This window comes from Vreelandella zhanjiangensis DSM 21076, from assembly GCF_000377665.1.
Lineage (GTDB): Bacteria > Pseudomonadota > Gammaproteobacteria > Pseudomonadales > Halomonadaceae > Vreelandella > Vreelandella zhanjiangensis.
Genome location: NZ_KB898647.1, coordinates 61,230 through 118,900 on the forward strand (window position 1 = coordinate 61,230; position 57,671 = coordinate 118,900).

49 protein-coding genes (2 of these 49 cut by a window edge) are annotated in these 57,671 nt (G+C 54.7%); 34 read left to right on the forward strand and 15 right to left on the reverse strand.

Translation table 11 applies throughout. The features are described 5' to 3' along the window. The 8 genes from D467_RS0104545 to D467_RS0104580 form a co-directional block, all read left to right on the forward strand. On the forward strand, positions 1-405 hold the end of the coding sequence (locus D467_RS0104545) for a TRAP transporter substrate-binding protein (RefSeq protein WP_018916323.1). It extends 573 nt beyond the left edge of the window; 405 of the gene's 978 nt are visible here — the last part of the coding sequence; the start codon falls outside the window, past its left edge; the stop codon is at positions 403-405. 68 nt (positions 406-473) lie between these two features. Continuing rightward, positions 474-1,034, forward strand: coding sequence for a TRAP transporter small permease (locus tag D467_RS0104550; protein ID WP_018916324.1), 561 nt, complete (start codon positions 474-476; stop codon positions 1,032-1,034). Positions 1,035-1,043: 9 nt separating this feature from the next. Next, on the forward strand, positions 1,044-2,327 hold the full coding sequence (locus tag D467_RS0104555) for a TRAP transporter large permease (RefSeq protein ID WP_018916325.1): 1,284 nt from the start codon (positions 1,044-1,046) through the stop codon (positions 2,325-2,327). Between the two features lie 11 nt (positions 2,328-2,338). Continuing rightward, on the forward strand, positions 2,339-3,145 hold the full coding sequence (locus D467_RS0104560; protein WP_018916326.1) for an enoyl-CoA hydratase/isomerase family protein: 807 nt from the start codon (positions 2,339-2,341) through the stop codon (positions 3,143-3,145). A gap of 19 nt (positions 3,146-3,164) precedes the next feature. After that, positions 3,165-4,352, forward strand: coding sequence for a CaiB/BaiF CoA transferase family protein (locus D467_RS0104565; protein ID WP_018916327.1), 1,188 nt, complete (start codon positions 3,165-3,167; stop codon positions 4,350-4,352). 77 nt (positions 4,353-4,429) lie between these two features. Next, positions 4,430-5,647 carry a pyridoxal-phosphate-dependent aminotransferase family protein gene (locus tag D467_RS0104570; protein ID WP_018916328.1) on the forward strand — a complete coding sequence of 406 codons (1,218 nt, stop codon included), beginning with the start codon at positions 4,430-4,432 and terminating at the stop codon, positions 5,645-5,647. 16 nt (positions 5,648-5,663) lie between these two features. Beyond that, positions 5,664-8,666 carry an FAD-binding and (Fe-S)-binding domain-containing protein gene (locus tag D467_RS0104575; RefSeq protein WP_018916329.1) on the forward strand — a complete coding sequence of 1,001 codons (3,003 nt, stop codon included), beginning with the start codon at positions 5,664-5,666 and terminating at the stop codon, positions 8,664-8,666. A 38-nt stretch (positions 8,667-8,704) separates the two neighbouring features. Then, a complete protein-coding gene (locus D467_RS0104580; protein ID WP_018916330.1) occupies positions 8,705-9,229 on the forward strand; it encodes a gamma carbonic anhydrase family protein in 525 nt (174 codons plus the stop codon). Between the two features lie 76 nt (positions 9,230-9,305). Here D467_RS0104580 and D467_RS0104585 read toward each other — a convergent pair whose 3' ends face one another. Then, positions 9,306-10,997: an L-lactate permease gene (locus D467_RS0104585; protein WP_018916331.1), complete on the reverse strand. Its 1,692-nt coding sequence runs from the start codon at positions 10,995-10,997 to the stop codon at positions 9,306-9,308. A gap of 355 nt (positions 10,998-11,352) precedes the next feature. Between D467_RS0104585 and D467_RS0104590 the strand changes: the two genes are divergently transcribed. Continuing rightward, on the forward strand, positions 11,353-12,048 hold the full coding sequence (locus tag D467_RS0104590) for a glutathione S-transferase N-terminal domain-containing protein (protein WP_018916332.1): 696 nt from the start codon (positions 11,353-11,355) through the stop codon (positions 12,046-12,048). A 196-nt stretch (positions 12,049-12,244) separates the two neighbouring features. Next, positions 12,245-12,643 (forward strand): phasin family protein, encoded by a 399-nt coding sequence (locus D467_RS19045; RefSeq protein ID WP_018916334.1) that lies wholly within the window; start codon positions 12,245-12,247, stop codon positions 12,641-12,643. A gap of 90 nt (positions 12,644-12,733) precedes the next feature. Here the strand turns inward: D467_RS19045 and uraD are convergent, their stop codons facing one another. Then, positions 12,734-13,273, reverse strand: a complete 540-nt coding sequence (gene uraD, locus D467_RS0104605) for a 2-oxo-4-hydroxy-4-carboxy-5-ureidoimidazoline decarboxylase (protein ID WP_018916335.1) — start codon at positions 13,271-13,273, stop codon at positions 12,734-12,736. Positions 13,274-13,391: 118 nt separating this feature from the next. Between uraD and uraH the strand changes: the two genes are divergently transcribed. Further along, positions 13,392-13,745, forward strand: coding sequence for a hydroxyisourate hydrolase (uraH, locus tag D467_RS0104610; protein WP_018916336.1), 354 nt, complete (start codon positions 13,392-13,394; stop codon positions 13,743-13,745). 98 nt (positions 13,746-13,843) lie between these two features. Beyond that, the gene (locus D467_RS0104615; RefSeq protein WP_018916337.1) at positions 13,844-14,560 is read left to right on the forward strand and encodes a GntR family transcriptional regulator; all 717 of its coding nucleotides are present in this window, start codon (positions 13,844-13,846) and stop codon (positions 14,558-14,560) included. A gap of 34 nt (positions 14,561-14,594) precedes the next feature. On the opposite strand, the gene ilvY is transcribed toward D467_RS0104615, so the two are convergent. Then, a complete protein-coding gene (gene ilvY / locus D467_RS0104620) occupies positions 14,595-15,473 on the reverse strand; it encodes an HTH-type transcriptional activator IlvY (protein WP_026285608.1) in 879 nt (292 codons plus the stop codon). 193 nt (positions 15,474-15,666) lie between these two features. Here ilvY and ilvC point away from each other — a divergent pair, with 193 nt between their 5' ends. Continuing rightward, the gene (gene ilvC / locus D467_RS0104625; RefSeq protein ID WP_018916339.1) at positions 15,667-17,139 is read left to right on the forward strand and encodes a ketol-acid reductoisomerase; all 1,473 of its coding nucleotides are present in this window, start codon (positions 15,667-15,669) and stop codon (positions 17,137-17,139) included. A 102-nt stretch (positions 17,140-17,241) separates the two neighbouring features. Next, positions 17,242-18,729 carry a molybdate ABC transporter ATP-binding protein ModF gene (modF, locus tag D467_RS0104630; protein ID WP_018916340.1) on the forward strand — a complete coding sequence of 496 codons (1,488 nt, stop codon included), beginning with the start codon at positions 17,242-17,244 and terminating at the stop codon, positions 18,727-18,729. Between the two features lie 102 nt (positions 18,730-18,831). On the opposite strand, the gene D467_RS0104635 is transcribed toward modF, so the two are convergent. From D467_RS0104635 to D467_RS0104645, 3 genes are all read right to left on the reverse strand, one after another. After that, positions 18,832-20,310, reverse strand: a complete 1,479-nt coding sequence (locus D467_RS0104635; RefSeq protein ID WP_018916341.1) for an NCS1 family nucleobase:cation symporter-1 — start codon at positions 20,308-20,310, stop codon at positions 18,832-18,834. Between the two features lie 64 nt (positions 20,311-20,374). Beyond that, complete coding sequence (locus D467_RS0104640; RefSeq protein ID WP_018916342.1) at positions 20,375-21,745, reverse strand: NCS1 family transporter; 1,371 nt, start codon at positions 21,743-21,745, stop codon at positions 20,375-20,377. A 155-nt stretch (positions 21,746-21,900) separates the two neighbouring features. Next, entirely contained in the window at positions 21,901-22,653 is a 753-nt protein-coding gene (locus D467_RS0104645; RefSeq protein WP_026285609.1) for an aspartate/glutamate racemase family protein, read from the reverse strand. Between the two features lie 266 nt (positions 22,654-22,919). Here D467_RS0104645 and puuE point away from each other — a divergent pair, with 266 nt between their 5' ends. After that, the gene (puuE, locus tag D467_RS0104650) at positions 22,920-23,855 is read left to right on the forward strand and encodes an allantoinase PuuE (RefSeq protein ID WP_018916344.1); all 936 of its coding nucleotides are present in this window, start codon (positions 22,920-22,922) and stop codon (positions 23,853-23,855) included. A gap of 54 nt (positions 23,856-23,909) precedes the next feature. On the opposite strand, the gene D467_RS0104655 is transcribed toward puuE, so the two are convergent. After that, positions 23,910-25,358, reverse strand: coding sequence for a YfcC family protein (locus D467_RS0104655; RefSeq protein WP_018916345.1), 1,449 nt, complete (start codon positions 25,356-25,358; stop codon positions 23,910-23,912). A 360-nt stretch (positions 25,359-25,718) separates the two neighbouring features. Here D467_RS0104655 and D467_RS0104660 point away from each other — a divergent pair, with 360 nt between their 5' ends. The 5 genes from D467_RS0104660 (at position 25,719) to D467_RS0104680 (ending at position 30,423) form a co-directional block, all read left to right on the forward strand. Further along, entirely contained in the window at positions 25,719-26,591 is an 873-nt protein-coding gene (locus D467_RS0104660) for a MurR/RpiR family transcriptional regulator (RefSeq protein ID WP_018916346.1), read from the forward strand. Between the two features lie 346 nt (positions 26,592-26,937). After that, entirely contained in the window at positions 26,938-27,771 is an 834-nt protein-coding gene (locus D467_RS0104665; protein WP_018916347.1) for a bifunctional allantoicase/(S)-ureidoglycine aminohydrolase, read from the forward strand. A gap of 54 nt (positions 27,772-27,825) precedes the next feature. Continuing rightward, positions 27,826-28,317, forward strand: coding sequence for an ureidoglycolate lyase (locus tag D467_RS0104670; protein WP_018916348.1), 492 nt, complete (start codon positions 27,826-27,828; stop codon positions 28,315-28,317). Positions 28,318-28,402: 85 nt separating this feature from the next. Next, the gene (gene pyk / locus D467_RS0104675; protein WP_018916349.1) at positions 28,403-29,863 is read left to right on the forward strand and encodes a pyruvate kinase; all 1,461 of its coding nucleotides are present in this window, start codon (positions 28,403-28,405) and stop codon (positions 29,861-29,863) included. A gap of 26 nt (positions 29,864-29,889) precedes the next feature. Next, positions 29,890-30,423: a DUF192 domain-containing protein gene (locus tag D467_RS0104680; RefSeq protein WP_018916350.1), complete on the forward strand. Its 534-nt coding sequence runs from the start codon at positions 29,890-29,892 to the stop codon at positions 30,421-30,423. Between the two features lie 9 nt (positions 30,424-30,432). Here D467_RS0104680 and D467_RS0104685 read toward each other — a convergent pair whose 3' ends face one another. Beyond that, positions 30,433-31,293 carry a DMT family transporter gene (locus tag D467_RS0104685; protein ID WP_018916351.1) on the reverse strand — a complete coding sequence of 287 codons (861 nt, stop codon included), beginning with the start codon at positions 31,291-31,293 and terminating at the stop codon, positions 30,433-30,435. Between the two features lie 147 nt (positions 31,294-31,440). Between D467_RS0104685 and D467_RS0104690 the strand changes: the two genes are divergently transcribed. From D467_RS0104690 to exaC, 9 genes are all read left to right on the forward strand, one after another. Then, positions 31,441-32,451 (forward strand): DctP family TRAP transporter solute-binding subunit, encoded by a 1,011-nt coding sequence (locus tag D467_RS0104690; protein WP_018916352.1) that lies wholly within the window; start codon positions 31,441-31,443, stop codon positions 32,449-32,451. A gap of 67 nt (positions 32,452-32,518) precedes the next feature. Continuing rightward, positions 32,519-32,998: a TRAP transporter small permease gene (locus D467_RS0104695; RefSeq protein WP_018916353.1), complete on the forward strand. Its 480-nt coding sequence runs from the start codon at positions 32,519-32,521 to the stop codon at positions 32,996-32,998. Then, positions 32,988-34,292: a TRAP transporter large permease gene (locus D467_RS0104700; protein ID WP_018916354.1), complete on the forward strand. Its 1,305-nt coding sequence runs from the start codon at positions 32,988-32,990 to the stop codon at positions 34,290-34,292. Before D467_RS0104695 ends, D467_RS0104700 begins: the two co-directional genes overlap by 11 nt. A gap of 338 nt (positions 34,293-34,630) precedes the next feature. Then, positions 34,631-35,611, forward strand: a complete 981-nt coding sequence (locus D467_RS0104705) for a TAXI family TRAP transporter solute-binding subunit (RefSeq protein ID WP_018916355.1) — start codon at positions 34,631-34,633, stop codon at positions 35,609-35,611. 133 nt (positions 35,612-35,744) lie between these two features. After that, positions 35,745-38,345 (forward strand): TRAP transporter permease, encoded by a 2,601-nt coding sequence (locus D467_RS0104710; protein ID WP_018916356.1) that lies wholly within the window; start codon positions 35,745-35,747, stop codon positions 38,343-38,345. 11 nt (positions 38,346-38,356) lie between these two features. After that, positions 38,357-38,785 carry a universal stress protein gene (locus D467_RS0104715; protein WP_018916357.1) on the forward strand — a complete coding sequence of 143 codons (429 nt, stop codon included), beginning with the start codon at positions 38,357-38,359 and terminating at the stop codon, positions 38,783-38,785. A 253-nt stretch (positions 38,786-39,038) separates the two neighbouring features. Beyond that, the gene (locus tag D467_RS0104720) at positions 39,039-39,554 is read left to right on the forward strand and encodes a putative pterin-binding protein (protein WP_018916358.1); all 516 of its coding nucleotides are present in this window, start codon (positions 39,039-39,041) and stop codon (positions 39,552-39,554) included. Then, positions 39,541-41,775, forward strand: a complete 2,235-nt coding sequence (locus D467_RS0104725) for an ATP-binding protein (RefSeq protein ID WP_018916359.1) — start codon at positions 39,541-39,543, stop codon at positions 41,773-41,775. The genes D467_RS0104720 and D467_RS0104725 overlap by 14 nt, the downstream gene beginning before the upstream one ends. A 169-nt stretch (positions 41,776-41,944) precedes the next feature. Beyond that, complete coding sequence (gene exaC / locus D467_RS0104730; protein WP_018916360.1) at positions 41,945-43,465, forward strand: acetaldehyde dehydrogenase ExaC; 1,521 nt, start codon at positions 41,945-41,947, stop codon at positions 43,463-43,465. 110 nt (positions 43,466-43,575) lie between these two features. Here exaC and D467_RS0104735 read toward each other — a convergent pair whose 3' ends face one another. Beyond that, positions 43,576-43,983, reverse strand: a complete 408-nt coding sequence (locus tag D467_RS0104735) for a hypothetical protein (protein WP_018916361.1) — start codon at positions 43,981-43,983, stop codon at positions 43,576-43,578. 138 nt (positions 43,984-44,121) lie between these two features. Between D467_RS0104735 and D467_RS0104740 the strand changes: the two genes are divergently transcribed. From D467_RS0104740 to D467_RS0104760, 5 genes are all read left to right on the forward strand, one after another. After that, positions 44,122-45,069 carry an alpha/beta hydrolase gene (locus D467_RS0104740; RefSeq protein ID WP_018916362.1) on the forward strand — a complete coding sequence of 316 codons (948 nt, stop codon included), beginning with the start codon at positions 44,122-44,124 and terminating at the stop codon, positions 45,067-45,069. A 117-nt stretch (positions 45,070-45,186) separates the two neighbouring features. Continuing rightward, positions 45,187-46,203 carry a Bug family tripartite tricarboxylate transporter substrate binding protein gene (locus D467_RS0104745; protein ID WP_018916363.1) on the forward strand — a complete coding sequence of 339 codons (1,017 nt, stop codon included), beginning with the start codon at positions 45,187-45,189 and terminating at the stop codon, positions 46,201-46,203. A 51-nt stretch (positions 46,204-46,254) separates the two neighbouring features. After that, a complete protein-coding gene (locus D467_RS0104750; protein ID WP_018916364.1) occupies positions 46,255-46,707 on the forward strand; it encodes a tripartite tricarboxylate transporter TctB family protein in 453 nt (150 codons plus the stop codon). A 9-nt stretch (positions 46,708-46,716) separates the two neighbouring features. Next, positions 46,717-48,225, forward strand: a complete 1,509-nt coding sequence (locus D467_RS0104755; RefSeq protein WP_018916365.1) for a tripartite tricarboxylate transporter permease — start codon at positions 46,717-46,719, stop codon at positions 48,223-48,225. A gap of 4 nt (positions 48,226-48,229) precedes the next feature. After that, on the forward strand, positions 48,230-49,240 hold the full coding sequence (locus D467_RS0104760; RefSeq protein WP_018916366.1) for an AbrB family transcriptional regulator: 1,011 nt from the start codon (positions 48,230-48,232) through the stop codon (positions 49,238-49,240). Here the strand turns inward: D467_RS0104760 and D467_RS0104765 are convergent. The 6 genes in view from D467_RS0104765 to D467_RS0104790 are tightly spaced (at most 18 nt apart) and all read right to left on the reverse strand, a layout consistent with a single transcriptional unit that may run on beyond the window. Beyond that, positions 49,221-50,612, reverse strand: a complete 1,392-nt coding sequence (locus D467_RS0104765; RefSeq protein WP_018916367.1) for a sensor histidine kinase — start codon at positions 50,610-50,612, stop codon at positions 49,221-49,223. The genes D467_RS0104760 and D467_RS0104765 overlap by 20 nt on opposite strands. 1 nt (position 50,613) lies before the next feature. Next, the gene (locus tag D467_RS0104770; RefSeq protein WP_018916368.1) at positions 50,614-51,303 is read right to left on the reverse strand and encodes a response regulator transcription factor; all 690 of its coding nucleotides are present in this window, start codon (positions 51,301-51,303) and stop codon (positions 50,614-50,616) included. A 14-nt stretch (positions 51,304-51,317) separates the two neighbouring features. Then, complete coding sequence (locus D467_RS0104775; RefSeq protein WP_018916369.1) at positions 51,318-52,022, reverse strand: response regulator; 705 nt, start codon at positions 52,020-52,022, stop codon at positions 51,318-51,320. 18 nt (positions 52,023-52,040) lie between these two features. Then, positions 52,041-53,441, reverse strand: a complete 1,401-nt coding sequence (locus D467_RS0104780; protein WP_018916370.1) for an ATP-binding protein — start codon at positions 53,439-53,441, stop codon at positions 52,041-52,043. Next, entirely contained in the window at positions 53,441-56,536 is a 3,096-nt protein-coding gene (locus D467_RS0104785) for an efflux RND transporter permease subunit (RefSeq protein WP_018916371.1), read from the reverse strand. Before D467_RS0104785 ends, D467_RS0104780 begins: the two co-directional genes overlap by 1 nt. Further along, on the reverse strand, positions 56,536-57,671 hold the 3' portion of the coding sequence (locus D467_RS0104790) for an efflux RND transporter periplasmic adaptor subunit (protein WP_018916372.1). Its footprint extends 121 nt past the window's final position; the window shows 1,136 of its 1,257 coding nt (coding positions 122-1,257); its start codon lies off the right edge, out of view — the gene reads right to left on this strand; the stop codon is at positions 56,536-56,538. Before D467_RS0104790 ends, D467_RS0104785 begins: the two co-directional genes overlap by 1 nt.

Sequence of the window (57,671 nt, forward strand, 5' to 3'; positions counted from 1 at the left end):
TCTGAGGTATTCGTGGCGCTGCAAACCGGTGCAATGGATGGTCAGGAAAATCCGCTGATTCAGACCTACTCATCGCGGTTTCAGGAAGTTCAGGACTACCTGTCGCTCTCCAATCACGTCTATACCCCGGCGTATCTGACCGCAGGAGCCAGCTGGAACCGCCTGCCCGAGGAAGTACGCACGGTGCTCGAGGAAGTTGCCTTGGAAATGGAAGACTTCGCCCTTGAAGAGGGGCAGCGCCTGGATGAAGAAACCTTGGTAAAAATGCGTGACGAAGGCATGGAAGTGAATGAAGTCGACTTCGATGCTTTTGTTGAAGCCTCCCAGACCATTTATGACAAGTTTGCCGAAGACGTCGATGGCGGTCAGGAATTAATCGATACGGTAGCCAGCCTACGCGAATAAGCCCGGCAACGGTCTCTTCGAGGCGCATTGCCTGACGCAGGGTGCGCCTTATTGCTCTGGAGGTTTCAATGAGTGCTTATACCAAGTTCAAGAACGCCTATTTCTCGTTTCTTGAGGGGATTGTGGTGGTCTTGGTTATTGCCTTGGCAGGCGTTGTCACTATCGGGTTCGTTACGCGCTATCTCGGCTTCCCATTGAGCTGGTATGACGAGCTGGCGGCCGTGCTGCTGGCATGGGTGACGTACTACGGAACGGCACTGGCAGCTGCAAGAGGGGCGCATATTACCTGTCCCAGCATATTGAATATGTGCCCGCCGTCGATTCGGGTGCCGATCGCATTGCTGGCAGAAGCCATCACCATCGGCTTTTTTGTATTTCTCGGCCTGGCCAGCTACCAGGTGATGCTGATTCTTGAAGGCGTCAATATGGTCAGCCTGCCGGCAATTTCCATGCAGCTTACCCAGTCGGCCATTCCCGTGGCTTCCGTGCTGTTCATTATCGCCGAATTGCTGCGCCTACCCGATGTGCTGAAAAGCGCACGTGGCAAAGGGTTTATCGATCATGAACTGGAAGAAGCCGGTATCGATGCCGAAGAAGTCGAAGCCGTCAGCACTCATCAGCGAGGGTAGGTAACCAGCATGACCATACTGTATATATTTCTCGCCTTGATCGTGTTGATTATGATCAATGTGCCGGTGGCGGTTGCCCTGGCGCTAGTCGGCACCATCGCCACCTTTATGACCTACGGCGGCATGGCAATGCCGACGGTGGGCATGACCATGTTCGAGGGGGCTACGAACTTCCCCCTGATCGCCATCCCGCTGTTTATCCTGGCCGGCGCGATCATGAATGCCTCCAGTATCTCGCGGCGCTTGATCGATCTGGCCATGGCCATGGTCGGGTTTATCAAGGGCGGGCTTTCCATGGTGACTATTGGGGCTTCGGTATTTTTCGCTGAAATCTCGGGGTCATCGGTGGCGGGCGTGTCGGCGATCGGCAGTATCCTGATTCCGGCCATGCGTAAAAAGGGCTACTCGAAAGAGTTTGCCGCTTCCATCTCTTCATCCGCGGCGAGCCTTGCGATCATTTTGCCGCCTTCGATTCCCATGATCCTGTACGCGGTGATGTCCGGTGAGTCCGTGGTCCAGATGTTTGTGGCGGGTATTTTTCCGGGTCTTTTAGGCGCCATGGGGCTAGCCGCCATGTGTTACTACCTTGCCCGAAAATACAACTTTCCTTCTGAAGGGCGTTTTCAGGCATCTGTATTGTGGAAAGCCCTGAAGGAAGCGGTTTGGGCGCTGCTGATTCCCGTCATTATTCTGGGCGGTATCTTTGGTGGCTTTGTGACGGCAACCGAAGGCGCGGCCCTTGCTGTGTGCGTGGCGATCTTTATCAGTGCGGTGGTGTATCGCGAGTTTACGATCAGGAATTTTATCGACTCGTGCAAAAGTGCTGGTGTACAAACGGCGGTAGTAATGCTGCTGGTGGCGGCTTCAGCGGTGGTGGGTAGTTATCTCACCGAGACCCGTGTGCCCCAGGAAATCGCCATGCAGATCAGCGATCTGACGGATAACAAATACGTCATTCTGGCCCTTTTGAACATTATCTTCCTGATTCTGGGGATATTCCTGCACTCGGCAGCGGCGATTATTCTGGTTGTGCCTATCGTGCTGCCGCTTGTCCTGGAAGTGGGTATCGATCCGCTGCACTTTGGCTTGATTGTTACGCTGAACCTGGCGATTGGTCAGCAGACGCCACCCGTGGCCAGCGTATTGATTGCCGCGTGTTCGATTGCCAAATCGGATATCTGGGCGACGTCCAAAACCAACCTGTGGTTTATCGCGGTGCTGTTCACGATTTTGATGATCAACACTTACATCCCCGCGTTTGCACTGGCGCTGGTTAACTTTATCTACGGCTAAGGGAGTCATTTATGAAAGATTCACATGATTCACCGCTAACCGAGAGCGTTCAGTTTGAAATTCGCGACGGTGTTGCCTGGATCGGTTTTAACCGCCCCCAAAGCCGCAATGCGATGACCTGGGAGATGTATAACGCCCTGGAGCACTACTGCGATTCCCTGGCCAGTAATGAGGAGGTTCACGCATTGGTGCTTCACGGGGTAGGCGGCGAGGCGTTTGTGGCGGGCACGGATATCACCCAGTTTGCCAACTTTTCAAAGCCTGACGATGCCATCGGCTATGAGCGCCGGATCGATCAGGTGGTAGGCAAGCTTGAGCGCTTTCCCAAACCGACTCTAGCACTGATTGAAGGGGCCTGTGTGGGCGGCGGTGCCGCGCTTGCCCTGGTATGCGACTTTCGCTACGCCACTCCGACCATGAAATTTGGGGTGCCCATCGCCAAGACCTTGGGCAATACGCTATCGATCAATAACGTATCGCGCCTGATCGACATGATCGGCGTGGCTCGCACCAAGGAAGTGCTGATGATGGCGCGGCTATTTGGCGCTGAAGAAGCGCACGCAGCTGGGCTTGTGAACCACGTCTTTGCTGCCGACACCATTTACGATGATGTCGCCATGCTCGCGGTAGACTTTGCCAAGCGGGCGCCGCTTACCCTGCAGGCCAGCAAAGAGTTGATCAACCGGGCGCTTGAACAGCGAAGGCTTGAAGCGGATGCCAGCGATGACTGGGTGACTACCTGCTATATGAGCCGCGACTTCGCCGCTGCCGTGGATAAGTTCGTCAATAAAACGTCGTTTGAGTGGACCGGCCGCTAAACAAGAAGGAGGAGGGCGCATGCTTCCCTTACAGAATATAAAAGTGCTGGACGTCTCCCAAATCATGGCGGGGCCCTACTGCACCATGGTGCTGGCCGATATGGGTGCTGAAGTCATCAAGGTTGAAAAGCTCAACGGCGGCGACGATAGCCGCCAGATGGGGCCTTACGTTAACGGCGAGTCCACCTGCTTTTCGCAGATCAACCGCAATAAAAAGAGCATTTCACTCAATCTTAAGGACGAACGGGCAAGGCAGATATTCTACCGCCTGGCGAGTGATGCCGATGTGATTGTCGAAAACTACCGACCAGGCGTGACTCAATCGCTGGCAATCGATTACGACACCATCAAGGCCATCAATCCCGGTATCGTTTACTGCTCGATTTCAGGCTATGGCCAGACCGGCCCCTACAGCCATAAAGGTGGTTTTGATCTGGTGGCTCAAGGCATGACCGGGCTGATGTCGATGACCGGCGAAGAGGGCAGGCGTCCGCTTAAAACCGGGATTGCGGTTTACGATATCGGCGCGGGCATCACCGCGGTCTATTCAATACTCGCGGCGCATATTCACAAGATGACCACTGGCGAAGGCCAGCATATCGATATTGCGATTACCGAGTGCGGCTTGCCCTGGTTTACCTGGGAAGCAGCGGCGTACTTTGCTGAAGGCACGGTGCCAGGCCCGACCGGGTGGCGCCACCGGGTGTCGGCGCCGTATCAGGCGGTAAAAGCACGCGACGGGTATTTGATGCTGGGCTGCGCCAACCAGCGTACCTGGGAGCGGTTTTGCCGCGACGTATTGAAGCGTGAATCCTTGATGGAAGACCCGCGCTTTCTCACCAACCACGACCGTGGCCAGCATGTTGATGAGCTTGAAGCGCTGCTGGAAGAGCTGATGGCCGAGGCAAGCGTGGATGAGTGGTTAACGCTCTGCGATAGCGCGGGCGTACCTGCCGGGCCTATCAATAATTTCGCCGATGCCATGGCCGATGAGCACTACCTGGCCCGGGGCATGGTGGAAGAGATGGAGCACCCGGTAATGGGAAAAATGAAAACCATCGGCTTTCCCAGCAAGTTCTCCTTAACGCCTTCGACAATACGCAGCGCGGCGCCGCTATTTGCGCAGCATACCGATGAGGTGCTTGAGGGAATGGGCTTTGCTGATGACGAACTAAGCCACCTGCGGGCTGAGGGCTGTATCAAGTAGGTTTTTTAAAACCCATAAATGCATTCATTATCCAATTTTCAGGCTTTAACCGGCAACAATAACAAGAGGCACACACCATGCTGAAACTCGACTTTCACCCATCCGGCCGTCATTTCCTGCAGATCCCAGGCCCCTCACCGGTGCCAGACCGCATATTGCGCGCAATGAGCCTGCCCACCATTGACCACCGTGGGCCTGAATTTGGCGCCTTGGGGCTGGAGCTACTGGCCAAAGTTAAAAAAGTCTTCAAAACAGAGCACCCGGTGATTATCTATCCGGCCTCGGGTACCGGCGCTTGGGAAGCAGCACTGGCTAACACCATGTCGCCGGGCGATCAGGTGTTGATGTTCGAGACCGGCCACTTTGCCACGCTATGGCAGAAAATGGCGCTGCGCCTGAGTCTTGTGCCTGAGTTTATCGGCCTTCCGGGTTATGAGGGCTGGCGTCAAGGCGTTCAGGCCGACATGATCCAGGAACGCCTCAACAATGACCCCGAGCACGCCATTAAAGCGGTGTGTGTAGTGCATAACGAAACCTCAACTGGGGTAACTAGCGATATCGCAGCCGTGCGTCGTGCAATCGATGCCACCGGGCACCCGGCGCTTCTTATCGTGGATACCATTTCCGGACTTGCCAGCGCCGACTATTGCCATGATGAGTGGGGCGTGGATGTCACCGTATCCGGCTCACAAAAAGGGCTGATGCTGCCGCCGGGGATTAGCTTTAACGCGCTTTCACCCAAGGCGATTGAAGTTAGCCGGGAGGCCAAGCTTCCCAGAAGTTTCTGGGCTTGGGATGAAATTCTGGAAGCCAACCAGAAGGGCTACTGGCCGTATACGCCCAGTACTAACCTGCTGTATGGCCTCAATGAAGCGCTGGATATGCTGCTGGATGAAGGCATTGACCACGTGCTGGCGCGCCATCAGCGCTGGGCCGCTGGCGTGCGTACGGCGGTCGAGGCCTGGGGGCTGGAAATTCAGTGTCAGGACCCGGCGCTTTATTCCCCTGTGCTCACGGGTGTCGTGATGCCTGAAGGAGTCGATGCCGATGAGATTCGCAAGATTATCTACGAGCGCTTTGATTTGTCGCTAGGCATGGGGCTGGGCAAGGCCAAAGGCAAGATGTTCCGCATTGGCCACTTGGGCGATTGTAACGACCTTACCCTGATTGCCACGCTGGGCGGCTGTGAGGCTGGGATGAAGCTTGCGGGTGTTAACTTGCAGGGCAGTGGCGTCACCGCCGCTCTGGACTACTTTGCCAACAACCCGCTTAGCACAGGCACTTCAGAGCGTTAATGATGGGGAGAGTCACATGACATCACTGACGAAACAGCCCCCATTGCGCGACGCCAGAATTAAACCCCTGGGGGAGCTGGCGGCGCGCTTAAGCCGTGAAATGGCAGGCGACGTGTTGTTTGATCAGGCAACTCGGGGGCGCTATGCCACCGATGCCTCGATCTATCAGGTTACCCCGGTGGGCGTGGTGATCCCCCGCCACCAGGAGGATCTCAAGATCGCTCTGGATATCGCCCGTGATGCCCGTGTGCCGGTGCTGGCGCGCGGTGCGGGCACCAGCCAGTGTGGCCAGACGGTCGGCGAGGCGCTGGTTATCGACACCACGCGCTGGCTCAATCAGATCATCGAGTTCGACGCTGAAGCGCGGACGGTGGTGGTTGAGCCGGGCATGGTGCTTGATCACCTCAACGCCTGGCTAAAGCCTTACGGGCTCTGGTATCCGGTGGATGTTTCGACCAGCGCCCAGTGCACCATCGGCGGCATGGCCGGCAATAACTCCTGCGGGTCGCGTTCGATCTATTACGGCAATATGGTGCATAACGTAATGGGCATCGACGCGATACTCGCCGATGGCTTTGAAGCACGATTCAGCTTTGTAGATAGCCTGGCCGAGGGCTCTCGGGAGCAGCAGCTCGCCCAAAAGGTCAAGGCGATTGCCGAACGCGTCAGCCCCGAGATTCGCGAGCATTTTCCTAAAGTGCTGCGCCGTGTCGGGGGGTATAACCTGGATCTGTTCGACTGCCAGAACCCTATACCTTATGACCCTGAAGGTCGGGTGAATTTAGCCCACCTGCTGATTGGCTCGGAAGGCACGCTTGGGGTAAGTAGCCGCATCAAGCTACGGCTTTCTCCGTTACCCAGCCAAAAGGTGCTGGGCGTGGTGAATTTTCCCACCTTCTATCAGGCGATGGATTTAACCCAGCATATCGTCAAGCTCGGCCCCATGGCGGTCGAGCTGGTCGATAGAACCATGATTGAGCTGGCCCTTGAAAACCCCGCGTTTCGTCCGGTGATAGAGAAAGCTCTGATCGGCAAACCCGAAGCCATTTTGCTAGTGGAGTTTGCAGGCCACGATCACGCCGAGCAACTGGCGGCGCTGAGCGCGCTTAACGAGTTGATGGGTGATTTGGGGCTGCCGGGCAGCGTGGTGAATATGCCCGAAGCAAAAGAGCAGAAAGCGCTTTGGGATGTGCGCAAGGCGGGGCTCAATATCATGATGAGCATGAAGGGCGACGGCAAGCCGGTCTCGTTTATTGAAGATTGCGCCGTACCCCTTGAGCATCTGGCCGAGTACACCGACAAGCTTACCGAGGTGTTCAACCGCTACGGTACCGAAGGGACCTGGTATGCCCATGCTGGCGTGGGTACGCTGCACGTGCGGCCCATTCTGGATATGCGTCGCGACGGCGCTGAAAAAATGCGCGAGATTGCCGAACTGGCTTCCTCGCTGGTGCGTGAATACAAAGGCGCTTACTCCGGTGAACACGGCGACGGCATCTGTCGTGGTGAATGGGTCGCCTGGCAGTTTGGCGATACGCTTAACAATGCCTTTCGCGAGATCAAGGCGCTGTTTGACCCGCAGAACCTGTTCAACCCCGGCAAGATCGTCGATACCCCTAAAATGGATGACGAGCGCTATTTCCGGTTCCCCAAAACGTATCAGACGATTCCCATGACCCCGGTGTTTGACTGGTCAGCCTGGAACGTAAAGCGCGACCCGCTAACCGGCGAGCAGACGCCACCCGGCACCGCAGGCGATCCTACCCATGGGCTCGCCATGGCGGTCGAAATGTGCAACAACAACGGCCACTGTCGCAAGTTTGATGCAGGCACCATGTGCCCAAGCTTTCGAGCGACCAAAGACGAGCAGCATTTAACCCGGGGGCGAGCCAATACGCTGCGCTTGGTGCTTTCGGGCCAGCTCGGCGAGGAGGGGCTTGCCAGCGACGCTGTTAAAGAAGCGCTCGACCTGTGCGTCTCCTGCAAGGGCTGTAAACGCGAATGCCCGACCGGCGTGGACATGGCCAAGTTCAAGATTGAAGCGCGTACCGCGCGCGCCAAAGCGAAAGGCCTGTCGCTGCGTGATCGCATGGTAGGTGAGATGCCGCGCTATGCACCGTGGGCGAGCCGCTTTTCAGGGTTGATGGACTATGTGGAGCGCACACCGTTTCTGGCCAACCGAATCAAAAAGACGCTCAATTTTGCCCCGGAGCGGGCGTTGCCTGCCTTCAAAGGTAATTTCCTGGCAGGCAACCACAAAGCGGCAAGTCACGAAGTCGCTGAGCGCGAGGTGCTGCTGTTTGTCGATACCTTCAATAATTATATGGAAGGCGACAACGCCAAAGCCGCTAAGCGCGTACTGGAAGCCGCCGGGTATCGGGTGCACCTCAACGTCACCAAGGGCCAGCGGCCGCTGTGCTGTGGGCGTACCTACCTATCCTCCGGCCAGTTCGAGAAAGCCAAGGCAGAAGCCAGGCGAACGCTTGATCACTTGATGCCGTTTGTCGATCGCGGCGTGGCGGTCGTGGGGCTTGAACCATCGTGTCTTTTAAGCATGCGCGATGAGTTCCTGCAGTATGGGTTTGGTGAACAAGCCCGAGCGCTCGCCGAGTCAGCGTTTCTATTTGAAGAGTTCCTGGTCACTGCCCATGAGGCCGGACAGCTGCCGTTGGCACTCAAACATTCAGGTTATAAGCAGGCCCTGCTGCATGGCCATTGTCATCAAAAGGCCTTTGATGCGCTGCGCCCGGTCGAACAGGTGCTACGCTGGGTGCCGGGGCTTGAGGTCAAAACCATCGAGTCTTCCTGCTGCGGTATGGCGGGGAGCTTTGGCTATGAAGCCGAGCATTACCAAGCCTCGCTTAAAATGGCTGAACTTTCTCTACTGCCGGCCATTCGTGAAGCTGAAGACGGCGCTGTTCTGGTCGCCGACGGTACCAGCTGCCGTCACCAGATTAAGGATGGCAGTGGCCGAGAGGCCATTCATGTTGCCCGGCTGCTGGAACAGGCGTTAGCCTAACCGAGAAGGCGATTAATAATAATGATCAGGAGGTTAATGTGGCTATTTACCAATATGGAGAGCACCGCCCTGCGATACACGACGATGTATATGTCGCGGACACGGCGGATGTGATCGGGCAGGTGACCTTAAGCGCGCGTTCAAGCGTGTGGTATCAGGCCGTTTTACGCGGTGATAGCGATCACCTGGAAATAGGTGAAGAAAGCAATATTCAGGATGGCGCTGTCCTACATGCTGACCCCGGCTACCCGCTTAAAGTAGGTAAGGGCGTAACGGTAGGCCACCAGGCCATGTTGCACGGCTGTACGGTGGGCGATGGCTGCCTGATCGGTATTCAGGCGGTGGTGCTCAATGGCGCGGTAATTGGTGAAAATAGCCTGGTAGGTGCAGGCGCGTTTATTAAAGAAGGCGCCACTTTTCCCCCCAACTCCCTGATTGTTGGCTCGCCCGCTCGGGTAGTGCGTGAGCTCTCAGCGGATGCCGTAGAAGGTTTAAAGCTAAACGCACAAAGCTACGTTATCAAAGGCCAGCAGCATGCCAAGGAGTTAAAGCGAATTGATTAGCCGTGTGTGATGAACAGGCGCCCAATAAAAACCCCAGACAGTGTCTGGGGTTTTTTATGTCAATAGCTTGTTAGGGCTACATCAGCGTATCGGTAATCCCAATCACATAAAAAGCGATTAACGCGATAATACCGGTAAACACCAGGTAGTAGATGGTCGGGATAATCGTTTTACGGATCGTCGCGCCTTCGCGGCCAAGCAAGCCTACAGTTGCCGAGGCCGCGACCACGTTATGAATCGCGATCATATTACCTGCTGCCGCACCGACCGCCTGAAGCGCGACCATCATGGCAGTAGAAAGGCCCAGGGTTTGAGCGACGCTAAACTGGAACTCTGCCAGCATAAGGTTGGAGACGGTATTGGAACCCGCAATAAAGGCGCCCATCGCGCCCACAGCAGGCGCAAAGAAGGGGTAGATATCGCCCACACCGTTTGCAACGGCTTGCGCCATCATCACTGGCATGGAGACAAGGTCTGCACCGTTAACGCCGGAGTTAATCAGAATACGTACCATGGGTACCGTGAACACCAACACGAAACCCGCCCCAAAAATCGTTTTGGTGGACTCGGATACCGCCGCGCTGATCTTCTGGGGATTCATACGGTGCAGGAAATAAGTGATCAATACTACCGCGATAATGATACCACCCGGCAGATACAGGGGCTGAACGCCACCACTGACACCGGCTTCGCCAAGAATATTATTCCAGCTCAAGTTGATAGAGGTCAGCGCAACGCGCAGCGGTTCAATAGTCCGCGAGGCGACCAGGAACAGGGCGAGCAGTACATAAGGAATCCAACCCTTGAAGGTAGACATGGGGGCCTTTCCAGCCACATCTTCCAGCTTGATTTGCAGGTTGCCGATCCACTCATCCGGCCATGAGGTTGACTCAGGAAAATCCCAGGTATCTTTGGGCAGCAAAAAGCCTTTACGCGCCGCAGGAACGACAATTGCCAGGCCGACCATGGCACCGATCATGGAGGGAAACTCTGGGCCGAGCAGCACGCCTACCAGCATGTAGGGCACAACGAAACATACGCCGGTAAAGATGGCGAACGGTGTAATCGAAAGGCCCTCTTTCCAGGAGCGGTTCGCCCCGAAAAAGCGCACCATCATGATCACCAGTATCAAGGGCATCAGGATACCCACGATGCCGTGAGTAATAGCGACTTCGCTGGTGATCAATCGGAAAAATGCCTCCCACGTCGAGCCGTTTGCTTCAAGCTGAGCAGTAATACCGGCGCGGTCCAGGCCGCTGCCCACCCCCACCACGATCGGCGTACCCACAGCACCAAACGAAACGGGCGTTGATTGAATCATCATACCCACGACAACTGCTGCCAGTGCTGGAAAGCCCAGCGCAACCATCAAGGGAGCAGCTACCGCGGCAGGGGTACCAAAACCAGAAGCCCCTTCAATAAAGCAGCCGAACAGCCACGCAACAATCAGCGCCTGAACCCGGCGGTCGGGGCTAATGCCCGAAAAACCGTTGCGGATAGCCGTAATGCCGCCCGAATGCTTAAGCGTATTAAGCAGCAGGATAGCCCCGAAAATAATCCATAAAAGCCCTGCTGTTTGGATAAGCCCTTGAATAGTCGAAGCAACTACACGGGTAAACGACATATCCCAAACGGTCAGACCAATGATCGCTGCGGTAAAAAAGACGATAGGCATGGCTATTTTGGCAGGTACTTTAAACCCAACGAGCAAAATACCTGCTAGCAGTAGTGGCAGGAAAGCCAAGAGAGCAAGTGTTGTTTCATTCATAGGAGAAAATCGACCCTGTTATTTATTAGGTATATGTACCGTCGTCATTTAACGTTTTAAGCGTTAAAAGCGATAAGGTGAAAGATACGACCCGGTTCAGGAAATAACACTATTGGAAAATTGGTCTGACCAGCTTAGCGGCTATTTAAGTACCCTTTAAAGATACGATGTTTTTAATCAAGTTTTTGTTTTATATTGCTTTTATAAAGTTTTATGGATGGCCGTCAAGCCGGTGTTCATTAGACTAAAAGACAGGCATGGAAAGCGCCTCTTGTATAGCTAGTGCATTAAGCTCAAGGTCTATTAGCAGGCTTGGCTGTAGCTCTATCTAACCCTTAACGGTAAGGATAAAAAAATGACACTAAAGCTTTATGACCTGTGTGGGCGTGATGAACGATTACGGTTTTCCCCTTACTGCTGGCGCGTGCGGATGGCGCTGGCTCATAAGGGGCTTGCATTCGAGACCATTGCCTGGCGGTTTGAGGACAAGGAAGCACTGGCATTCGCTGACTACGATAAAGTCCCGGTGCTATGTGACAACGATCAGGTGATTACCGATAGCTTTGAGATCATGCGCTACCTGGATAAAACCTATCCGGAGTCGCCTGTACTTGGCGAGGGTGCCAGCTATCAGCGCGCACTATTTTTTAAATATTTTGTCGAGCGTAGCGTAACGCCAGGGCTTTTCCGTATTGTTGCGCTGGATCTATTAGCCGCCATTCATCCGGATGACCGTGACTATTTCCGTAAAACCCGTGAAGCCCGGTTTGGCATGCCTCTGGAAGAGGTGCATAACCCCGAGCAGGGCAGACAGCAGTTAACCCAGGTATTGGCACCCGTGCGTGACCAGCTGCGCAGCAGTCCTTTTATCGACGGTGACGCACCTAGCGGTGCTGACTATTTATTGTTTGGCAGCATGATGTGGGCATATACCGTATCACTGGAGGCACTTGTCGAGCCGAATGACCCGGTGGAGGAGTGGTTTAAGCGTATGCTGACGGTTCACGGCGGCGTAGCAGGCAACGCCTTAACCATTCGTGATTTAAGTTAAAGTGAAAATAACGTACTGATTTTTAAACTAGCTTGCTGATAATGCCCGACGTTAAGCGAGGTGTTTAATAAAATCATGTTGCGCTGCACAAAAAGCACTGCTAGCTTGGGGGGAGCGGCGGCAAATGCCAATGCATCAGCATCGCCTCCACCACGAACGGGCGGCGACCTGCTAGCCAACTCGAGGAGATGTCGTAATGATGAAAACTGCAGAGAACACCAATCAACAGTTTGAGTCTGCTTTTGTATCGCCCATGCGTTCTTACACGCTGGCAGCGCTCGATTATTACGAAAAGTTGATGGGTGCCCAGATTGACGCTGCCCGCGCCTACTCGGACATGACCATTTCTCAAGCTCGTACCTGGCTTGATGTTAAAGATGCCGACAGCTTCAAAAAAGCCCTGGAAAGTCAGCAGCGTGTTGCCGGTGATTTCATGGAGCGTGTAAAAGGGGATTCTGAAAAAGTATCTTCTATCGGTCAGGATTTTATGCAGGAAAGCCAAAAAATGGCTGAAGAAAATACCCAGAAGGCGGTCGATAATACTCAAAAGGCGGCTGACAATGCTCAGAAAGCCGCGGGTACCAATAAGCAGTAAGCCTTTTTAAGCTGCTAACCCCCTGGCAGCGAAAAACGCTGCGCCTTTTCGGCGCGGCGTTTTTTTATGGGCGCAAGCCACGTGGGCTAATTATTCGCCTAAGGCCCGGGCGGTTAAGCGAAAGCAGGCAATGCGGATGATTTGCTCAATGGCCGTTGCTCGCTCGGTTGCCACATCATTATGCAAGCGCTCTTCAAACGCCGCCAAAATGGCATGTCGGTCAAGACCTTTTACTGCGATAACAAACGGAAAGCCGAACTTGTTTTTGTACGCTTCATTTAGCGCTTCAAAGCGGGAAAACTCCTCTTTAGAACACTGATCTAGCCCGGCGCCTGCCTGTTCACGAGCGGAGTCCTGGGTTAACGCCCCCGCAAGCGCTGCTTTCCCGGCAAGATCCGGGTGGGCCTGAATAACGGCCACCTGCTGTTCAGCGGGGGCCTCTTGCAACATTTTGCCCATCAGTACCGCAAGTGCCCCTGGAGAATCATACTCTTCTCGCAGCCCTTGCTGCCAAGCCGCTTCGGCAACCCAGGGCGAGTGCTCATATATATCGCCGTAATGATCAACAAAGGCGCTTAGCGATAGCTCGCTAGGGCGGGGATGCAGCATTAAGCTGGTTTCAGAAAACATGACGATTCCTTAAGCGTGCTCTGATGCTAATCATGTATACAATATAAACACCACGAAGGTAATCTAGATTGATGACTTTATTCGAGTCGCGATCACTCACCAGTAACAAGGAGTTGTTATGGGCCGTTTAACTACCCACGTATTGGATACAGCAAAAGGTCAGCCGGGTAACGGGATTACCATTCAGATATTTCGCCTGGCCGCTGGTCATCGCGAGCATGTGGGCGAAGCGGTAACTAACATGGATGGCCGCTGTGACGCGCCGCTGCTGGAAGGCGATGCATTTACGCCCGGTGAGTATGAGCTGGTATTTCACGCCGGTGACTATCTGCGCGTACAGGGCGTTGAAGCTGAAGAACCGCGCTTTTTAGACGTTATCCCCTTGCGTTTTGGCGTAGCTGACTCAAGCCAGCATTACCATGTACCGCTTCTTTTATCTCCCTATGGCTATTCCACCTACCGTGGCAGTTGATAGCCATCCCACCATTTGCCGACATCTCATAAAACAACGCTAAGCACGGTATGATGGTGTCCTAAAAGACGCCAGAAGGTAGGGGACAGGAGAGCCACATGAGTGATGCGCAGGCGACCGTGAAGCGAGTTGCTCCGGAAAAAGAGGGCGATGAGCGCCACGAGGCTATTTATCGCGCGGTAAGCGATGCAATTGTTGAGCAGCGCTTAAAGCCCGGCGCCCGGCTGCGTGAAGATGCGCTTGCCGAGGTATTCAGCATTAGTCGCACCGGCATTCGCAAAATTCTGCAGCGCCTTGCGCTAGAGCAGTTGGTAACCCTGACGCCGCGTCGTGGAGCGAGCGTGACACGGCCCACCGCCGAAGAGGCCAAGGATGTTTTCGACGCCCGCCAGCTTATCGAATGCGGGCTAATGCCCGATGTGGCGAAGCGAATTGGTGAAAAAGAAGCCGCGGAACTGCGCGACATGGCTCGCCAAGAGCGCCAGGCGCTGCGCAGTGGTCAACAGAGCATCGCTATTCGTCTGTCAGCAGACTTTCATGTGCGCCTAGCCCAGCTATCCGGCAACGCAACGCTTGCCGAGTTTGTCGAAAGGCTCTGCTCGCGTTCTTCCCTTATTCTCGCGGTATACGGTCATCGTGGCCATCTAGGCTGCGAATCCCACGACCACGATGACCTGATTGGTTATCTGGAAGCCGGCAACGGTGAGCGCGCCAAGGCCTTTATGAGCCGCCACTTAAAGGCTATCGAGGCGTCCCTTTCCATGGTTGAAGGGGAGGAAAGCGCGCCGGATCTACAGCAGATATTTGGGGGATGATGGTTGACCCCGTCGCTAAAACGGCGTGTAGAGCTTACATCAAGCGCCAGAACGCCTCGACCAGCGGGTTTTTCAGGTTCTTCTTCAGGGTGAACAGTCCGATATCGTAGGGCGCAAGCTTGGGCGCCACGTCGAGCACGCGAATACGGTCCATCAACGGGCTGTTGTCGAGGACGATCTTGGGCACCACGCCAATACCAAACCCCAGGCTTACCATACTGACGATCGCCTCATTACCGGTCACCTGGGCATAGATACGCGGCGAGATGTCCTGCTTGCGAAACCATTCATCCACGCGCGCTCTGGAAACGCCGCTTTCCGACAGAATCATGGGAATACTCGCCCACTCGGCCGATGTGGTCGGCGTGCCGGTCGGCGCATTCGGCACCTGCTGCTCCAAGGGGGCGATAAACAGCAAGGGGGAGGTGGCGATGGGCTTAAAGGCCAGGCCCCGGGGTAGATGGGCGGGCTTTGCCGCAATGCTAAGGTCTTCCTTGCCATCCAGCACATGGGCGATGGCATGCTCCGGGTCGCCGGTGCGCAGCTTTATCTCGATGGCCGGGTAGGCGATACGAAAACGGCGCAGCAGCTCGTGCAAAAAGCTGTAGCTTGCCGTCACCGAGCCATACAGGCTTATTTCACCGCTCAATTGACCCGGGTTTTCGATAAGCTCGTGACGAATCAGATTCCACTGATTGCTGGCTTCGCGAGCGTACTCGAGAAATTTCTGCCCTTGCTGGGTCAGCACCACCGTCCGGTTGTCGCGGTTGAACAGCGTCACGCCCAGCTCGTCTTCCAGGTGACGGATGTTGCGCGAAAGCGCAGAAATGCTGACGTAGCACTCTTCGCTGGCACGGCCGAAATGCAGCGTTTCTGCCAGTGCGAGGAATTGTTTCAAGAGTTTGAAGTTCATGAGCGCCATCATAATGATGTTTTGTGAAAAAAGGGACATGCTGTTGCAAATATATCAATTTAAGAAAGAGTCGTTTTTAGGTAGATTGGTTTTATCTACACGGCGCTGACTTTTACAACGAGCGGGCGTGTCATACATTTTGGGTCGGTGTTGCGACATCGACCGTGCAGAATCAACCATCAGGATGTTAACCATGGCTAACTATTTCAATACCTTGGCACTGCGCGAACAGCTGGAACAGCTGGCCAAATGTCGCTTCATGTACAGCTCGGAATTCGACGATGGCGTCGAGGCGTTGAAAGGCAAGAAAATGGTCGTGATCGGCTGTGGTGCCCAGGGCCTCAACCAAGGTTTGAACCTGCGCGACAGCGGCCTGGACGTTTCCTACGCACTGCGCCCGGACGCCATCGCGCAAAAGCGTCAGTCCTGGAAGAACGCCACCGAAAACGGCTTCACGGTGGGTACCTATGAAGAGCTGATCCCGACGGCGGACGTGGTCCTGAACCTGACCCCGGACAAGCAGCACACCGCGGTGGTGAACGCTGTCATGCCGCTGATGAAAGAAGGCGCGTGCCTGTCTTACTCTCACGGTTTCAACATCGTGGAAGAGGGCATGAAAGTTCGTGATGACCTGACCGTCATCATGGTAGCACCCAAGTGCCCAGGCTCCGAGGTGCGTGCCGAATACGTGCGTGGTTTCGGGGTGCCCACCCTGATCGCCGTTCACGAAGCCAACGATCCCAAAGGCGAAGGGCTTGCCCTGGCGAAAGCTTATGCTGTGGGCACCGGCGGCCACAAGGCTGGCGTATTGATGTCCTCGTTCATCGCGGAAGTTAAATCCGACCTGATGGGCGAGCAGACGATTCTTTGTGGCATGCTGCAAACGGGGTCTATTCTCTGCTTCGACAAGATGATCGAAGAGGGTATCGAGCCGGGTTACGCCTCCAAGCTGATCCAGTACGGTTGGGAAAACATTACCGAAGCGCTCAAGTACGGTGGCGTGACCAACATGCTGGACCGTCTTTCCAACCCGGCCAAGATCAAGGCCTTCGATCTGGCCGAAGAGCTGAAAGACATCATGCGTCCGCTGTACAACAAGCATCAGGACGACATCATGAGTGGCCACTTCTCGCGCACCATGATGGACGACTGGGCGAATGACGATGCCAACCTGCTCAAATGGCGTGCAGAAACCGCGGAAACCAACTTCGAGAAGACGCCTGCCGGCGAGGTTGAAATTTCCGAGCAGGAGTACTTCGACAACGGCATCCTGATGGTGGCCATGGTGAAAGCGGGTGTGGAGCTTGCGTTCGAAACCATGACCGCGGCGGGCATCATCGCCGAGTCCGCCTACTACGAGTCGCTGCACGAAACGCCGCTGATCGCCAACACCATCGCGCGTAAGAAACTCTACGAGATGAACGCGACGATCTCCGATACTGCGGAATACGGCTGCTATCTGTACAACCACGCCTGCGTGCCGCTCTTGGCGGACTTCATGAAGGACATCAAGTCCGATGTCATCGGTAAGGGACTGAATGTAGATGACAACGGCGTGGACAACGCGCGGCTGATCGAAGTCAACGATGCGCTTCGCGCACACCCGGTGGAAGCCGTCGGCGCCGTGCTGCGTGGGCACATGGCCGATATGAAGAAGATCGTTTAATTCACGAATTGAGCGTTAGCTAGTCGCAGGAAAGCCGAGCTATCCCATACGATACGCTCGGCTTTTTCGTCTCTCCTTTTTCAACTTACAAGGAGCACGTTCATGGTGCCCTCGACCCGTCTAGCGAGTATTCAGTTAAACAATGCGACGATCAGTTTCGAGGATCGCTTCACCCTGAGCGAGCTTGACTGGACCATCGAACCCGACCAGCACTGGGTGATCACCGGCGCTAACGGTTCCGGCAAGTCGGCGCTGGCGGCGGCGCTGGCAGGTATAGGTAAGCTTGAAGCGGGCACCGTCGAAGGGCTACCCGAGCGCGTCGGGCTGGTTTCTTTCGAAGCGCAGGCTGAGCTTATCGCCACCGAGCTTAAAAAGGACGATGCCGATATCATGGATGTGGTATCGCTTGGCACACCGGTCAGGGAAATGATTTTTGAGTACTGTCGGGACGGCGAGCTTGCCAATGATCTGGTCGAAAAGTTCGGGATCACTAAACTACTTGATCGTGCTTTTCGCAAGCTTTCCACGGGCGAAACCCGCAAGGTCATGCTGATTCGCGCACTGGCCAACCAGCCGGATCTGCTGATTCTGGACGAGCCGTTCGATGGCCTGGACGTCGACACGCTCGCCATGCTTCAGGCGCACCTCGCCGCTATCGTCGACCACGTCCCCATGGTGCTGGTGCTCAACCGCTTCGACGAAATGCCGGATTTCATCACTCACGTGGCCTACCTGGATAAGGATCGTCCTGACCCGGTCAAGGGCAGTAAAAAGCCCAGAGAAGGAGGCCGCCTAGCGTTCACGGTGGACCGACAGGACGAGGCCGCCTTCAACGAGCTTTACCAGCTGCTGCATTTGAAGACCACTGACCTGCGCGTGCCCGAAGCCGACCCTGCAAGCCGGCTGCCCGCGCTCGACCCGAGCCAGCCGCTGGTGAAGCTTACCCAGGCGACGATCCGCTACGGCGATACCCTGATTGTCGATAGGCTCGACTGGACGATCGAGCGCGGCCAGCACTGGCAGCTGAGCGGCCCGAACGGCAGTGGCAAGACCTGCGTGCTGTCCCTGATCACGGGAGATCATCCGCAGTGCTACACCAACGATATATTCGTGTTTGGCTTTCAGCGCGGTAATGGCGAAAGTATCTGGCAGATCAAGCAGTTCATCGGCTACGTCTCCACAGCCCTGCAGTGGGAGTATCGCGTCAGCACCAGTTGCAGAAACGTGATCATTTCGGGCTTCTTTGACAGTATCGGCGTATACACCAAGTCCACCGACCATCAGAAGAAGATTGCCGATCAGTGGCTCGCGTTACTGGGCATGCAGGCGCGCGCCGATCAGCCGTTCAACAAGCTCTCCTACGGCGACCAGCGGCTTTTGCTGATAGCCCGCGCCATGGTCAAACACCCGCCGCTTCTAATACTCGACGAGCCCTGCCTGGGCCTTGACGATATGAACCGCCAGCTCGTGCTCGCGCTGATCGAGAAAATCTGTGAAGGCAACGAAACCACGGTGCTCTACGTCAATCACCACACGGAAGACCGGATCAAGGAGATTGACAACCATTTGACGCTTGATAAAAACCACTAGGCTACGGCTTTTTCGTAGCCGCTTGTGCACTAAAAAAGCGCCATCGGCACTAAGCCGATGGCGCTTTCAAATCTTCTAAACGGTCAGTTAAGCTCCCCCATCTCAACTTGCCTTCTGCTCGGTAAAGGTGGGCGCTGCCTTAAACTGTCGCATCAAGCCAAAGTAAAACGCGCCTCCTAATCCTGCGCCAATTAGCCAGCCGTAGCCATCCAGGCTTGAGAGGGCGGGTACTAACACCGTAGAAAGCGAGAACAGTGCAGCGGCGCCAAAGGCGATCAGAGCGCGGGTATTCCAGCCGTTCACATAGTAATACGCGCTGCTGGGGGCTGAGGAAAAGAGCTCCTGCATATTTAAGTGCTGACGCTTAATCAGATAGTAATCCACCACAATAATGCCGTAGAACGGTGCAACGATAGCGCCCAAGGCGTTCACAAAGCCGGGTACGCCAATCTGACTAATCACCGAGACCCATAGCGCACCCACAAAGAAGGCGATGACGGCGGTAATTAGGCCGCCTGTCTTAAAGCTAATTTTGCTGGGAAATAGGTTCGCCAGATCATAAGCGGGCGGAATAAAGTTAGCGACTAGATTAATCCCCACGGTAGCGGCAAAGAAGGTAAGAGCGGCGATAATGGTCAGCGGTAGCGAATCCACGCGCTCAACAATATCGGCGGGGTTAGTTAGCGCCTCGCCAAACAGTACCAGCGTACCTGCGGTGATAATTAGAGCGATAAATGAGAAAAACGCCACGTTAAGCGGCAGTCCAAGCAGGTTACCCAGCTTCATTTGGCGTTCGGTTTTTACAAAGCGTGTGAAGTCGCCAAAGTTGATAACCACGGCCGCAAAGTAGGCCACCATGGTGCCTACAATGGCAAGAAATGCCCCCACGGTGCTAACGTTTTGCTCACCGCTGCCGCTAAAGATAGTACCAATCGCGGGTAACAGTTCATCTCCCGCCTGGTACCAAACAATACCCATCAACACTACCATTACCACGTAAACCAACGGACCGGCTAAGTTCAAAAAATGCTTAATACGGTCAATTCCTTGCAGAAAAATCGCAATTTGAAAAAGCCATACAATTACAAAGGATATCCACGCAACACCTGAAAGACCCAGAAAGGTCGCGCCGCTGCCCGCGCCGATAAAAGCAGTAATTAGCAGGGCAACGGCTGTCGATGCGAAATAGGTCTGCACGCCGTACCAAAAAATACCCACAATCGCGCGTAGCATGGCGGGCAGGTTGGCGCCGCGTACGCCCATGCTGGCGCGCACCATGACCGGGAAGGGGATGCCGTACTTTACGCTTGGTTTGCCCGTTAGGTTCACCAAAAACATTACGATTACGCCGGCAAGAATAATCGCTGTCATCACTGCCCAGCCGTTCAAGCCATAGGTGAGGAACAACGATGCCGCCAGAGTGTAGCCAAACAGGCTCTGAATATCGTTGGACCACACATTGAAGATTTCAAACGCGCCCCAGTTACGCTGCTGTGGTTTTAAAGGGGCCAGGTCTTCGTTGTAAAGCGTCGGGTCGATCTGCTTTATATCGAGGTCGCTGTTAGACGGTTGCTCATGCATGACAGGCTCTCTTTGCATTAGTCGTTAGCACGGCTACACGTGTGTAGCCGTTGCTTGGAAGAAGTTACTGTGTAAAACGCTGGCAAGGAGCCCAGTGCTTCATCAACAGGTAATAGGTCACTCCAGCTGGAATTAAGCTTGCATACCAAGAGACCGTTGAGAACGAGAGCGCTGCGACGATACCTACCGCCGTGGCGATAAGCGCCGCTTTATTAACCCCTTGGTAAGGACCGGTAGGATCGTAGAGTTTGCTAATATCCAGAGTGCGGCGGCGAATGAAGTAATAATCCACTACCAGGATGGCAAAGATGGGGCCAAGAAATGCCGAGTAGGTTTGTACAAATATCTGTAAACCAGCCGCCGAGCCTGGCTGAACCAGTTTCCAGGGAAAGGTCGTGAAGGCGAGTAAACCCACGATCACGGTGGCCACCGGGAATTTAATCTTGAACACGTCCATGAGTACGTAAGTGGGCGGCACCACGTTGTTAAGCACGTTGGTGGTCACCTGAGCGAAGGCGATAAACAGTAGCGTCATCATCAAAAGCGGAGTGTTATCGACCGCGTTGGCAAACACCTGAATAGGGTCGGCCGTGCCTGTCGCCTCTGACACCATATAGCCAATCAGGCCCATGAACAGCGTGCAGGGTAAAATAGACATGGCATAAATAGTGGTAAGCAGGCCTTTTCCTGTGCCTTTCTTGTGCTCGCGGGAGTAGTCGCTAACGTTGAGCATCATGGTGCTATAGATGCCCAGAAATAGCATGGTGGCGCTCCAGAACGGCATACCCCACGAGCCTTCCATGGTGAATAGACTAGTGGATAGCTCATCGCCATAGCGCTGCACCGTGGCGTAGAACATGTACATCAGCGAGCACAGGATAAACGCGCTGCCGACATTCTCCAGCCACTTGATACCCTGAAAGCCCATGACCGAAAGGCCGATCTGCAGGAACTGAAAGGTAATGAAGTAGAACACCAGATTATCAAAGCCGAACAGGGTGGCCGACACCATGTTCAGTGCCCCCGCGCCAATCCAGCTTTGAAAGCCGTACCACACCACGGCAGGTACCGCGCGAACCAAACCAGGAATGCGGGTACCGGTGAACCCAAAGGCGCTGCGCGCCTGCACCATAAACGGGATGCCGTACTTGTAGCCCGCCGCGCCGTTGATCGCGAGCGCGATACCAATTACAAAACAGCCAATCGCAATGGCTAGCGTCGCCTGCAACAGGTTTAACGTACCCACCACGCTTGAGCCCATGGCGAAGGTACCAATGGATACGCAGCCGCCAAACCAGGCCAGAAAATAGGAACCTCGCCCCATAATCCGGGTGTGTTGCGGAGCCAGACTTTCAGCCCCCAAGCTTTTTGTACCCACCCCTGCGTTCACAGTGGATGGGTCTTCTGACGGTTGAGCAGGTGCTGAAATGCTCATGATATCGTCCTCGCAAGATTATGAGTATTGTTGGTATCCCAGGTTTTTTACCTGAAAAACGCTTGCGGCATGGCGTGCTACTGGACGTGCTTGGTTCTGTTGCTTTTGTAATTAAGTCGTTATGACGGACGCTGCTATGTGTTGTGAATAAGATGCTATTTAGGCGGTAAGTGAAGATCTGAAAGCGCTGCAAACTGACCGGTAAACGCTTTGGGGCGTGGATAGGCAAGGTCGCCGTGTTTACTGGTATGAAGCCCCAGGCTGACTAAGGATTCGGCAAGCTTTAACGCCGCACTTACCCCTTCAACCACAGGAATACCCACTTCACGACTAATTTCCTGGGTAAGGTTTGCCATCCCTCCGCAGCCTAAAACAATCGCCCCGATATCGTCTTCATCCCGGGCGCGGCAGCACTCTTCCACAATACGTTTAAAGGCAGCGTCGGGATGATGTTCAAGGTCGAGTACCGGAATTTCGGCGGCACGAATACGCCGACAGTGGTGGCGAAAGCCGTACTGCTCCAGCAGGTGTTCGGCAATAATCCCTGTACGGCTTAGCGTTGTCACAATCGAAAAACGCGTGCTGATTAGCGTCGCCAGGTGAAAGGCGGCCTCTGCAATGCCTATCACCGGCGCGCGGGTTAGTTCACGAGCGGCAAGTAGGCCCGGGTCGCCAAAGCAGGCCACGATGTAGGCATCGATGCCTCCTTCGCGCTCGCCTTTTAATACTTCTTGAGTCACGCCTACCGCGCTGACAACTTCATCAAAGTGGCTTTCGATGGAGACGGGGCCAGACTCGGGTTGGGAGGCGCTTATGCGAACTCCTGTTGAAGCTTGATGCTCAGCGGCACGATAAATGGCTTGGGTCATCGATGCCGTGGTATTGGGATTGATAATATGTATATGCACGATAAGCGATCCACAGGTAAGCAAGCTAAAACATCTTGTATACGAAAATAGGTTGGTTTAGCACCAAGAGCAAGCCCTTTACGCTTATTAAAATGGCTAATAAGCTTGACCATTCGTTCAGGTTTGCGCGATTTATGGCTTATTAAGGCGGGGCTTGCTATATACGGCTGTATTGCGGTTAGCCATGAATATGGCTACTTTGTATACAAATAATGATGGCATTCTTGGGCTTACACGTTTAGCGATTACCGGTAAGGATCTGCTCTATGACGTTGACGAATCACTCTCTCTATCCGCGCGACTTGATCGGCTATGGGCGCACGCCGCCTCACGCCAACTGGCCGGGCAAAGCCAAAATCGCCGTTCAGTTTGTACTTAACTATGAAGAGGGCGGTGAAAATAGCGTACTGCATGGGGATAACGCTTCGGAGCAGTTCTTATCGGAGATTATTGGCGCCGCTGCCTACCCAGACCGCCACTTAAGCATGGAGTCGATTTATGAGTACGGTTCGCGGGCGGGCGTATGGCGGATTCTGCGTGAGTTTGAGCGGCGAGGGCTGCCCCTGACGATCTTTGGCGTAGCAATGGCATTGGAGCGTAACCCTGACGTCGCCCAGGCGTTCAAGGAGCTGGGGCATGAAATCGCCTGCCATGGCTATCGCTGGATTCACTACCAGGAAGTACCCGAGCATATTGAGCGCGAGCACCTGCAAAAAGCGCTGGAGATTTTCCAACGTCTTTACGGTGAAAAGCCTGAAGGCTGGTATACCGGACGTGATAGCCCCAACACGCGCAAGCTGCTGCTGGATGAAGGCGGCTTTTTATATGACAGCGATTACTACGGCGATGATCTACCGTTCTGGACCCAGGTAACCGATAGCCAGGGCAGCGAGCATCCTCACCTTATCGTGCCCTATACGCTGGATACCAACGACATGCGCTTCGCCGCGCCGCAAGGTTTCAACACGGCCGACCACTTCTTTACCTATCTGCGCGATGCTTTTGATGTTCTATATGCAGAAGGTGAAGAGGCGCCCAAGATGCTCTCCATCGGTATGCACTGCCGTTTGCTCGGGCGTCCAGGACGTTTTCGCGCCCTGCAGCGCTTTTTAGACTATATCGAAACCCATGACCGGGTTTGGGTAGCGCGCCGAGTGGATATCGCCCGCCACTGGGCGGAGCATCATCCGGCACCTGTTTAAGCTTTAATCCCCCTTTCTTAGGCAAGAAAGGGGGATTAAAAAAGGCTTGGTCTTTTAGCCTACCCACTGCACCGCCTGGGCAAAGATGAGAAAACCTAACGCGATTAATACCCAGACGCAGAAAAGCGGGAAAAAGAACTTCACCCACTTTTGCCAGGAAACGCCGGCAAGCGCCAAAGTGGCCATGAAATAGCCCGAAGTAGGATAAAGAATATTCCCCATACCGTCGCCAAGCTGGAACGCCAGAACGGCGGTTTGCCGGGTAACGCCGATAATATCGGAAAGTGGCGCCATGATGGGCATGGTAACCAGTGCCTGGCCGCTACCTGAAGGAATCACAAAATTGAACAGCAGCTGGGCAAAGTACATGCCAATGGCTGACAGAATCGTCGGCAGCTCGCCGACCAGATTACCCAGGCCATACACCAGGGTATCCATGATCTGGCCTTGCTCTAGCATGACCGCAACGCCCCGGGCGATCCCCGCGATCATGGCGCCGACAAGAACGTCTCGGAAGCCTTTGTTAAAGCCTTCACAGATATCATCGGTCGTAAGGCCTGCAATCAAGCCTACGGCCACGCCCATAATGATAAACAGGCCGGCCATTTCGAGCATGAACCAGCCTTGTTTTAGAACGCCGTAAACCAGAATGCCAAAGAAGATAAACGTGGCCAGCGCGGCAAGTTTTTGTCGCGTATTGGCAACCAGCGCTGATTCTGTAACGCTATGCTGATAGCTTGAGCGTTTGTCGGCTTCTGCTTCATCATGTTGCATAAGGCTAAGGGCCGGATTTTGACGCACTTGGTGTGCGTAGCGCATGACAAAAAAGATAGCCGCACCTAATATCGCAATGAACGCCGCTACCCGCAGACCAAATCCGGAATATAGGGGTAAGTCAGAAAGCTGCTGCCCCAGGCCCGTATTGATCGGGTTCAATATGCCGGTAGAAAAACCGGCAGTCGTGGCACATAGCGCTACCGCCGCCGCCGTTACTGAGTCAAAGCGCAAGGCAATCATCAGTGGCAGGATAACCGGCACGTAGACCAGCGCCAGCTCTTGGGTGCCTATGATGGTGGCGATTACCGCAAATACCGTCATCAAAACCGGAATCATGAGAAGGCTGTGGTTGGTAAAACGCCGTGTCAATTTATCAACACCAATTTCAATAATGCCGGTGCGCCGCAGCACCATGAACATGCCGCCAATCATGAAGGTGAAGAACACAACTTCACCTGCACTTATCAACCCGTTAGGGATAGCCAGCATAAAATCGGTGATGCCGGCGGGGGAGGCGTCTACAAACTGAAATGAGTTAGGGTCAATCGTTGTGCGACCAGCGGGGCCCGGAACACGCTCAAACTGACCGGCGGGAACAAAGTGTGTGGCAATCGCCGCTAGCGCAATAAAGATAAATAGAATGACGTAGATATCGGGAACCCTACACCAGCCCCGCTTGATTTTGGGGGGTGAGGGAGGAGTAGAGCGCTGAGTTGGGTGGGACATAAAGTGCCTCGCGTTGTGGGCGTTATCGTTATATGAGCGTTATGGCGGCTAACCTGAAAGCGTTTTTGTAAGGGCAGTTTTGGATTACGTGAGCCTCAATTTTTTAGTAGGTCGCACTAAACGTAAGAGGATCGCGCTATGCTTGGTTCCATCTGAAAAGTGTCTGCGCTCGACAATACTGCGTAAAAAATTGGCTCAGAATACTCATTTACTCTCTGTAAACTCCGTTTCTTCGCCGATTTTTGTCTTGCCTTCGCTCGCCAACTTTGCAAGTAGAACCTAATTAGCGTTATTGCCCGTGGGTATTGTTCGACATTTCTTAATGACATTGCGTGTTATCTAGGCGCTAAAGGAGTTTTTTTGGGTACGCAGTCCTCCTCTTCTATTCCCCATATTGGCCCGCATATTGGCCAGCGAATTACCGCACAGTTTGCTGAGCTGAGTGCTCAGGAACAGCGTGTCGCCACTTTTATACTTGATCATTTTGATGATCTGGCGACCTTCAGTGCCGCTGAATTGGCGCGCTTGACCGGAGTGTCTAAATCCACCGTAAGTCGTCTGTTCAGGAAGCTGGGGTTTGAAAGCTTTCAAGTGGTCAAGCAGCATGCAAGGCAGCTGCGTAGCATGGGGGTGCCACTGGTAACGGGAGATGAACGACCGGATGAAAAGCGCTTTAAGCATCACCTGATGCGCGAGAATGACAACCTGCAGCAGACGTTCGCCAATATTGACCCCGAGACGTTTGAGTCGGTGGTCAATGCGCTCGATAGCGCAAGCCGTATCGTGCTGATAGGGTTTCGCAACAGCTATCCTCTGGCGGTGCATTTTCGACAGCAGCTGATACAGACACGCGATAACATCAGCCTTGCGCCACAACCCAATCAAAGTTTGAGTGAGGAGCTGGTCTCGCTCGGCGAGAATGATGTCGTCGTGCTGTTTGGGTTTCGGCGTCGCCCCGCGATCTTTAATAGTCTGCTGACGTCGCTTATCGCTAAAGACTGCCGGGTATTGCTGTTCGGCGACGCCACCGTGAAACATCAGATGCCCTACGTTGACTGGTGGCTTGAGTGCCCATTGGATAGCGTTTCTGCCTTTGACAGCTATGCCAGCGCAATGAGCCTGATCAGTCTGATGTCGAATAGCTTGCTCCACCAGCGGCTCGCCAGAGGACGTGTGCGTATCAACGCTATTAGCGAGCTTTACCAGGAACTCGATGAGCTTGAACTCAGCTAATCCTGGTAAGCGCACTTTCCCCCATCGGGCCATGCGAAGGTCTATGCGAAGGCCGATACAAAGAGCCATGCGAAATGCTTCGGTATTAGGTGCCATCTTTCGTATAGTTTGTTAGATTTTGGAACGAAGGTTTCTAGAGACGTTACTATTGGGACTAACGTTGCACAAGCTCAATTGTCTTCCATGCCTTACACAAGCCGTTAATTTGCTCGGACCAAGAACCTCATTATTGTTAATCGGTTTAAAAAGCTTAAATAAAATAAAAGCTTATGCTTAATTAAAGCTTTATAGATTGCCGTGGGACACATTTGCGGCCCTCACATATCAATGGTCTAAAGGAGAAACAATGCCAACAACAAAAGTGCCTACTTACTACGCCTCCATGGGCGGTCATCCACCGCAGACTCAGCTAACCGCTGACCGTGCGATATTCACCGAAGCCTATGCCTTGATCCCCAAAGGGGTAATGCGCGATATCGTCACCAGCAATCTGCCGTTTTGGGAAGGCACTCGTGCCTGGGTGCTGGCGCGACCGCTATCAGGCTTTGCCGAGACGTTTTCTCAGTACATCATGGAAGTGCAGCCGGGCGGGGGAAGCGACAAGCCTGAGCCTGCGGCTGATGCCGAGGGCGTGCTGTTCGTGGTCGACGGCGAGCTTACCCTGACCCTTGACGGTGTGCGCCATACGCTGGCACCGGGCGGCTATGCGTTCATTCCACCGGGTGTTGAGTGGCGGGTGCGCAACGACGCGCAGGCGCCGGTGCGCTTTCACTGGATCCGCAAGGCTTTCGAGTATGTGGACGGCCTTGAGGTACCTGAGGCTTTCGTTACCAACGAACAGGCGATCACCCCCAGTGAAATGCCGGGTACCGAAGGCCGCTGGTCGACCACTCGCTTTGTCGACCCCAACGACGTACGCCACGATATGCACGTTACTATCGTCAATTTCCAGCCGGGCGGCGTGATCCCGTTTGATGAAACCCACGTCATGGAGCACGGCCTTTACGTACTGGAGGGCAAGGCGGTGTATCACCTGAACCAGCAGTGGGTGGAAGTAGAGGCGGGTGACTTTATGTGGCTGCGCGCTTTTTGCCCCCAGGCGTGCTATGCCGGCGGCCCAGGGCCGTTCCGCTACCTGCTTTATAAGGACGTTAACCGTCACGCGGCACTAAAACTGTAATGTCGACGGCTTCGTTGCTGCACGGCAGCGAAGCCGACACGCCAGGAGTTCATCATGCTTACATTGACTGCCCAGCCGCTAACGCCGGAAGCCTTCGCGCCATTTGGCGACGTCATCGATGCGCGTATTTCCGCATCGTTTCCGATTAATGCGGGACGCACCCAGCGCCACCATGATTTAGCCAAGGTCGAAACCCTGGGCGAAAACGGCCATACGCTGATTAATATCTTTGTCAGTCAGCCGGTTTCACTACCGCTTGAATTAACCTTTTTAGAGCGTCATCCCCAAGGCAGCCAGGCGTTTATGCCGCTGCATCAGGAGCGCTTTATTGTGGTGGTGGCCCCGCCTGGGGAGCAGATCCATTCGCAGGACGTCAAAGCGTTCGTCACCGATGGCCGGCAAGGAGTGAACTATCGCGCGGGTGCCTGGCATGCGATTCAATCAGTGCTGGAGCGAGAGGGCGAATTTTTAGTGGTTGATCGTGGCGGCGAGGGCAATAACTGCGAAGAGTATGCGCTGGAAATCAAGGTCGATTTAAGCGAATAACTTGTGCATGCGGCTTACGGTTGTCATCTTGGTAGTCTTATACTGATAAGCTAAAGACACACCTCGTGATTGCTTAGGAAAATTAATGAACGCACAGACACATATCCCGCTTCGTCGTACCAAAATTGTTGCAACCTTAGGCCCCGCCAGTGACCGTGAGGGCGTTTTGGAGGCGATGCTTAAAGCGGGGGTGGATGTCGTACGTTTGAACTTCTCCCACGGCACGGCGGACGATCATCGCCGCCGCCTGCTGCAGGTCCGTGAAATAGCCGCCAAGCTGGGGCGTAGCGTGGCCGCGTTAGGCGATCTTCAAGGGCCGAAAATCCGTATCGCGCGCTTTAAAGAGGGCGCAGTTAGCCTTAAAGAAGGCCAGCCGTTCGTACTCGATATGGCAATGGACAGTGATTCAGGCGACGTTCATCAAGTGGGCTGTGACTACAAAACCCTTGCCCAGGATGTGGGCGCTGGCGACCGGCTGCTGCTGGACGATGGCCGTGTCGTGCTGGACGTTACCCGTGTAGAAGGCCAGCAGGTCCATACCCAAGTGGTAGTGGGGGGCAAGCTCTCCAATCACAAAGGTATTAACAAGCAAGGCGGCGGGCTTTCTGCCCCGGCACTGACGGATAAAGATAAGCAGGATCTCAAAACCGCCGTTGAGATTGGTGTCGACTACCTGGCTATTTCTTTCCCGCGCCATGCCGAAGACATGCTCGAAGCGCGTCGCCTGCTGGGCGAAGAGGGCAAGGAGATTGGCTTAGTGGCCAAGGTAGAGCGCGCTGAGGCCGTTGCCGATGAGGCGACGCTCGACGGTATTATCGAAGCCTCTGAAGCGGTCATGGTGGCACGTGGTGACCTGGGCGTTGAGATTGGTGATGCCAAGCTGGTGGGCGTGCAAAAGCGCATGATCAAACGCGCCCGCTCGCTCAACCGCGCAGTGATTACCGCCACCCAGATGATGGAGAGCATGATCTCGGCGCCGCTACCTACCCGCGCTGAAGTATTTGACGTGGCCAATGCCGTACTAGATAGCAGTGACGCCGTGATGCTGTCAGCGGAAACCGCCGCCGGCGATTACCCGGTGGAAACCGTGCAAGCCATGGCGCGTATCTGCCTGGGCGCCGAGCGTGAAAAGGTGGCACAAGAGTCCGGCCACCGGATTCACGAAGGCTTTACGCGCCCAGATGAAACCATCGCCCTTTCCGCGATGTACGCCGCCAACCATATGACCGGTGTGGCTGCGATTGCCTGCATGACCGCATCCGGCTATACACCACTGATTGCCTCGCGCATTCGTTCTGGTTTGCCGATTGTTGGCCTTGCCCATAACCCGGTCGCCCAGCGGCGTATGGCGCTTTATCGTGGGGTCGTTTCGCTGCCCTTTGATACCTCAGAAATGAGCGCTACCGAGCTTAATGATCGCGCGTTAGAACTGTTAGTGCAGCATAAGCTTGCCGAGCCGGGCGACCACGTTATTCTGACCCGTGGCGATCATATGAATGCCCACGGCGGCACCAATACGATGAAAGTCATGACGATCGCCGAATAGTCGGCCGACGAAAGGAATTCGCCTTTATGAATCTGACTCGCCGTCAGTTGCTTAACGCTTCGCTGGGTTTGTCGCTGGCCGCCTTGTTGCCGGGTACTGTACTAGGAGCACTCGCATGGGCGGGGGCTGACAATGAAAGTGTCGACAGGCTTTCATTGGCTATTCATAGCGAAAGTGGGCCGCACCGCCTGGACGTTGAAGTAGCTAAAACCCCCGCTCAGCGCCAGCAGGGATTAATGGAGCGGGAGCACTTACCCGAGCAGCAAGGCATGTTGTTTCGTTTCGAGAACGAACAGCCTGCCGGCAACGCCTTCTGGATGTACCGTACGTTAATCCCGTTGGATATCGCGTTTATAGATAAAGAGGGGCGCATCGTTGCGATTAATACAATGCCGCCCTGTGAGTCCGATAACCCAGGTGCCTGCCCCACTTATCCTGCCGGGGCGGCATATTATTCGGCACTTGAAACCAACGCTGGCTATTTCGCTGCACGGGGTATCAAAGTAGGCGATTGTGTATCAGTGCCTGGCGAGGCCGGATTTTGCCAGCCAGCTGATTAATAGAAACATCTACAACGCCGGGCGGCGCTTGCGAAAGCGGATCAGAATCAAGCCGATCCCTGCTACCACCAAGCCGCCGCCCGCTAGCTTATGGATACCCAGGCTATCGCCCATCAATAACGCTCCTAGACCCACGGCCAGCACGGGAACCAGCAATGTCATCGGTACCACCCGGTTGACCGGATGGCGCCGCAGTAGGGCATACCAGATGCCGTAGGCAACAATGGATGACATCACCGCGGTGTAAAAGACCGCTCCCCAGCCTATCCAACTCGCTTCCTTGATTGCCTGCCACTGACCGTTTTCAAACAGCCAAGAGCCAATGGCCACCTGCGGTACGGCGAGTAGCGCAACCCACCCGGCCAGCGCCAAGGGTGCAATAGCCGGACCGCGCTTGATCAGAAGCTGCGATACCGCCCAGCCAAAAGCACTTAGCAGTAGAATGGACAGCGGAAGCGGCGAGGGCAGCGTAGGCCCGCCAGCAAGCACGATCACCCCGGCAAATGACAGCAGCAGGCCCACCAGCCGTTTAGGCCCCAGCTTCTCCTTGAGAAATATGACCGCCAAGAGTGTGGCGAAGGGCGTTCCCATCTGCACCAGAAGTGCTCCGGTGCCCGCCTCGGACTGGCCCAGGCCAATAAACAGCAGGGCAAAGTGCAGGGTACCGAAGGTAAAGGATAGCAGGAGTAGAAATGGTAGCTGGGAGCGTGCCACCGGGTAGAACGGCACTAGAAGAATAGCCACCAGCATAAAACGCAGCGTGGTCATTAAGAGAGGCGGAAGCTCAATAACCCCCATCTTGATAACAATAATATTGAGTGCCCAGATGGTAATTACCAACAGGCCGAGCAGCAGATCACGAAGGGGCACGTCAGTATCCAATCAGAATGAAAAGTTCTGCGCATCATATCAGCTTGTGTGTCTTCCCTTCGTCCTTTAAGTCCCTACAATAGAGCGGGGCAGCCGCCTACAAACAGCGGAGGCCCGACCATAAAAATAGATAATAAAGGAATTATCATGACGCTGACACGCTATATGACTCACGCAACGATCGGCCTTACAGGGGCGGCGCTGCTTACGCTGGCCGTTTCTGCCCAGGCCCGCGAACTATCGGTTTCTACCGTGCTTTCAGAAGCCTTTCCCTGGGGGCAGGCCGCCGAAAAATGGGCTGAACTTGTCGAAGAACGCAGTGATGGTGAGCTTACACTACGCGTTTATCCCAATTCTCAGCTGGTTTCAGGCGACCAGACCCGCGAATTTTCGGCCATGCGCTCGGGGCTGATCGACGCCGCGGTGGGTTCGACCATCAACTGGTCACCGCAGGTGCCGGAGCTCAACCTGTTCTCACTACCCTTTTTTATCCCTGATGAAGCCGCCGTTGATGCAGTGACAGGCGGTGAAGCCGGCGAGATGGTCTTTGAGGCGATTGAATCACGCGGCGTGATTCCGCTGGCATGGGGTGAAAACGGCTTTCGCCAGATATCGAACTCGCGTGGTCCCATTGCCGAGCCCGATGACCTTGATGGTTTAAAAATCCGCGTGGTGGGCTCGCCGCTGTTCCAGGACACGTTTAATGCTTTGGGCGCCGACCCCACGCAGATGAGCTGGACCGACGCCCAGCCTGCGCTTACCACCGGCGCAGTGGATGGTCAGGAAAACCCGCTTTCGGTATTTGACGTAGCGCGTATTGATCAAGTGGATCAGCAGCATCTGACGCTTTGGAACTACATGAACGATCCGCTGATTTTTGCGGTGAACCAGCAGGTCTGGCAGACGTTGAGTGAAGAGCAGCAAACCCTGCTGCGCGAAACGGCGCTGGAAGCAGGCGAGTGGGAGACCGCAATGACCCGTGAACAGGAGAGCGAGCGCTTGGCCGCGATCCAGGAGCGTGGCGTAACGGTGACCGAGCTTACCGATGAGCAGTACCAGACGTTTGTGGATGCTACCCAATCGGTTTACGAAAAATGGGCACCGCGTATTGGCGAATCACTGGTTGAGGCCGCACAAACGGCTATCGACGGGCGCTAACCGCTGATTTTGATGGAATAACTACCGGCCCTTTGAGGCCGGTAGACTTGGTTGTGACGAGGCTTTTATGAAAGGCTTTCCTGATGCGCGCCCCGAGCGCTGGGTAGGCGCGCTGGCGCTTATCGTGATTTCGTTGATTAGTCTGGGGAATGTAGTCACCCGCTATATTACCGGCGGCTCATTTTCGTTTACTGAAGAGTTTTCCGTATTCTTACTGGTGGTGTTGACGTTTGCTGGCGCGTCGGTGGCGCTGCGCCGTAACCGGCACATCCGTATTGGCTTTCTGGAACGGGCATTGCCTTTGCGCTTTCGCCAGCCGTTGATTGTCTTTCAGGCGTTATGCGGTATCGTCGTGCTGGGCCTGATTACCTGGTATGGCGGCAAGCTTGCCTGGCAGGAATACCAATGGCAGTCGCTCTCTCCAGGGCTTGGCTTACCGCAGTGGTGGTATCTGGTCTGGCTCCCGGTACTAACACTCGCCATGCTGTGGCGGCTATTACAGCAAACCCGTGACCGTTTAACCGGGGAGCTTTCTGATGACGCCTGATGTCTGGATGATTCTGGCCTTTGCCGGACTGCTGATTGCCGGTGTTCCTGTGGCCTTTTCACTAGCCCTTTCGGGCGCCGTGGGCATCGTGCTTGGCCTATCACCCGATATGCTGGCAACGCTGGGTACCAATACCTATAACAGTATTGCCAAATATCCTCTGATTGCGATTCCGCTGTTTATTCTTACCGGGCTGATTTTTGAACGCTCGGGCGTCGCCCTGCGGCTGGTACGTTTTGCTCAGGCGCTAATTGGTCCACGTCACGGCGGCCTGGCGCTGGTGGCGGTACTGGTATGCATGATCATGGGTGGGATGAGCGGTTCAGGCCCCGCCGACGCGGCCGCCGTCGCCATGGTAATGCTGCCCAGCATGACCAAGGCGGGCTATCCCAAGCCGTTTTCGGCCACGTTAATTGCGGCCTCCGCCTCGACCGCCATTCTGATTCCACCTTCGGTGGCGTTAATTTTGTATTCCATTGTAGTGCCGGGGGTCGATCTGCGTGCGCTATTTGCCGCTGGCCTGTTCCCCGGCATTTTGGCAGGACTGGCGCTGTTGGTACCTGCGCTGATTTTCGCCAAACGCAACGGTTGGGAAGGCGGCACGCTTACGGCAGATAACCCGCGCTTGAGCGTTCGGGCCACGTTTAAAGAGGCGTTGCCGGCGCTGTTTGCTCCCATTCTGATTCTGGGCGGCTTGCGTTCGGGGTTATTTACACCCACTGAAGCTGCCGTGGTCGCCGTGGCCTATGGAACCTTGGTGGGGCTTTTTTTAACCCGTGAGCTTTCCCTGCGCGATTTATGGGAGCTGCTCGGTGAAGCGGCGATTATTTCTGGCGTGGTGATGTTAATTATCGCCTTAGCGGGCATTTTTGCCTGGGCTGGCACAATGCTGGGCACCTTCCGGCATTTGGCTGAATGGATCATTGGGTTGACCGATAATGGCGTTTTGCTGCTGATACTGGTGATGCTCGCGGTGCTAATCGCGGGCATGTTGCTGGATGCGATTTCCATCTATCTGATCATGATGCCTATCTTGATACCAGTGATGCAGCATTTTGAGTGGAATCCGGTCTGGTTTGGGATCTTGCTGGCGATGAATATTGCGATCGGCCAGTTTACGCCGCCCGTTGCGGTCAATTTAATGGTCACCACTGAAGTCGCCAAAATTCGCCTTGAACACACGATTGGTTGGGCGCTGGTATTTGTGGTTGCCATGGGCTGTGCGCTTGCCCTGGTGGCTATATTTCCCGAAATTGCGCTTTGGCTGCCACGAATGCTGGGCTACAACGTGTAAGTAGTAAAAAAGTTAAATGACGCTAATATAAGATAGATCGTCAGATGCTTTACTAATAACGACCCATGCAAAATTTGCATAGCCATAAACGGTGACTAAACGTTACGTGTGGTTAAACTCGTGTTTCAATGGGCTGTGCAAGGGTTTGCCCGGCACGGATGATGGCTACTTCGCCAAGCGACGTTTTTTTCGCTAAAGTAGTGATAGTCGGTACAACAAATGCCGGGCTATAACAGTTTGTCTTGAAAACGTTTTGGAACGTGATTCACCTGAGGGAACGGATCGACAGGTGGTTTCAAAGCGCATAACGCTCACAACATCAAGATAGAGGTGTGTCCATGAATCGTCATGTATTTTCTACCGCCGCCTTTTCGGGCGCGTTGATTGCAGCGGCTACGTTTGCCGCTCCGGCCGTCGCCCAGGAACGCTATATCACGATTGGTACCGGTGGCCAAACCGGCGTTTACTACGTCGTAGGTCAGTCGGTGTGCCGCATGGTGAACCGCGGTAGTGAAGAGCACAATATTCGCTGTAACGCGCCTTCAACCGGCGGTTCTGTTGCTAACGTCAACGGCATGAAGAGCGGTGAACTGGACATGGGCGTTGTTCAGTCTGACGTTCAATTCCGCGCCTATAACGGCGAAGCCAACTTCGAAGAAGAAGGCCCATGGGAAGACATGCGTTCTGTCTTCACCATGCATGGCGAGCCGCTGACAGTGGTTGCCCGCGCAGATTCCGGTATCGAGAACATCAGCGATTTCCCCGGCAAGCGCGTTAACATCGGTAACCCAGGTTCTGGTCAGCGCAACACCATGGATGTGGTCATGGAAGCGTTTGGTTGGGACGAAGGTACCTTCTCTCTGGCTTCACAGCTAGACGCAGCAGAGCAGGCTTCTGCGCTGTCTGACAACAACATCGACGCCATGGTATACGTGGTAGGCCATCCCAATGGTTCTATCCAGGAAGCGACCACCACGATCGATGCGCGCCTGGTGTCTGTCACTGGCGATGAAATCGACAGCCTGATCGAAGAATACCCCTACTACACGCGTTCTGTGATCCCGGGTGGCCTGTACCGTGGTAACGACGAAGACGTTGAAACTTTTGGCGTCGCGGCAACGTTCGTATCCTCCGCTGACGTAGACGAAGACATCGTTTACGAAACCGTTAAAGCCGTATTTGAAAACTTCGATCGTTTCAAGCGTCTGCACCCGGCGTTTGAAAACCTTAACGAAGAAGACATGATTGCTGATGGTTTAACCGCACCGCTGCATGACGGCGCTGAGCGTTACTACCGTGAGCGTGGCTGGATCGAGTAAGGCATAAGCATGACGCTATTAGCCAAGGCCAATAGCGATCGTTTTTGAAGTGCAAAGCGCGGGCACCTGGAGTGTCCGCGCTTCTTGTTGAAAGCGCTGATAATCAGCGCTGACCATTAGGCAGGACAAACGTATGCGTGATGACAAACAACCCTCGGCAGGCACTGGGAGCGACCTGGATGATATGGTCGCCTCCAGTGACACAGGGGCAAGGAAGCCTAATGGCGTACCCGGTAAGCTGCTGGTAAGCATTGCCGCTGTTTGGTCGCTGTTTCAGCTATGGATTGCATCGCCACTTCCTTATATTGTCGGCTTCGGCGTTTTTAGTGCCACTGAAGCACGCTCCATTCACTTAGCGTTTGCGCTCTTTTTGGCCTTTATGGCCTATCCGGCGTTAAAGCGCTCCCCGCGTGATCGCATCCCTTTGCAGGACTGGGCGTTTGCAGCGGTCGCCGCATTCTGTGGTGCGTATCTGTTTATTTTCTATTCGGACTTGGCGCAACGCCCGGGACGACCCATTACCCAGGATATCGTGATTGGGATACTGGGCATTGTGATGCTGCTTGAAGCCACTCGGCGTGCGCTTGGGCCTCCGTTGATGATCGTTGCCGCTCTGTTTATCGGCTACTCCCTGTTCGGCCCTTATATGCCGGGTATTCTGGCTCACCGTGGGGTTAGCCTGGGTGGCCTAATCAACCACCAGTGGTTGGGCACGCAAGGGGTCTTCGGTATTGCACTGGGGGTATCCACAAGCTTTGTATTTCTATTTGTACTGTTTGGCGCACTGCTCGATAAAGCGGGGGCCGGTAACTATTTTATTAAAGTCGCATTTTCAATGCTGGGTCATCTTAAAGGTGGGCCCGCGAAGGCGGCGGTCGTTGCCTCAGGCATGACCGGCTTGATCTCAGGTTCCTCGATTGCAAATACGGTGACCACCGGTACGTTTACCATCCCCATGATGAAACGGGTGGGTTTTAGTGCTGAAAAAGCCGGTGCTGTTGAAGTGTCTTCATCGGTTAACGGACAGATCATGCCGCCGGTTATGGGTGCTGCAGCGTTCTTGATGGTTGAATATGTTGGTATTCCTTACGTAGAGGTTATCAAGCACGCTTTCCTGCCTGCGATTATTTCCTACATCGCTCTGATCTATATCGTTCACCTGGAAGCCTTGAAAGCCAATATGACGGGGTTGCCTTCGAGTAACCCTGCGCGTCCGCTAATTAATAAAGTGATTGGCTTTTTGACCGGCTTACTGCTGCTCATGGGGCTTTCGGTAGCGGTCTATTATGGTTTGGGTTGGCTAAAACCGGTGCTGGGTGAGTCAACACCTTGGGTGGTCTCGGTGGGTTTAGTCTTCATTTATGTTGGGCTGTTAAAAATCAGCTCCAATTATCCTGAACTGGAAATGGACGACCCAACTTCCAAGATCATTACACTGCCGCAAACGCGGCCGACCGTCATGGTTGGCTTGCACTATATCCTGCCGGTTATTGTGTTGGTGTGGTGTTTGATGGTGGAGCGCCTTTCGCCTGGGCTTTCGGCGTTTTGGGCGACCATGTTCATGATCTTTATCATGGTGACGCAGCGTCCGATTATCGCCATCTTCCGTGGGCGCAGCAAAATGGCGGCCGATGTTAAAGAAGGCTTTGTAGACTTGTGGGACGGCCTGGTGACCGGCGCACGCAATATGATCGGAATCGGTATCGCGACCGCCACGGCGGGCATCATTGTTGGTGCCGTATCGCAAACCGGCGTAGGTCTGGTGCTGGCGGATGTCGTAGAGATTTTGTCAGGCGGTAACCTGATGATGATTCTGCTGCTTACCGCGCTGTTGAGCCTGATCTTGGGTATGGGCCTGCCGACAACGGCCAACTACATCGTAGTATCGGCATTGATGGCGCCGGTGATCGTGCTGCTGGGTCAGCAAAACGGGCTGATTGTGCCGCTGATTGCGGTGCATCTGTTCGTCTTCTACTTCGGCATTATGGCGGATGTTACCCCACCGGTGGGCCTGGCTTCCTTTGCCGCCGCGGCGATCTCGGGAGGCGACCCGTTACGCACAGGCTTCCAGGCGTTCTACTACAGCCTGCGCACGGCAGCATTGCCGTTCCTTTTCATCTTTAACACGGACCTTCTGTTAATCGATGTCACGGTCATGCAGGGCGTGGTGGTGTTTATCGTCGCGACGATCGCCATGCTGATCTTCGCGGCGGGCACCCAGGGCTATATGCTGACGCGTAACCGTTGGTACGAATCACTGTTGTTACTGCTGGTCGCCTTTACCCTTTTCCGCCCCGGTTTTTGGATGGACAAGATTCATGATCCTTATGAGTCGGTACCTCCCGCCCAGCTTGCCGAAGCGTTAGGACGTGTGGACGATGGCAGCAGCTTGCGTGTGCAGATTGCCGGTGAGGATGCTTTTGGCTCACCCATGTCGACTTATCTTCTAGTGCCAGTGCCTAGCGGTGAAACCGGCGAAGAACGCCTGGAAAATCTGGGTATAGAGCTTTATGTCGATGGTGATCAAACGCTGGTCGACTTCGTCGAGTTTGGTAGCCCAGCGGCGGAATTAGGCTTTGATTTCGATCAGGAAATTACCCAAGTTCTCGCGCCCGTTAACCGCTGGACCAAAGAGTGGATGTGGTTGCCTGCATTGGTGCTTTTCGGCTTGGTGGTCCTCATGCAGCGCCGTCGGCGTCGTCAAGAACCTGATGATACCTTGGCCAAAGCATAACGGAGGTTGCTATGTACCAGAAAGTACTGCTACCCGTTGATTTGAATGAGGAGGCCTCCTGGAAAAAAGCGTTACCCACAGCGGTAACGCTTTGCCAGACCTTCGGTGCATCGCTGCATATCGTCAGCGTGCTGCCGGAATTTAAGATGCCCATGGTAGGCGCTTATTTTCCCAAGAATTTTTCAGAAAAGGCGAATGCGGCCATGAAAGAGGCGCAGCACACGTTTATTCAGGAAAATGTACCAAAGGACGTTCAAACCCAGAGCATCATTGTTGATGGATCGCCTTGGGAGGCGATTATTAAGGTCGGTAAACAAGTGGATGCCGATCTGATCGTGATGGCCTCGCATACCAAGCATAAGTTTGTGGACTATGTGCTGGGGCCTAATGCAGAGCATGTGGTTCATCATGCCAAGGTCTCGGTCATGATTGTTCGTTAAGCGCCTATCCTTGGCTTAATGGCAGATACGTTAAAACCCCCAGCTTAGCCAAGCTGGGGGTTTTTTTATGGGGATAGTGATGCTTTACGGTTAAAGTATTTTTTATACATAACAGTTATCTACCCTTCTATTCGGCGGTATGAAAAAAATCGTGTTTTGCCTGACCTGAATAGTGAGATCGCGTACTCTTATAGAGTCTCTATCAATGGCTTGTTAGCAACGTTTTAGAGCCAGGCTCTATGAGGAAATAATGATGAAAGCCTTATTAATGGGGGCGCTACTGCTGGTTTTGTGCATCCCCCAAATGGGAATGGCTGGCGAATCAGGGGCTTTAGATGTGCCCGAGGGCGCAGTTTTATTAGAAATTAGAGGCAACATTACCCACGAAAATGCGCTTGAAGGTGCGCACTTTGACTTTGAAATGTTAAAAGATCTTCCCCAGTTCGGTTTTGATACAAGCACGCCTTGGACCAGTGGTGTCAGCTATTATTCTGGTCCACTGATACGCGATCTGCTGGAGCGTGTCGGTACCCACAGCGAAGTGATAAGGGTATCGGCGCTCAATGGCTATGAGGCTGAAATTCCAGTCAGTGATTTTTACGATTATGACGTGATACTTGCGCTTGAACGCAATGGCGAGCCAATGCCTATCCGTGAGTATGGCCCGCTATGGGTGCTGTATCCGTTTGATCAGGATGAAGCCCTGTTAAATGAGAAAATGCGTTTTCGAGCCGTTTGGCAGGTGATGCGTATTGATGCGCTTAAGTAGTTCTGCAGCGCGGCCCCCTAGTCTGTTGCGTTATCCTCGCCGCCTGAAACTGGTGGCAATCATGACCGTGCTGCTGTTTGCCGCAGCGCTTGTGGTTGCCGCGCTTGCCTCATGGCGACAGGATAACCTTACCCAAAGCCTGCGCGAAGACACCTCGTGGGTGGTGTATAAGCTTGATCGTGATGCGGTGCAGCTGCTTAACCACTTGCTTGCCACCGCCCGCACAGAAATTACCCCAGCGGCTCAAAATGAGCTGAACATGCGCTTTGAGCTTTTATACAGCCGCCTCACGCTGCTTCAGGAAGGGGAGGTCAGCTCGCTGCTGTATGTCATTGATGGTGCCAGTGAGCTGATGGCAAACATACAGCTGCAGATGCAAGCATTGGACACCATGTTTGCGCCGTATGGCGAACTTGAATCGCTACCGGTTGATGCGCTTGAAACGATGCTGGATAGGCTAACGCGATTAACCGAACGGTTTGTGATTACCATTAACGGTTACTTGGCGGAGTCAGCCACTGAAGAGCGGATCTTGCTGAGTACGCTCTATAAACTCTTAATGACGCTGCTGCTGGGCATGAGTCTGGCCGTACTGTTAGTGATTGGTTTCTTGCTGCGTGAAATGCGTGAAAGCGCTGCCGCCAGGCGTGAGCAGGAGCAGCTAAGTCGGCAACTGGAAGTCACCGCCGAACAGGCGCAGGCTGCAAATCATGCCAAATCGGATTTTCTGGCCATGGTAAGCCATGAGATTCGCACGCCGCTTAATGGTGTGATCGGTATGAGCGAGCTGTTACGCGAACCGGCAAGCCCGGCCCAGGTGGAAGATTATGCCCGGACTATTCACGACAGCGCCAACCAGCTGCTGGCCATGATCAATGAGATTCTCGACTTTTCTAAAATTGAAGCTGGCCACTTAACGCTTGAAACCACACCGACAGCGCTAAAGCCCTTGGTTGATAGCGTGGTAGCGCTCTTTGAGCCGCGCGCGCAGGCGAAAGGCTTAGCGTTAAAAGTAAACATCGACGTCCTGGTGCCCGCCTGGATCATGATTGACGCCGGTCGTTTCAGGCAGATTCTACTTAACCTGGTGGCCAATGCGACGAAGTTTACTGACCATGGTGAAGTATGTATTCATGTCTCTTCAACGGTTGACAACTTGCTGCTCGAAGTCACCGATACCGGTTGCGGACTCAGCGAGGAGCAGCAGAGCATCTTGTTTGAACCCTTTCAGCAAGCGAATTCATCCATTGCCCTTCGTTATGGCGGTACTGGCCTTGGGCTTGCCATTTGTAAACGGTTGAGCGAGGCCATGCAGGGGCGTCTAGGCGTGCAGAGCCAGCCAGGGCAGGGCAGTACTTTTTGGTGTGAATTACCGCTCGTTAAGGCCAGTCCGGAAACTACCTCTCTGCCTAATGACCCAACGGGCGATTTTGCGGGTACGTCGCTACTGCTGGTCGAAGATAACGCAGTCAACCGCAAGGTGGCGACGAGCCTCTTATCGCGCTTGGGGTGCGATGTTATCTGTGCAGAAAACGGCCAAGACGCGCTAACCATGGCGAAATCCCTGCAGATTCATTTAATTTTTATGGATATTCAGTTACCGGATATGGATGGCCTGATGGTCACCCAACGCCTGCGTGAGCAGGGCGGTTGGTTGGCTCAGGTGCCCATTGTGGCCATGACCGCCGGCGGTAATGATCGTCAGCGCTGTCTCGCCGCGGGTATGAATGATTATATTACCAAACCGCTCTCTTTATTAGCGCTGAGTAACGTACTTACGTTGCACCTAGCGTCGTTAAGGCAAGACTTATTGCTACCCCCGCTCGACCAGTCCAATGAAGAGGTGTCAGAGCACGAACTACTCAATATCAGCACGCTGCACATGCTGCTGGAAAACCTGGGAAGTGAGCGCTTAATCCAGCTTATAGTGCTTTATCAACAGCAGGTAAGCGACTACCTCTTACAACTGGCAGCCTACCTTGCGGCAGCTGAAGGACTCTTTGATGAACGGCTACAGCAGGTAGCCCGGTTGGCCCATCAGCTGCGCGGTGAATCATTGAGTATGGGCGCGGAGCAATTGGCGAACGACGCCCAGCGCCTTGAGCTATTAGCCCATGAGGAGCACACCGCTTGCCAGCTAGACAGCCTGTTTAGTGAATTGCGTCATAACGCTGCCCGAACGCTTACAGAACTTGAAAGGTGGCGTCGCGATTTTCTGTAAGGCCAAGAGCCAACGGATGCTGACGGGTAAAGCTGGTGTTATGAGGGCGGGCGGCTATCTTCTACCAAGGGATGAGGGCTAATCCTGTCCGCGTGCCCTATCGTCGTAGCCAATAATAAACAATACTGTCAAAGCACGTTTAATAATCATAATACTCAGGAGCCTTGTCATGATTTATGCCAATCCAGGTGATAATGGGTCAGTTGTTTCATTTGAAAAACGCTATGGCAACTATATCGGCGGTGAGTTTGTGCCTCCCGTTAACGGCCAATACTTTGATAATGTGAGCCCTGTTAATGGCCAGGTATTCTGCGAAATCCCGCGCTCTACCGCTGAGGATATCGACAAAGCGCTGGATGCCGCGCATAAGGCAGCGCCTGCCTGGGGTAAAACGGCCGCCGCTGAACGCAGCAATATTTTATTGAAGATCGCCGACCGCATTGAACAGAATATCGAAATGCTGGCCGTGGCCGAAAGTTGGGATAACGGCAAAGCCGTTCGCGAAACGTTAAACGCGGATATCCCTCTGGCCGTTGATCATTTCCGCTACTTTGCAGGCTGCCTGCGCGCCCAGGAAGGCAGTGCTGCGGATATTGACGCCAACACGGTGTCCTACCACTTCCACGAACCGCTAGGCGTGGTTGGGCAGATCATTCCCTGGAACTTCCCGATTTTAATGGCCGTCTGGAAGCTGGCGCCTGCTCTTGCCGCCGGTAACTGCGTGGTACTCAAGCCTGCCGAGCAAACCCCGGCCTCCGTGCTGGTACTCATCGAGTTGATTGGGGATTTGCTGCCCGCCGGGGTCGTCAATATTGTTAATGGCTTTGGTGCCGAAGCCGGTCAGGCGCTCGCCAGCAGCAAGCGCATTGCCAAGATCGCCTTCACGGGCTCCACCCCGGTCGGCTCGCACATCCTCAAATGCGCGGCTGAAAATATTATCCCCTCCACCGTGGAGCTGGGGGGTAAATCGCCCAATATCTACTTTGCCGATATCATGAACGCTGAACCGACGTTTATCGATAAAGCAGTAGAGGGTTTGGTACTGGCGTTCTTTAACCAGGGCGAAGTATGTACCTGCCCATCGCGCGCGCTGATTCAAGAAAGCATGTACGACGAGTTTATGGCGAAAGTGATGGAGCGCACCCAAACTATCAAGCGTGGTAACCCGCTGGATACCGATGTTCAGGTTGGCGCTCAAGCCTCTCAGGAACAGTTCGACAAAATCATGTCGTACATGGATATTGCCCGTGAAGAAGGCGCGGAATTCTTGACCGGCGGCAACAAAGAAACCCTGGATGACAGCATTAACGGCGGCTATTACATCCAGCCGACCCTGCTTAAGGGCAATAATAAAATGCGTGTTTTCCAGGAGGAGATTTTTGGCCCGGTAGTCGCGGTCACGACCTTCAAGGATGAAGAAGAGGCGCTAGCGATTGCCAATGACACCGAGTTTGGCCTGGGTGCGGGTGTATGGAGTCGTGATATCAACGTGGCGTTTCGTATGGGCCGCGGCATTCAGGCCGGCCGAGTATGGACCAACTGCTATCACCAGTATCCTGCCCACGCGGCGTTTGGTGGCTACAAGAAATCAGGCGTCGGCCGTGAAACCCACAAGGTTGCTCTTGAGCACTATCAGCAGACCAAAAACCTGCTGATCAGCTACGACATCAATCCGTTGGGCTTCTTCTAACCCTCGTGCTTTAAATTATCCGATACACACAGAAAATCCCGGCCACTTGGCCGGGATTTTTTATACCGCAGAAGCTTGTTCAAAGCCGAGCGTTTCGCGGTAAATCACCCTTATTGCGTGGTGACTTCTTCACCGTCTTCATGCTGGTCACGAGAGCCGTGTCTGCCTTTACCGTCGCCACGGTGTTCGTCGCGCACTTCTTTCATGGCATTTTTCAGAGCTTCACGCTCTTCTTCAGAAAGAATTTCCGCTACCTTTTCGTGGTGTTCTTCACGCAGGGCCTGCATGGCCTGGTAGTGTTCAGCGTTCAGCTCATTAAGGGCCGCTTGCTGCTCTTCATCTAATCCAGCGCGCTCGTACACTTCCTGGCGGCGCTCTTCCATGCGCTGATGGAATGCTTCACGATCAACGTCTGCCCCATGATCTGCATGCTGATTTGCCTGCGCTGTAAAAGCGAGCGGCGTTAGCGCAAAAGCGAGCAGAGCGGGAGCAAAGACTTGGCGTAATGACATTTTCATAACGTACCTCCTGGTAAGTTGACGATGTCAGTATCGGGCGGAGGAGTGCAAATCGTATGCACGGAGTGTGCAACAACGGTGATGTTGATGGACTATGGGTGCCTTGCTAAACATTTTTCTTCGCATAAGGAATTATAGATGCCAGACGCCCGCTTTGTTCGCCGCTACCTTGGCTTGGGCACGCTTGCTCTGCTGCTGAGTGGATGCACTGCAACGCACTATATCAATAACCATGTCAGTAACGATGTTAATAACGGTAAGGGGACTATTGAACAGCGTGTTTCACCGCGTGATGCTGTTACCTTTGAGCGTCTTGATCCTCAACCTTATACGCCAGCCGATTGGCCTCAAGCGCTGAATGCTCAGGTACTGCTTCCCAATACCCAAGGCGTTGAACGTCGCCCGGCAGCGTTGATTGTCCATGGCGGAGGGTGGCGCAATCGTAGCCCAAACGATATGCAGGGGATTGCCGAACAGCTGGCAGAGCAGGGCTATGTCACGGTCAACATCGAGTATCGTTTTGCCCCTGAATACCAATTTCCCGCTCAGCTTTACGATCTTCAGCAAGCCATGGCCTGGATTCATTCCCATGCCGAAGAGTGGCGCGTGGATACCGACAGAGTGGTAGGGGTTGGCTACTCCTCTGGGGCGCATCTGGTAAGCCTGCTAGCCGTGGCGGGGGCTGAAGGCCCGCTCTCGATTCCTTATGGCGGCGAGCATGCCCGGCTCGCCGCCGTGGTGGCTGGCGGGCTGCCGAGTGACTTGCTGAAATTCGATGATGGCCCGTTGGTGGTTGATTTCATAGGCGGCACGCGTGCCGAAAAAAACCAAGCTTACACGCTGGCATCTCCCGCTCGCCAGCTAACCCCTCAAGCGCCGCCGTTTTTCCTGTTCCATGGTAAGTGGGACAGGCTGGTACCCGTCGACCATGCCACTGATTTTTATCAGGCTCTGCAAGCCCAAGGGACACCGAGCGAGCTTTACCTCCAGCCCTGGCGTGGCCATTTAGCCAGCTTTATATTCCGCGGCAGCGCCATGAAAGCGGCTGTTGCTTTTTTGAATCGGCAGGTTGAAAAAGACGGTTAGACTTTAGTTGGCTTTTTACGTCATGCAAGGTTGGTGACAGGTTCATGGGATAGCTTTGTGCTCCGCAGGCGATAGCCTGCTTTGAAATTTATAATTCTATAAAAAAGAGAGCGCGCTATGCCCAAGAAAACATTTGCTTCGTTTAGCTTCAATATGAAATCGCTACTCGTTGGTGCCACGGTTGTGGCAGCATCACTTGCGTTAATCATGCCTGCCGCCGCGGCAGATGATTATCCTGAGCGCCCGATCAATATGGTGGTTGGCTTTGGTACCGGCGGTAGCGCCGACCGCTTGGCACGTATTATGTCAGGCTACATCGCTGAAGAAATCGGCGTGCCTGTTCAAGTGACCAACCGTCCGGGTGCAGGAACACAGGTTGCATCCAACTACGTTCTGAACATGCCGGATGACGGCTACACCACTTATGCCTCAACTTTTGCTCCTTATCTAGCCAATTCGATCCTGACCGGTGGCGCCAACTTTAGTGTTGATGATTTTTCGTATATCAACTTTCAGTGGTTCGATCTGGATCTGATCGCTGCCAATAAAGATAGCGGGTACGAAGATCTGCCTTCACTGTTGGAAGCGATTCGCGAAGAGCGCGGCCAGGTGCGTGGCGCGGTCGTTCAAGGTTCAGCCGGCCACTTGATGATTCGTCTGTTGCTGGAAGAAGCCGGTATTCCTCAAGAAAACCTTAACCTCGTGACGTATAACAGCGGCGGTGAAGCCCGCTCAGCGGTTGCCGGTGGTCAGGTGGATTTTGTTTCTATCAGTGCCCAGGGCAGTGAGGGAATTCGTGAGTTTCTGACGCCGCTTGCCATTGTAAGTGACGAACGCATTGACCAGTGGGATGCCCCGCCGATCAATGAAGCGCTGGCATCAATGGATCTGGAAGTGCCGGTACTGCAAGGTTCGATGCGTGGTTTTGCGGTAACCAGCGAAGTTGAGCTTCAGCATCCTGAGCGCTTTGAAGCACTCGCTTCAGCCATCCAGAGCGCGCTGGCCCGTAAAGACGTTCAAGAGCACCTTGAGCGTAATGAAATGGGCGGTGTCTGGATTGGACCTGAACGTGCCAACGAACTGATGCGCGAAAACTACGCTGTATTTGAAAAATACGCCCACCTGCTTAACTGATCTTCCTGTCATGGCTGGCCACCTTTCATATGGCCAGCCTGGAGTTGAACCATGCCTGCACAGAAACGCGACTATGGGGACTTTTTAGTTCTCATCGGTCTGGCTTCCTTTACCTTGTGGTATTTGCTGGACGCGATCAGCGTCTCGGCACAGCCCCAGAATTTACTCCTGATACTGCCGCTTTCAGTCATTGTTCTGTCGATTATTGCCATCGAGCTGGTGTTACGCCTAAAGAAGGGGACCCTGTTTAGCATCGCTGACGACGAGGAGCCGTTACATCAAACGCTGCCCGTCGTAGTTCTGTTTGGCGCCTATGTGTTATCGCTAGAAACGCTCGGTTTTGATGTGTCGACCGTGCTTTTTATTGCGCTCTTTTTGATCCTCAAAGGTGAGCGTAACTGGTTAGCGGTGGCTGGCTTTAGCGCAGCGTTCGGGTTCGCCGTGGCGTTCTTCTTCTCCCAGATGCTGCCCTATCCCATGACGCTGCTACTGCTACCCAGTTAAGGAGGCAATATGATCGATTTTGGCGCAGTACAGCAGGGTCTGGATCTGCTCTTTTCTAATTTTGGCCCCTGGCTCGTGGTAATACCGGGCATCGTGTTGGGGTTAATCTTTGGCGCAACGCCGGGTCTGCAGATCTCCATGGCCATGGCGATCTTCCTGCCCATGACCATGTACATGGATTTCATTCAGGCCATGCTGTTCTTAACCGCTATTTTTACCGGCGGCTCGTTCGGCGCGGGTATTCCCGCCATTCTGATGAATATTCCGGGCACTTCATCGGCTATAGCTACCGCTTTCGATGGCTACCCAATGGCGCGCAAAGGGCAGCATAACCAGGCGTTGGGCGTGGCGCTGGCGGCCTCTGTAGTAGGCGCGCTGATGGGTTATCTCGTGCTGTTTTTCATGATTCAGCCGCTCTCCTATCTGGTACTGAGGCTTGGCCCTTCCGAAATGTTTGTGGTCATCCTATGGGGCATGACGCTGATTGCCAGCCTGAAGGGCGAGCAGGTACTTAAAGGTCTGGTGGCGGGTTTTGTCGGCCTTCTGGTAGGTACCATTGGGTTTAGTGAAATTGGCTTGGCGCGCGGCACCATGGGGCAAACGTATCTTCTAGATGGTATTCCAGTGATTCCGGCCATGATGGGCATGTTTGCCGCCTCTGAGCTTTTCAAGCTTGCCAACAAAGGCTTTATTGTTGAATCCGCCGATTCACGCAAGGTGAAAGTCAGCGAGATTTTTGAAGGCTGCAAGATGGCGATGCGCTACCCGGTTGTCATGCTGCGCGGTGGTTTGATCGGCGTGCTGGTCGGGGCCGTGCCCGGCGTGGGCTCCTCGGTTTCTAATTTGCTTTCCTATATTGAAACCAAGCGCCGTGATAAAGATCCTGACTCGTTTGGCAAGGGTAACCCGAAGGGGGTGGTGGCATCAGAAGCCGCTAACAGCAGCTCTGAAGGTGGCTCAATGGCTACTCTGCTGGCGCTCGGGATTCCCGGCGGCGGGGCAACAGCGGTAATGCTGGCTGCGTTTGCCATGCATAACATCACCGGCGGGCCGCAATTTATTCGCCAGCAAACCGACGTGGTCTACGCGATTATCTTTGCCAACTTCGCTCAGGTGTTCCTGCTGGTGATAGTGGGTCTGCTGTTTATTCCGCTGTTGGCCAATATTGTCAAAGTGCCCATGCGCTACCTGATTCCTTCGGTACTGGTTCTTGCGGTCATGGGGTCGTTTGGCCTGACCGGCAATATGACAGGTCCCGCCACCGTGCTGGTATTTGCGGTCATTGGCTGGATATTCCGCCACTACGGCTACTCGGTACCTGCCGCCGTGATTGGCATGCTGCTGGGGTCGCTTGCTGAGAAGTCTCTGCTGCATTCTTATCAAATCAGCGGTGGGGAGTTCAGCTATATCTTTGAGCGTCCGGTAACGCTGGGGATCCTCGCGCTCTTGTTGTTCTCACTATTTAGCCAGCCGTTAATGGCGCGCTTCAGTACCTGGCGTGCGGCCAAACAGGCGTAGCGTAATGGCAAAAAAAACGCTGAAAACGTTAGTCTTGGGTTGCTTGGGTGGCGTTATCGCCACCCTTTTTTCATTGCCCCTGGCCTGGATGCTGGGCGCACTTTTCATGGTGATGGCGGTATCGCTTGGCGGTATTAAAACCGGCGTTGATAAGCGCTTGCATCGTGTGGCCATTGCCCTGCTGGGACTCTTTATCGGGAGCCGCATTCAGGCCAGTGAACTGGTCAGTCTGGTGCAGTGGTACCCAAGCGTACTGGCGATGCTAGTTTATATGGGGATTATGCTGGTGGGCGGGTACTTTATCTTTATCCGCGCCAACGTAGGGCCTATGGACGCTATGTTTTGTGCCTATCCCGGGAGCATGAACTCAGCCTTAGTGCTTGCCGAGCGCGCCAATGGCGATGTGCGCTGGATCGCTATTTCGCACTCGCTGCGGCTGGTCACGGTGGTATCTGGAGCGGCGCTGATGGCAAGCTTCTTTGTGGATGATGTCACGCTGCAAAGCTCGCCCGTATCGCTTTCTCTATGGGATGGGCTGCCGCTGTTATTGGCTCCGCTTTGCTGGTGGCTCGCCCGTTTGTTGCGCATTCCCATTCCGGAGTTTTTAGGCCCGATGGCCTCAGGCGCCATCATCGCTAATCTGGGCATGGATTACTCACTGCCAACCTGGGTGGTGTTCATGGCCTTTTTGGTGCTGGGCTCTTCGGTCGGCGCGCGCTTCTCAGGGACCCATTGGTCTCAGGTCGTCACCGTGGGGCGGTTTGGGATTGTATATGCACTGTTTGCCCTGATTGTCGCGGCACTCATGGCCTGGCTAGTTGCAAGCATAACCCAGCTTTCCTTTGTGGCGGTGTTGCTGGCACTGATTCCCGGCGGGGTGGGGGAGATGGCCGTCATCGCCATGGTGATGGATATCGATCCGGTGTATGTGGTGTCACACCATGTTCTGCGCCTGTTACTGCTGATCTTTATGACCCCGCTGGTCATTCGTATTGCTAAGCAAGCGGCTGCATAGCGGGAAACGCCACCGTGACAGCGAAGCCCCCTTCTGGCCTGTTGCTAAAAGAGAGGAGGGCAGAGTGCGCGGTGGCAATCTGTTCCACAATGGCCAAGCCTAAACCGCTACCGGGGGCGTGCGGATTGTGGCGGAAAAAACGTTCGGTTAGTTTGCCAAGCTGTGCCTCTTCCACGCCAGTCCCCTGGTCACTTACTGTCAACATTACCTGTTGCTGCTGTGTCGTTAGGGCGATATCGATTGGCCCTTGATAAGCCTCAAGACCCCCTGCGTGCAGGCTGGCGTTCTCAATCAGGTTAATCACCAGCCACAGCAGCATGATTGGGTCGCCCAGCACCCTGGGAATGGTATGGGGATGATCAAACGACAGCTCCTGGCCTTTTTGGTAAATGCTGGTGGCGGTTTGCGCGCAGGCGTCCTGGCATATCGCCACCAGATCTACAGCTTCAAGATGGGTATCATCCACCAGCTCGCTGCGGGTCTTGGCATATTTCAGCAGCTGTTGAACCGTATGACTGGCATGCTCTGAAATGCGCTGTATTTCGATAAGGTTTGCCCGAATTTCGGGCTCCTGGGCTGCTTTCAGCGAGATTTCAGTCAGTGCCCGTATTTCAGAAATGGGTGTTCGCAGCTGATGGGATACATCGGCATTTAATTGCTGCGTGCTTTCAATGCTGCGTCGGATACGCAGCATCAATTGATTGATACTAATAATCAGTGGATGGATCTCTTTGGGAGCACCGTCTTCAAGCGGCTGAAGGTCATGGGGTGAACGGCGACGCAGCGCTTGGCTTACGCTATTAAGCGGTGCCAGGCCTTGATAAATCGCAAGCCAAGCGATGGTAATGGCAAGAATCCCGGCAATTACCGCTAACCCGGTGAGCGTTACCATGAAGTCATTGATCAGCGTGTAGCGCGCTTCTTTGGACTCCGCAACGATTACTTGAATATTGACGTTCTCACGACCGCGGTTGAAGGGAAACGTCAGGGCAACGGCGCGTAGCTCGTTGCCCGCGTATGTCACGTCATAAAATATCGGTTCTGAAAGGTCTTCGGGAGGGTCGCCCAGGCCCTGAAAACCGGCAATCATCCCACCATTTATTTCGCGCATTCGGTAGAATATTTTGCCCTCACCGCGGCTACCCAGAGTGCTGATGCTGAAGTAGTGCATGTTAATACGTAGCGCGCCGTCTACCGTATAGATACGCCTTTCCAGGCGCTCGGCGGCATTGAGCAGCATACCGTCAAAGGTTTCGTTAATTTGGCGCGTCAACAGCAGGTAGCTTGAAAGAAGTGCAAGAAAGGCCAGAGCCGTAAACGGCAAACCAATCCACAGCAGCAGGCGGCTTTTTATCGATTTGTTAACAGGCATATCAGGCGTCAGATGCTGGGTTGGAGGCTTCTTTGGGGGCCAGGTAATAGCCTAGACCGCGGACCGTTTTCAAACCGAAGTCATAGCCGATTTTCTTACGAATACGCGAAATATAGGTCTCCACTGCCGCATAGCTAACAGGCTCGTCCGTAGTAGAGAGCCGATCGATAATCTGATCCTTACTGACCAGACGATTTTGGTTAATCATCAAATATTCCACTACTTCCAGCTCGCGGCGATGTAGCGCCACTGGCTGGCCGTCAATTCTGAGCTCCATGGCGTCAGGTAAAAACTCCAGGCGACCACACTGCAGCGTTTCACCACCAAAATGCTTGGCACGCCGCACGAGCGCGCGGGCACGGGCCACCACTTCATCAAGCGAGAAGGGCTTGCACAGGTAGTCATCGGCACCTTCTTCAAGCCCTAGAATGCGCTGGTCCAGCGTGTCTCTGGCGGAGATGATCAGCACCGGAATGGTATTCTGCTGATGACGTAATTTGCGCAAAAGGCTAATACCATCAAGTTCAGGCAAGCCTAGATCCAACACCAGCAGATCGAAGCCGCCCTGTGCCAGTATTGGAAGGGCTTTGGCACCATCGTTGGCGACAATAATACTGAAACCTGCATCGTGCAGGGTTGTGGCCATCGAACGCGCTAGATTGTCGTTATCTTCTACTATAAGCGCCTTCATAGTGAATCCTGCGGTTAGCCCTCTGGCTGATACTTATATCCTACCCCATACACTGAACGAATAATGTCCTGTTCTGGTAGGGCCTCGGTGATCTTTTTGCGCAGCTTTTTGATATGGCTATCCACAGTGCGCTCTGACACGATGCGGTTATCGCGGTACATGTGATCCATCAGCTGCTCTCGGCTAAAGATTCGCCCCGGCGATTGCATCATCACCCGCAACAGCTGAAATTCGACCGCGGTGAGGCCTAAATCATGGCCATGGGCCAGGGCTTGCCAGCCATCTTCGTTGAGAGTGACCGGCGCCAGCGTTTCAGGTTGATCTGCCGTGGCTTGTTCAGCAAGGGCTTGGCTTCTGCGTAGCACGGCTTTTACCCTGGCCACCACTTCTCGGGGGCTAAAGGGTTTACAGATGTAGTCGTCGGCGCCTAGCTCTAACCCTAACAGGCGATCCACCTCTTCTACCTTGGCGGTGACCATGATAATGGCGATCGTAGGCCATTGCTGGCGTATTTCCCGGCATAGCGTAAGGCCATCTTTGCCGGGCAGCATAACGTCTAAAAGGATCAGCTTGGGCGAGTTGTTTTCTAACCAGGGAAACACCTCGTCACCATGGCCAAGCGTGGTGACGGCATAGCCATGAGAGCTTAAGTAGTCATCCATCAGGCGAGCAATTTTGGGTTCGTCTTCAACGATCAACAACGAGGCGTCATGCGACATAGTGGGCTCGCTAAGTAATTAATGAACAGTGAGTAACGGAAAACGCAGCGTCCAGCAAAGGCCGCCCAGCGGGGTGCTTGAGGCCTTGAGCGTCGCCCCGTGGGCATTGACCAAGGCGCTTGCAATTGACAAGCCCAAACCGCTGCCGCCGCTGGCACGGTTACGCGACCCTTCTACCCGGTAAAGGCGCTCGGTAAGCCGTGCAAGCTCACTTTCGGGCACGCCGGGTGCGCTATCTTGCCAGGTAATCACTGCATGGTGGTGTTGGATACCAAGGGTCACCTGAAGTTTGCCTGGCGCATCGGTATAGGCGCAGCTATTGTCCAGCAGATTATTCCACAGCTGATGCAGGCGCTGAGCATCGCCGCGAATCATAACGCCGGGGGCAATATGCGTGGTCAGGGTAAGGCCGCTTTCCTTGAGCCAGCGGTCGGCGTCCTCAAGGCGGCTGGTCAGGCTTTCGCTAAGATCCATCGGGGCTAAATGAATATCCAGCGCCCCGGCATCACTTTGCGAGAGCAGACGTAAATCGGCGACCAGACGTTCGAGCTGAGCCACTTCCTGGGCAAGAGAGAACAGATTTTCTTGATTTAGAGGGCGAATGCCATCCTGCATGGCCTCAATTTCACCACGCAATACGGCAAGCGGCGTACGTAGCTCGTGGGCCGTATCGGATACCCAGCGCGAGCGCGCGTCACGGTTGGCTTCAAGAGTCGCTGCCAAAACGTTAAAGTCCCTCGCCAGACGTGAAAGCTCGTCGCGGCCACGCTCGGGCAGGCGGGAGTGGTAATTGCCTTCGGTGAGCTGTCGTGTCGCAATGGCCAGCGCACGCGTGCGTCGGCTAAGCCACCAAGAGAGCCCGGCTGCCAGCAGCAGTGAGGCCAGGCCAATCGAGATGACGATAATCATCAAATTGCGCTGTTGGCGCTCTAAAAAGTGATTTTCCATGCGCTCAAGCATTTGCTGAGGGGGACGAAACCCCAGCTCGCCGATTTCCAGATCGTTGCTATAAAGCGTTAGCCAGCGCCAATCGCTTGAGCCCGTTCGATTATCCATGGGTGGGATAACAAACCGTCCGTCGGGTGCGCGTAGCGCAAAATCCCGGGCTTCACCCAGCGGGGAAGGGCGCTCGCGGTCTTCCTGGCCTAGCTCAAAACGCACGATATTCGGCCAGCGGCGGGGCTTGTTTTCCAACCACTGCCAGTTGTTCTGCGTTTCCCAGCGGGTAATCAAGCCGTCGGCCAGCAGCATGGCACGGCGCTCCTGGGCCTGGCTTAAGTAATCGAGAAAACCGCGATCGATACTGTAGGAAACCGCCAGGAACATGCTGGCCGAGATGGCCACGTTAACGCTTAATATGGCCGCGAACAGCTTTAAGCCGAGCCGTGAGGGCCGCCATTTGGAAAACGAAAAAACCATCAGGTGGTGCCTTCCTGGCCAGGTTGACGTGGCATGCTCAATCGCTCGCGCCAGTTCTCCATGCCCAGATAGAGACACGGCACCAGAACCAGCAAAATAGCGGTCGCAAAAATCATCCCAAAGCCAAGCGATATGGCCATCGGGATCATGAAGCGCGCCTGACGGGAGGTTTCGAGAATCATCGGCGCCAGACCTAAAAAGGTGGTTAGGGTGGTCATCATGATAGGACGTAAACGCCGGGTGGCCGCCGCTACAATGGCTTCCCGCGGGGCCATGCCTTCGCGCCGCTTGCGGTTGGCGTAATCGATCAGCACCAGCGCGTCATTGATCACCACCCCGGAGAGCGCCAGCATACCCAGCAGGCTGATAATCGAAAGCCCAAACCCCATGATGATATGCCCCATCACCGCACCGACAATACCAAAGGGGATAGCCGCAAGCACCAGCAAAGGCTGCAGATAGCTCCTGAACGGAATCGCCAACAGCGCGTAGAGGGCCGCCAGCATCAGCCACATAGCGGTGCGCAGCGTAGCAAGGTTGTCAGCGGTATCCTGCTGGCGCCCGCCCAAGCTGACCTCAAGCCCTGGCCAGGTGTTCTCAAGTATCGGGAAAACGTCTTCCTGCAGTGTTGCCAACACCTGATTAATGGTTCTATCACCTTCGGCATCGGCCGTCACGGTAATGATACGTCGACCATCAATACGCTGTAGGCTGCTGGAGGCCTGGCTGAGGGTAATATCCGCCACGCGGGAAAGCGGCACGCTAAGTCCGTCCGGCGTGCGAACGGGCATGCGGTAAAGCTCGGTTAAGCTATCGCGGTCGGCTTCGGGCAAGCGAACTTCCACGCTAATCTCGCGGCGCCCGACAAACTGTTCAACAGCGGTGGCACCCTGCAAGGGGCCACGCAGTGCCTGGGCCAAGTCGCTACCGGTAAGGCCCAGCGCCCGGCCTTCTGCGGAAAGGCGCATTTCCAGCTGCGGCTTACCATCGCCAATCCCGCTATCAATATCGGTTAGCCCGTACTCACCCAGCTCATCGGCGAGCCGTGAAGCGGCCGCTTCAAGCACCTGAGTATCGGGGTGAGACAGGCGTAGGCTAAGCGCTGCGCCGCTGCCGGGGCCTCCAAAATCGGATTCAAAACGCACCGACTGAGCGCCGACCAAGTCTCCGGCAAGCGTGCGCCACTCGCGCGCAATACGAGAGGGCGGCCAAGTTTCCAAGCTATCACTTGCGATATCGAGCCTGACCTGTAGGTTTTCGCCGTCCAGGCGGCTACGCGTGCTGCTAAAGGCCAGCGTGTCTTCACGCTCGCTTAACGTTTGGGCGGCATTGAGCAGCTGCTGGCTAAGCTCCCGGCTAACGCTGATATTGGTGCCAATGGGCAGCGTGACGGTAGCTTGAACCTGGTCCGACTCAGCGCGGGGCATTAGCGAGAAACCTAGCCGCCCGCTCATTATCCAGGCGAGAGCCACGACCAGCACCGCTACTCCTAGCGCGACGCTTAGCAGGCGCTGATTGAGCGCACGCTGTAGAAAAGGCTCAAACTGGCGGTAGGTAAAGTGGTGTAAGCCGCTCTGCATGCGTTGACGCACCGCTTCCAGTGGCCGCTGCCAGGCCGGTGTTTCACGCGGCTTGCGGCTGTGGGCCAGATGCGCGGGGAGAATAAACAGCGCTTCTGCCCAGGAAATCAGAAACACGGTGATGACCACGACCGGTACGGTCGCAAACAGCATGCCCAAAAAGCCGGGTAAAAACAGCAGCGGTAGAAACGCGACGATATTGGATAAAATGGCAAAGGTCAGCGGCACGGCAATTTCGCTGGCACCCTTTACCGCCGCATCGCGCAGCGAGTAGCCCTCTTCACGATAGCTATAGATGTTTTCGCCGACCATAATCGCATCGTCGACCACGATCCCCAGCGCAATGATGAAGGCAAACATCGACATCATGTTTAGCGAGACGCCGATCCAGGGAAGAAACAGCATGGCCCCCAAAAATGCTGTTGGAATGCCCAGCGTTACCCAAAAGGCCAGCCGCGCTTCAAGAAACAGCGCCATCAGCACCAGTACGAGCGCCAGGCCCATCCAGGCGTTTTTCAACAGCAGGCTCAGGCGGTCTTCGTATACTTCAGAACTGTCGCGCGAGACATCCAGGCTAACCCCGGGCGGAAGCGCTGCTCGCAGGCGCTCCAACTCGCCGTAAACCGCTTCTGAAATGCTGGTCGGTGTTTGGTGACCAATCTGATAGATATCGACCGACAGGCCCGGCTCGCCGTTATAGAACTCTTCCCGGTCGGTTTCTGCAAAGCCGTTGCTGATGGCGGCAATATCCCCCAGCAGAATAGGTGATCCTTGAGCGGTGGTGAGAATCGGCAGGTCGGCAAATTCAGCCGCGCTGTTGCGCCGCCCTTGGTAGCGAACCAGCCATTCGCCTTCGGCGGTGGTTAGCTGTCCGCTTGCCAAGTCCAGGGCTTCTTCGCCGATACGCGCGGCAAGCTGCTGGTGATCAAGTCCAAAGCGTTCAATGGCTTCTTCATCCAGATGAATCTGAATTTCCCGTTCACGGTTTCCGGAAAGCTCCGCTCGCGAAATGCCCTCTACTGCCTGAAGTTCAGCCCGGATATCTTCAGCGGCATCGTGAAGCGCAGCGAGCCCTACCGACCCATAAACCTGAAGGCTTACCACGCTGCGTGAGCGCCCGGCCAGCGTGAAGCGTGGCGGGTCGGCGGCGTTGGGCAGCGTAGTGATCGCATTAACCGACTGCTGAATATCCTGATAAACGCGCATCACATCAACGCCGTCAATTAGCGTCGCGCTGACCATACCGCTGCCTTCGCCAGCGGTTGATGTCAGCTCATCAATACCTTCTACATTCGACACCGCCGCCTCAACGGGCAGCAGCAGGCTTTGCTCTACGTCCTCTGGGGTAGCGCCGGGATAGCTGATGCTGACCTGAACGATTTCAATTTCAAACTCAGGGAAGACTTCCTTTTTAATCGCGAGCGAGGCCATAAGGCCACCCACGATAAACAGCAGCATCAGAAGGTTAGGCGCAACGCCATGGTCGATCATCCAGGCAAGCGGGCCGCGGCGCATCAGATATTCTCCCTATCGCTTGCCGGGGTATCGCCGCGCTGGCGAATGCGTACCTGCTGGCCTTCACGGGGTTGGGCAAGCCCTGAGGTGACAACCCGTTGACCGACCTGCAGGCCGCTACGCACCAGGGCTTGCTCTTCTCCACGGTAAGCAAGCGTTACGATGCTGCTATGCAAGTGATTTTCTTCATCCACCCACCAGACTCGCTCGCCTGGGCGTAACGCAGCCGAGGGCAGTGCAATCAATTCTTCATGGGACTGGGTCTGAAACGACACGCGCATGATATCGCCCAGGCGCAGTGCCGGGCCATCGGTATCCAGCGCTAGCGGGTCATCGACGGCGATCAACAGCTGTGCCTGCAGGCCGCTTTCTTCAAGATTTGGCAAAATGGAGATCAGCGTTCCCTGACGGGTGGCATCAATGGGCCAGCCTCGGCTTGAAAGGCTGACCGCGCTGCCAGGCTCCAGCCACTCAAGCGCATCGCCGGGCAACGAGGCGCGTACCCAGAACTGTTCGACGCCGACAAGATTAAGGATCTCGGTTCCCTGGCTCAGCAGGCTGCCCGCGCCCACCAGGCGCTCCTGTACCATGGCCCGCCAAGGCGCGATAAGCGTGGCTCGCTCCAGGTTGAGCGCTGCCTGGTCACGCACTACGCGCGCTTGGGTCAGCTGGGCCTGGGCCTGGCGCAGCTGAGGTTCACGCAGCACCAAAGAGCGCCGCTCGGCAGACAACTGACGCCCAAACGATTCATATTCACTGCGTGCCCGCTGCTGTTCAGCATTTTCCAGCGCAAGTTGGGCCTGGGCATTGCTTAGCTGGGCTTCGGCATCTTCAAGCGTCAGGCGTAAATCAGCCTGGTCGATATACGCAACCGGCGCGCCTTCCTCGACGACCTGGCCAGGCAGCACGTTTTCTGCAAAGCGCTCCAGCTGGCCTGCCACGCGGCTTGCCAGCATAGCGGTCTGCTCGGCTTCAACGCGGCCAAAACCGCTGAGGGCAGGCGACTGGGTACTTTGGGTAAGCGTGATGACATCGACCACCGGTGGCGTTGGTTCAGGCGGTGGACGTCGCTCAATACGCGGTGGCTGGCTAATGATCCACCAGGCGCTGGCCAAGCCAACCGCAAAAACCAGCA

What these genes read in the sequence shown, in the direction of transcription:
- D467_RS0104550 (WP_018916324.1), top strand. Translation starts at nt 474, where the DNA reads ATGAGTGCTTATACCAAGTTCAAGAACGCCTATTTCTCGTTTCTTGAG.
- D467_RS0104555 (WP_018916325.1), top strand. Translation starts at nt 1,044, where the DNA reads ATGACCATACTGTATATATTTCTCGCCTTGATCGTGTTGATTATGATC.
- D467_RS0104560 (WP_018916326.1), top strand. Translation starts at nt 2,339, where the DNA reads ATGAAAGATTCACATGATTCACCGCTAACCGAGAGCGTTCAGTTTGAA.
- D467_RS0104565 (WP_018916327.1), top strand. Translation starts at nt 3,165, where the DNA reads ATGCTTCCCTTACAGAATATAAAAGTGCTGGACGTCTCCCAAATCATG.
- D467_RS0104570 (WP_018916328.1), top strand. Translation starts at nt 4,430, where the DNA reads ATGCTGAAACTCGACTTTCACCCATCCGGCCGTCATTTCCTGCAGATC.
- D467_RS0104575 (WP_018916329.1), top strand. Translation starts at nt 5,664, where the DNA reads ATGACATCACTGACGAAACAGCCCCCATTGCGCGACGCCAGAATTAAA.
- D467_RS0104585 (WP_018916331.1), bottom strand. Translation starts at nt 10,997, where the DNA reads ATGAATGAAACAACACTTGCTCTCTTGGCTTTCCTGCCACTACTGCTA.
- D467_RS0104590 (WP_018916332.1), top strand. Translation starts at nt 11,353, where the DNA reads ATGACACTAAAGCTTTATGACCTGTGTGGGCGTGATGAACGATTACGG.
- D467_RS19045 (WP_018916334.1), top strand. Translation starts at nt 12,245, where the DNA reads ATGATGAAAACTGCAGAGAACACCAATCAACAGTTTGAGTCTGCTTTT.
- uraD (WP_018916335.1), bottom strand. Translation starts at nt 13,273, where the DNA reads ATGTTTTCTGAAACCAGCTTAATGCTGCATCCCCGCCCTAGCGAGCTA.
- uraH (WP_018916336.1), top strand. Translation starts at nt 13,392, where the DNA reads ATGGGCCGTTTAACTACCCACGTATTGGATACAGCAAAAGGTCAGCCG.
- D467_RS0104615 (WP_018916337.1), top strand. Translation starts at nt 13,844, where the DNA reads ATGAGTGATGCGCAGGCGACCGTGAAGCGAGTTGCTCCGGAAAAAGAG.
- ilvY (WP_026285608.1), bottom strand. Translation starts at nt 15,473, where the DNA reads ATGAACTTCAAACTCTTGAAACAATTCCTCGCACTGGCAGAAACGCTG.
- ilvC (WP_018916339.1), top strand. Translation starts at nt 15,667, where the DNA reads ATGGCTAACTATTTCAATACCTTGGCACTGCGCGAACAGCTGGAACAG.
- modF (WP_018916340.1), top strand. Translation starts at nt 17,242, where the DNA reads ATGGTGCCCTCGACCCGTCTAGCGAGTATTCAGTTAAACAATGCGACG.
- D467_RS0104635 (WP_018916341.1), bottom strand. Translation starts at nt 20,310, where the DNA reads ATGCATGAGCAACCGTCTAACAGCGACCTCGATATAAAGCAGATCGAC.
- D467_RS0104640 (WP_018916342.1), bottom strand. Translation starts at nt 21,745, where the DNA reads ATGAGCATTTCAGCACCTGCTCAACCGTCAGAAGACCCATCCACTGTG.
- puuE (WP_018916344.1), top strand. Translation starts at nt 22,920, where the DNA reads ATGACGTTGACGAATCACTCTCTCTATCCGCGCGACTTGATCGGCTAT.
- D467_RS0104655 (WP_018916345.1), bottom strand. Translation starts at nt 25,358, where the DNA reads ATGTCCCACCCAACTCAGCGCTCTACTCCTCCCTCACCCCCCAAAATC.
- D467_RS0104665 (WP_018916347.1), top strand. Translation starts at nt 26,938, where the DNA reads ATGCCAACAACAAAAGTGCCTACTTACTACGCCTCCATGGGCGGTCAT.
- D467_RS0104670 (WP_018916348.1), top strand. Translation starts at nt 27,826, where the DNA reads ATGCTTACATTGACTGCCCAGCCGCTAACGCCGGAAGCCTTCGCGCCA.
- pyk (WP_018916349.1), top strand. Translation starts at nt 28,403, where the DNA reads ATGAACGCACAGACACATATCCCGCTTCGTCGTACCAAAATTGTTGCA.
- D467_RS0104680 (WP_018916350.1), top strand. Translation starts at nt 29,890, where the DNA reads ATGAATCTGACTCGCCGTCAGTTGCTTAACGCTTCGCTGGGTTTGTCG.
- D467_RS0104690 (WP_018916352.1), top strand. Translation starts at nt 31,441, where the DNA reads ATGACGCTGACACGCTATATGACTCACGCAACGATCGGCCTTACAGGG.
- D467_RS0104695 (WP_018916353.1), top strand. Translation starts at nt 32,519, where the DNA reads ATGAAAGGCTTTCCTGATGCGCGCCCCGAGCGCTGGGTAGGCGCGCTG.
- D467_RS0104700 (WP_018916354.1), top strand. Translation starts at nt 32,988, where the DNA reads ATGACGCCTGATGTCTGGATGATTCTGGCCTTTGCCGGACTGCTGATT.
- D467_RS0104705 (WP_018916355.1), top strand. Translation starts at nt 34,631, where the DNA reads ATGAATCGTCATGTATTTTCTACCGCCGCCTTTTCGGGCGCGTTGATT.
- D467_RS0104710 (WP_018916356.1), top strand. Translation starts at nt 35,745, where the DNA reads ATGCGTGATGACAAACAACCCTCGGCAGGCACTGGGAGCGACCTGGAT.
- D467_RS0104715 (WP_018916357.1), top strand. Translation starts at nt 38,357, where the DNA reads ATGTACCAGAAAGTACTGCTACCCGTTGATTTGAATGAGGAGGCCTCC.
- D467_RS0104720 (WP_018916358.1), top strand. Translation starts at nt 39,039, where the DNA reads ATGAAAGCCTTATTAATGGGGGCGCTACTGCTGGTTTTGTGCATCCCC.
- D467_RS0104725 (WP_018916359.1), top strand. Translation starts at nt 39,541, where the DNA reads ATGCGCTTAAGTAGTTCTGCAGCGCGGCCCCCTAGTCTGTTGCGTTAT.
- exaC (WP_018916360.1), top strand. Translation starts at nt 41,945, where the DNA reads ATGATTTATGCCAATCCAGGTGATAATGGGTCAGTTGTTTCATTTGAA.
- D467_RS0104735 (WP_018916361.1), bottom strand. Translation starts at nt 43,983, where the DNA reads ATGAAAATGTCATTACGCCAAGTCTTTGCTCCCGCTCTGCTCGCTTTT.
- D467_RS0104740 (WP_018916362.1), top strand. Translation starts at nt 44,122, where the DNA reads ATGCCAGACGCCCGCTTTGTTCGCCGCTACCTTGGCTTGGGCACGCTT.
- D467_RS0104745 (WP_018916363.1), top strand. Translation starts at nt 45,187, where the DNA reads ATGCCCAAGAAAACATTTGCTTCGTTTAGCTTCAATATGAAATCGCTA.
- D467_RS0104750 (WP_018916364.1), top strand. Translation starts at nt 46,255, where the DNA reads ATGCCTGCACAGAAACGCGACTATGGGGACTTTTTAGTTCTCATCGGT.
- D467_RS0104755 (WP_018916365.1), top strand. Translation starts at nt 46,717, where the DNA reads ATGATCGATTTTGGCGCAGTACAGCAGGGTCTGGATCTGCTCTTTTCT.
- D467_RS0104760 (WP_018916366.1), top strand. Translation starts at nt 48,230, where the DNA reads ATGGCAAAAAAAACGCTGAAAACGTTAGTCTTGGGTTGCTTGGGTGGC.
- D467_RS0104765 (WP_018916367.1), bottom strand. Translation starts at nt 50,612, where the DNA reads ATGCCTGTTAACAAATCGATAAAAAGCCGCCTGCTGCTGTGGATTGGT.
- D467_RS0104770 (WP_018916368.1), bottom strand. Translation starts at nt 51,303, where the DNA reads ATGAAGGCGCTTATAGTAGAAGATAACGACAATCTAGCGCGTTCGATG.
- D467_RS0104775 (WP_018916369.1), bottom strand. Translation starts at nt 52,022, where the DNA reads ATGTCGCATGACGCCTCGTTGTTGATCGTTGAAGACGAACCCAAAATT.
- D467_RS0104780 (WP_018916370.1), bottom strand. Translation starts at nt 53,441, where the DNA reads ATGGTTTTTTCGTTTTCCAAATGGCGGCCCTCACGGCTCGGCTTAAAG.
- D467_RS0104785 (WP_018916371.1), bottom strand. Translation starts at nt 56,536, where the DNA reads ATGCGCCGCGGCCCGCTTGCCTGGATGATCGACCATGGCGTTGCGCCT.